We start from the raw sequence: 56,193 nt of genomic DNA on the forward strand, positions 1-56,193 counted from the left end.
AGGCATTTTCAGCACGAGATTGCGGTTGCCTTTCTTGTAGCGAAGCTCCCCTTCGCCAATGGCCGACACCCGGCCACCGTCGATCCGGTCCCCGACCTGTACCTTCTTATAGCGGCCATTGGACAGGCGCACCAACGCGCGGCGTGCCGAGGGCGTGCCATAGACGCCGATCAGGTTGACCCGGCGCAGATTGATCGCATTGCGCAAGGTGGCTTCGCGCGCGACGGAGGCGCTGGTGGGGATCTTGGGTGCCACAGCGGGTGCTACCGAGGCTGCGACCGGTGCGACGGCGACTGCTGTGTTGCGCTGTGCGCGGGCGACAATCTGGCCGAAGTTACCCGGTCTCAAGCCGGGGCGTTGAGAAGCGGTGCGTGCCAACAAATCGTTACTGGCGCGAAGGTTGACGGAAGCCGCGTTGTCCAACGGCACGAGGCTCGCGGCAGCGGCACTGGCGACACGGACGGCAAGATCGGGCCGCGCTGGCGGTCGTAGCTTCGCCAGCTCTGATTGGCTCGACCCGTCGGGCGGGGCGCGCTCGGTCGTCTCCACAGGGTCTGCAGGTCGCGTCTGGGGCCGAAAGGCGGCGAGTTGCGCATCGGTTTCTGTCGTCTCCGCACTGCGGGTGGGAAAGGCCGCAGGGCGCACGGGCGGGCCGCCCGCAAATATCGGTACGCCATCGGGGTTGAGCGTGCCATCGGACGAGGCAATCACGAGGCCGCGTGCATCCAGCGTAAACGTGGTACCTGCCGCCGCGGGTGAGATGGGAGGCTCAAAGGCCTCATCTCCCGAGAAGAGTGCCACACTTGGCAGGGCGATCGTATCAACGGTAGGTTCGATAGGGTCGATGCTGACAATGTAGAGATCTTCGAGATCCACCAGCGGCGGCGGCGACGGGACATCGGGCGCCTGCGGCCAGATGCCTGTCGCGGCATAGCTGGTGCGCAGCGCATCGGGTGCGGGAGCGCGCAAGGCATCCAGCACGGCGGCGTCCTCATCCGACAATCGCGCCTCGCGCTCCGGCGTGACGGGACCTTCCGCGTTCTGATCAACGGGCGGGGCCACGTCAATGACGGTTGTCTGAAGCGTTTCCGCCTGGTCCCCGGCAAGCCAACCTGCCACCGTCGTCTTCAACCCGCCAAAACTCCACGTGCCGACCCCCACCAGGCCAATCACAACGATCGCGCCGAGCGTCAACGGCAGCAGCCGACGTCCCGGAGCATCCGTTGCCGGTGCGCGGGCACCAAAGACGGTCATGCGCGCCGCTTCGCTGGGTGGCTTTGCGTCGGGCCGGGGATGTGTATCGCGGGCGCGGGGTTTCGGGACGAAGGGTTCGGGTTCTTCCGCAAAGCCTGCAGCATGGGCGGAGCCTGTCGCGCGCTGTGCATAAACGGCAGGTCCCTTGCGATGACCGGGGCTGCGGCGGCTGGCAAATGTCGTGCGCTGTGAGGCAGTCTCGCGTGGTGGCAGCGAGGGGTTGGTGACGCTGGGTACCTGCGCCTCGGTGTCATCCTCCGCGTCTGCCGCGCGGACCTTGGGCGATGATTGCCGTGCGGAGCGGAAGGTGGGTGGGGGCGGGCCCTCGACCGGGACGCTGCCCGGTGGCGCCAGCACCGAGATCCCGTCAGGCTCGACCGTCTGTCCCGGACCCAGCAGCTCACGGGCCGCACGTGTCGGTCCGAAATAGGGCTCCCACGGGGTGACGGCATCCTCCGGTGCCGCGACAAAGCTGATCGGGTTGAAGCCATGTTGAGTGGCGAAATCCTCCGCCTCCAGCAGCGTTTCCAGCGCGACAGCCGCCACATGAGTATGATTGCCGTTGGCGCTGACATCGTAGACCAGATCGTTGATGGCATAGGGTGTCGCCCCGTCGAGCGCCGTCCGCGCCATATCGCGCCGCTCCGGCATGTGGAGGCCGGGCGTGTCGAGCCACAGGTAGCGGATCTGTTCGTCCGGTATGACCAGCTTGCTGCGAATGCCGCCGGGTGCCAGTGCGGTGGCCGTCTTCAGCAGCACACCGAGCTCTGCCGCCAGGTCCGAGGCTTGGGGCGATACGGCACCCACCTGCCGCCAGCCGCCCGTCGCCCGGTGCAACAGGCCAATGCGATCAAACGAGAGGGTCAGAGCGAAGTTAGGTTTCATGTCTCATGTTTACCAGTCATGATGGGCCTTGCACAGATGTTCCTTTGCCGTCCGGGTACAAAGACCTTCTGTGGCGGTGAATGGTAAAGCCGCGGTTAACCGGTATGAAAATACGCGCTTGACGCCGTTCGAGCGCCTTAATGAGGAGAGAGACTGTGACAAATGTGATGAAAGCCGCGCTGATGGTGATCCTGACTGCGGGCGCGGTCGCGGTGGCCGGCGCAGGGATGGCAACGGCGCAGGAGGCGCGGATTATCACCACCATGGGCACGGGCACGGTGGAGGCGCCACCCGATATGGCGACGATCCGCCTGGGCGTCACAAACCAGGCCAGCGAAGCCAGCGCGGCCATGGCCGCGACCTCTGAGGCGGCGAGCGCCGTGCTCGACCGCTTGGAAGCTGCGGGGGTCGCGCCGCGTGATGTCCAGACCGATCAGCTGTCGGTGCAGCCGCTGTGGTCCGACTACAGCGCCGAGACGCGCCGCATCACCGGCTTTGTGGCCAGCAACGTGCTGACGGTGCGGGTGCGTGATCTGGACCAGCTTGGCACGCTGCTGGATCTGGTGATGCAGGACGGCGCCAATACGTTCAACGGGCTGTCCTTTGGTCTGCAAGAGCACAAGCCCGCGCAAGATGCCGCCCGGGCTGCGGCGGTGCGTGACGCATTGGACCGGGCAGCGCAACTGGCGGACGCCGCCGGCGTCACACTGGGGCCGGTACAGACCATCAGCGAACAGGCGGGCGTTGCCCGGCCCATGATGATGGAGATGGCTGCCGCCCGCTCCGCGGATGTGCCGGTCGCTCCGGGCGAGCTGACGGTGACGGCGCAGGTCAGTGTGGTTTTCGCCATCGCTGACTAGGTCTTGGCCTGCGGTGCCGGTGCCGGACCCGCGCTGTCCGTGACACCGGGCGAAGGGCCTTCGAAGGCCCTTCGTGGGTGGCTACCGGAGCGCGCGACATGCCTGAGCAAAGACCGAACCCAACGGATGGCCGGATCCTGCTCCCCGCGAGCGGCGCTTTTCGCGCTCTTCCGGTCAGCTGACCGCCTTGCTCAGCGCCTGATCGAGATCGGCAATCAGATCGTCCGCATTCTCCGTCCCGATGGAGATGCGCACGACCCCCGGGCCCGCACCGGCCGCCTCCTGCTGTTCGGCTGTCAGCTGCCGGTGCGTGGTAGAGGCGGAATGGATCACGAGGCTGCGGGTGTCGCCCAGGTTCGCCACATGGGAAAAGATCTCCAGCGCGTTCACGAATTTCACACAGGCCTCATACCCGCCCTTGATCGCGAAGGTGAAAAGACCGCCCGCGCCCTTGGGACAGATTTTGGCCACCCGTTCGTGGTAGGGGGAGGATTTCAGGCCCGCGTAGGTGACGTAGTCGACGCGGTCGTCCTTCTCCAGCCAGCTGGCGACCGTCTCGGCGTTCTCCACGTGGCGTTCCATCCGCAGGCTCAGCGTCTCTGTGCCCATCAGCGTGTAATGCGCCGCCTGCGGGTTCATGGTCATACCCAGATCGCGCAGCCCGATGGCGATGGAATGAAAGGTGAAGGCCAGCGGCCCGAAGGTCTCATGGAACTTCAGCCCATGATAGGCAGGCTCCGGCTGGCTGAGCGAGGGGAATTTGTCATTCGCGGACCAGTCGAACTTGCCCGAATCCACCACGCAGCCGCCCGTTACCGTGCCGTTGCCGGTGAGGTATTTCGTGGTGGAGTGCACCACCAGCGTGGCGCCGTGTTCGATGGGGCGGCAGAGGTAGGGCGTGGCGGAGGTGTTATCGACGATCATCGGGATACCCGCCGCATCGGAAATGGCCGAGATCGCATCCAGATCGGTGATATAGCCGCCCGGGTTCGCAATGGCCTCGCAGAAGACCGCGCGCGTGTCTTCATTGATTGCCGCTTTCACCGCGTCCAGATCGTCAAAATCGACGAAGGTCGCCTCCCAGCCAAAGCGTTTGATGGTGTGGCTGAACTGCGTGACCGTGCCGCCGTAAAGCCGGGTGGAGACGACGATGTTCTTGCCCGGCATCATCAGTGGGAACAGCGCCATGATCTGGGCCGCGTGACCCGAAGAGCAGCAGGCAGCGCCCACGCCCCCTTCCAGCGTGGCGATGCGTTCCTGCAGCACAGCAACCGTCGGGTTGGTCAGGCGTGAGTAGATATACCCCACCTCTTGCAGGTTAAAGAGGGCGGCGGCGTGATCGGCATCGCGAAAGACGTAAGCCGTCGTCTGGTAGATCGGCGTCTGCCGGGCGCCGGTGGCGGGATCGGGCCGGGCGCCTGCGTGAATCTGCAGCGTATCAAAGCCATAGTCTGGGCCGTCTGTCATGGGATGTCCTCCTGGTGGATCTTGTTGGCGCTATCGATAGGCGATGGGGTGCCGGGGGACAAGGCCGGGGCCTCAGCGCATCCAGAAGCCATTGGACTTGATCCGGTTGCGGATTGCCTGTTCGCGCCGGGGCAGGGCGTTTTGATCAAAGAGCGCGCGCACCTTGGCGCCGCGGCGCTGGTAGACCATGCGCTTGATGGGCTCGTGCTGTTTGAGCAGTTTCTTGAGCCGGTTGGGGGCGGCAACGTCTTCCAATACGCGGATCGTGTGATCGCTCTCGCGGGCGTAGAGCAGCGGAAAGAGCCGGTAGTGACAGCTAACCGTTCCATCCAGCAACCCCGGCGGCAGCGCATCGCGCGCGCCTCCCAGAGCATGGATCACCAGCGGCAGCGCGATCTGGTCGAGCCACGGAAACAGCGTCTGTGCGCTGAGCGCGTCAGGCGGGTCGTCGCGGATCGCCAGCGCGTAGTCTTCAAAGAGCGCGCCGAACCGCCGCGGGCAGGCACCGTAAAAGAACCCAGCATTGAAATAGAGGTATCTGCGCCAGTGCTCCTCCGGTTGCCCGGGGTCCAGAGAGCTGGGGAAATCCAGTCCGAACTTGTCATAGAGCGACTGCCAGATGCCCGCGTAGCCGGGCCCGTAAAGCGCAGGCTTGGGCCAGGTCCCCTCGCGCCGCAGGGAGGCAGAGGGGCGGTTGAAGTCAAAAGGCACCGCGCCGAGCTCTCCGGTGATCAGCGTATCGGTGTCGAAAAAGAGAAACGGCACGCCTTCGGGCATCTCGCGCAGCAGCTCGATCTTGTTGCCCTGCGGATAGTCTTTGCCGAAATGACGGCTCTCAAAGGGCAGTATCCTCGCGCCAAGGCTCTCCAGCATCTCGCGCGCCTCTGCATCTCGGATGCGCGGATCGCGCGGCCAGTGGGGACCGGGTTGCGGCTCTGCCACGTAAAGCTGACCGGTAAAGCCCGGGCTGCAATGGCGCAACGACGCCGCAAAGAGCAGCGCCTCGTAGGTCAGGCGACCGTGCTGGGCGACGACCACGACATTGAAGCCGGTTTGTGAGGGCGATCCCGCGTCGGCCATCTTTGCCCGTTGGTTGCGTGCAGTTGCGCTCAGCATTGCAGAGGCCTGGCTACTCCACAAGAAGGCTGTGCCCGGGTGGCGAAAACGGCTGGTTTTCGATTGCTGCGTTGAGCCGTGGCTTGTGTTGAGGGACGCGCTCGGTGGTACCGAGACGTTTCCGTCAACACGGGCCGAGGGCGCTCGATTTTTGCAAGAACCTCGACATCTGGTGCGGCGGTGACTGTTCGTCACAGGGATGGCGCATAGCCATTGCTTGCAGACATTTTGCAGCTGCCGGGAGCGCGAAAGTCGCGTCTGTCCCCGAGGATGCAAGGCTCCCCAACGCGCAGCGATACAAAGGCGCCGACGACCGCGAGCAGCTTTCCGACGACGCTCTCAGTATCCCACCAAGCAGAACGATGCCGCGCCAGAAATGTGACGCACCTTCCGCGATGTCATTGAAAGGGAGCAAAGATGAAGCGGCATGGTAGGCCCGGCAGGACTTGAACCCGCAACCAAAGCGTTATGAGCGCTCTGCTCTAACCAATTGAGCTACAGGCCCGCCATGGGCTTGTGGGTAAGCGTGCCCGTGCGCCGCGTCAAGAGCCGCCGTTGCCGGTTGCGGACGTTGCATGCGGCAAGTGAATGCTCTAACCCCCAAAGCAATCTCGCCGCCGCGCAAGGACGCCAGAATGACATCGCAGAAAAACGGGATCACCTACGCGGATGCGGGTGTTGATATCGACGCCGGAAACGCGCTGGTGGACCGCATCAGACCGGCTGCGAAGGCCACGGACAGACCCGGTGTCATGGCAGGTCTCGGTGGGTTCGGCGCGCTCTTTGATCTCAGGGCCGCAGGCTATACCGACCCTGTTCTGGTGGCGGCGACCGACGGTGTGGGCACCAAGCTGCGCATCGCGATCGACACCGGTCATGTGGATCACGTGGGCGTCGATCTGGTGGCCATGTGCGTCAACGATCTGGTGTGTCAGGGCGCGGAGCCCTTGTTTTTCCTCGATTACTTTGCAACGGGCGCGCTGGAGACCGATACGGCCGCGCGCATTATCGAAGGCATTGCGCGCGGGTGCTCGTCGGCGGGCACCGCGCTGATCGGTGGTGAGACCGCGGAGATGCCCGGCATGTACCCGCCGGGGGATTTCGATCTGGCGGGTTTTGCCGTTGGCGCGATGGAGCGCGGAGCTGCCTTGCCTGCTGGCGTGGCACAAGGCGATGTGCTGCTGGGACTCGCGTCCGATGGCGTGCACTCCAACGGCTACAGCCTGGTGCGTAAATTAGTGGAGATCGCAGGCCTCGACTGGGATGCAGCTTGCCCGTGGTCTGACACCACGCTCGGGGCCGAGCTGCTGACACCCACGCGGCTCTACGTGAAACCCGCGCTGCAGGCGATCCGGGCAGGCGGTGTGCATGCGCTGGCCCATATCACCGGCGGTGGTCTGACGGAAAATCTGCCGCGGGTTTTGCCGGAGGAGCTGGGCGCGCAGATCAACCTGTCGAGCTGGACGCTGCCGCCTGTCTTTGACTGGATGGCCGAGACGGGCGATATGGCAGAGGCGGAGCTGCTCAAGACCTTCAATTGCGGCATCGGTATGATCCTCGTGGTGGCCCCTGCGCGCGCCGATGCGCTTTGCCAGCTGCTGCGTGCCGCAGGCGAAAAGGTGATGACCATCGGGACCGTCACCAGTCAGCCGGGCGTTGCCTATCAGGGCAGCCTGCGTTGACCAAACGGGTGGCGATCTTCATCTCGGGCGGCGGGTCGAACATGCTCCGGCTGATCGACAGCATGACAGGCGATCACCCGGCCCGTGCCTGCGTGGTGCTGTCGAACACGCCCACGGCGGGCGGGCTGGAGAAGGCCGAGGCACGCGGCATCCCCACCGAGGTGGTCCGTCATCAGCCCTTTGACGGCGACCGCACTGCCTTTGAGCACGCGATCGAGGCCGCCATCAGCCCTTACGCACCCGATATCATCTGCCTTGCCGGTTTCATGCGCAAGCTGACGGCGGGTTTCGTCGACCCGTGGCGCGGCAGGATGCTGAACATTCACCCGTCGCTTCTGCCCAAATACCGCGGCTTGCGCACCCACGCGCGGGCGCTGGAGGCCGGTGACCGGTTGCACGGCTGCACGGTGCACGAGGTCACACCCGCGCTCGATGACGGCCCTGTGCTGGGTCAGGCGGAGGTCAGGGTGCAGGACGATGATACCGCCGATACATTGGCCACCCGCGTGCTGGCGCGTGAGCACCAGTTGTACCCCGCGGTGCTGGCTCGATTTGCGGCGGGTAACATGGACTTGCTCTATCTCCCTGCCTGAGGGCGGTTCTGGTCAAAGTGTCGCGGCTCGTGTAACAACGGCGGATAGGGTGAAACCGAATAAACGCCAAGATAACGAAAGCCCGCATGAAAACACTCACGACGACCGAAGAACTGGCGGCATTCTGCGAGGCAGCCGCGCGTCATGAGTATGTGACCGTCGATACCGAGTTCCTGCGCGAGCGCACATATTATTCCAAGCTCTGCCTCATTCAACTGGCGATGCCGGGTGAGGATGACAGCACCGCGGTGTTGGTCGACCCATTGGCGGACGGGCTGTCGCTGGAGCCGCTCTACGCTCTGTTTCGCGACACGTCGGTGGTCAAGGTATTTCACGCCGCGCGCCAGGACCTTGAGATATTCTACATCGACGCACAGGTCTTTCCCGAGCCGCTGTTTGACACGCAAGTTGCCGCCATGGTTTGCGGATTCGGCGAACAGGTTGGCTATGAGACGCTGGTGCGGCGGATCGCCAAGACCACGCTCGACAAGACCTCGCGTTTCACTGACTGGTCCCGCCGCCCGCTGACAGATGCGCAAAAGACCTATGCGCTCGCCGATGTCACGCATCTGCGCCGGATCTACGAGTTTCTCGCGGCCAAGCTGGAAGAGACCGGCCGCAGCCGCTGGGTGCGCGAAGAGCTGTCCGTGCTGACCACGCCCGAGACCTATGTGACCAAGCCCGAAGACGCCTGGCGCCGCATCAAGACCCGGAGCAATTCGCCCCGTTTTCTGGCCGTGGTGCGCACGCTGGCCGCATTTCGCGAAGAGTTTGCCCAGGTGCGCAATATCCCCCGGAACCGGGTCTTCAAGGACGACGCGCTGGTGGAACTGGCCTCCAACAAGCCCAAGAGCCACGAAGAGCTGGGCCGCTCCCGGCTTCTGCTGCGCGAGGCGCGGCGCGGGGATATCGCCGACGGGATCCTCAAAGCGGTGGCTGAGGGGGTCGCGTGTCCCAACGACGATCTGCCGCGTCCGGACAAGGGGCGCGACAAACTGCAGGTCAACCCGGCACTGGCGGATCTGCTGCGGGTGCTGCTCAAGGCCAAGACCGAGAGCGCCGGGGTCGCCGCCAAGCTGATCGCCCCTGCAGCGGATCTCGACGCGATCGCTGCCGGTTTGCGGGATGTCGCGGCGCTGCGTGGCTGGCGGCTGGAGGTGTTTGGCAGTGACGCGCTGAGGCTGTGCGACGGCAAGATTGCACTTGCAGCGGACGGTTCGGATGTGCGGGTCGTGGCGCTCGACTGAGCGTTGGACGGGCATCTGGCGGAAAAAGCCGTGTGGCAGGCCTTGCCAGAGGTGGTATGCCGGGTTGCGACAACCGGATCGCACCTAGAGCTGCTGTGGCGTTCCAGACGGCCAACCGTGCCAGCGGCAGCCATATCTACAGCAATGTACCCGCGATGACGCGCCCTTGGGAGGGTGCGGTCGGTTAGCGCCGCGCCTGCAGCGCGTTGCGCTCCGCTTCGACCCGGATCGTGCGGGCACCGGCGAGGGTCTGATCCGTGACCTTGCGGGCCACGACAACCTGCCGTGTCGGCTCCGGTCCTTGTGTACGCGTTTGGCTGCGCCGCGCTTCGAGCCGGTAGCTCAACACACCGTCGACGGCGGTTTCGTCATCGTTCACGGGCGTCAGGCGCACATCATAGACCCCCTGCCGATCGGCAATGCCGGTTGCGCGGATGATGGCGCCGCCGGGCACCCTGTCGATCACCAGATTGCTGATGCTGCCCACGGGGCTGCCCGTGTAGGTGTCCACCGTTCGTCTGGCACTGAAGATACCCGTGCGGGCCGGGATCAGCGGGTTGGTCTGCTCGACCGTCGTCACAGGCACTGGCGCAGGTTCGCTGCGGCCGAACCAGTTGAAGGGATTTACGCGGCTGTCGCGCACGCTGCTGCATGCCGAGATGACCGTGGTCGCAACCAGAAGGGCGGAAACTGTCCTGCGCATGGGGCCTGCCATTTGTTCTTGTTGCTTTGGGTTAGCGCATCTGGCCGGGCTTGAAAAGCGTCAAGGCGGTCTGGACCTTTGGCGGTGTGCGCCTTACCTCTGCGGCAACAGGCGGAGGACGCGATGGCGCAGGCAGCATTCGAAGAACTGGTGGAGGATTTCGAGTTTCTCGATGACTGGGAAGACCGCTACCGGATGGTCATCGAAGAGGGCAAGGCGATGGACCCGCTTGATCCCGCGCTCAAGGTGCCTGCAACCAAGGTCGACGGCTGTGCCAGCCAGGTCTGGTTGCATGCGGTTACAGAGGACGGGCAGCTGACCTTCGACGGGGAGAGCGATGCGATGATAGTCAACGGTCTGATCGCCGTGCTGCGCAAGCTCTATAACGGTTTGCCCCTTGCAGAAGTCCGCGCGGTGGATGCCGCGGCGGAGATGGGGCGTCTGGGCCTCAACGATCATTTGTCGGCACAACGCTCCAACGGGCTTCGGGCGATGATCGACCGGATCCGGTCTGTTTCCCAAGGGTGAGCTGGGCGCGCGAATGGCTTTGCAAAGCCATTCTCCCCAGCGGTCAGAGCGCGCTCAGATGGCGGGCAAGATCGCCGTAGCCGGTCAGGCGGCGCTCGAATGTCAGGCCCAGCCGCTCGGCGCAGTCGCGTGCCTTTTCCGTCAGGGCCGGATCATCGGTCTGAGCCTGATAGATCAGCTTGTCGTAGTTGCCGAAGTACATGTCCCGCAGTTCCGGATGCCGGTCGAGCCCCATGGGACGGGTCACGAAAGCATCGAACTGGCGCACCAGAAAATCCGTGAGGTAAAATGCGGTCATTTCCTCTTCGGCCAGTTCGGCAAAGCGATCGTTGCCTTCGAAAAAGGCATAGCAATGCGGGCCGGGGATCATATCGACCCCCAGCTCCTCGCAGGCGGCGGCCAGCAGACCGCCGGTGCCGCAATCGGCATAGACCACAAAGATGTCGTCATAGGCGGTCCGGTGCTTTGCCACGGCCTCTCGGACCCCTACGGTGATCTTGTCGGGTGTCAGATGGTACTTGGCGGGCAGGCAGGTCAGATCCAGATGATCCCAGCCATTGAGTCTCTTGAGATCCAGGATCTCGCGGGCCAATGCACCGCAGGCCACCAGCAGAATCCTGCCCGTCGCGCGCGGTGCAAGGCCCTCATCGGTCAGCCGGGCGTCACTGGGCAGCATCGAGCCGCACCGCCGTGCCATAGGCCACGATCTCCGACGCGCCGCCCATGATCTGCGACGTCTCGAAGCGCACCGCCACCACCGCATCTGCGCCGAGCGCCTCGGCCTGCGCGATCATCCGGTCGAGCGCCTGCTCGCGCGCGCCTGCCATCAGGGAGGAATAGCCCCTTACCTCACCGCCCACGAGGTTCTTGAGACCAGCAACGATATCGGTGCCGATATGTTTGGCCCGAACGGTGGAGCCGCGTACCAGACCGAGGGTTTCGGTGATCTCCGCGCCGGCGATCCGGGAGGTGGTGGCCACGCGCATGTTCAATGTTCTATCCGGTCGTAGTGGTCATCCTCGGCGCTGCGCAGCCTTTCTGCGATGACCCGGTAGGCGATGTAGCCAACCAATCCCGCGGGTATGAACGCGAGCCCTGCAAAAGGCACCTGCAGCGTTGCCAGCAGGATTGCCGCGAGCCAGAGGGTGACGCCCGCCGCTACCAGCACGCAGACCAGAATGAGAACGAGTTTTTCAAGTGGCATCGGCTTTCCTTTCACAAAGAACATAAGGACGCCCGGTGCGGCGTGCCAGAGGTTCGTGCCGGACTTGCCCGCTCAGGCGCTCATCTGGTTGTGCTTGCGCGCGATGAATTCCTTGGCCGTCTCCACTGCAACGGCGGCATCGCGGCAATAGGCATCGGCACCGATGGCGCGACCGAACTCCTCGTTCAGCGGTGCGCCGCCCACCAGCACGATGTAGTCGTCGCGCACGCCCTGCTCGACCATCGTGTCGATCACCACCTTCATGTAAGGCATCGTGGTCGTCAGCAGCGCTGACATGCCGAGGATGTCGGGCGCTTCCGTTTCCAGTGCGGCCATGTATTTCTCGACCGCGTTGTTGATGCCAAGATCGATCACCTCGAAACCCGCACCTTCCATCATCATGCCGACGAGGTTCTTGCCGATGTCATGGATGTCGCCCTTGACGGTGCCGATCACCATCTTGCCCATGCGCGGTGCACCGGTTTCGATCAGCAACGGCTTTAGGATCGCCATGCCGCCCTTCATCGCGTTGGCTGCCAGCAGCACCTCGGGGACAAAAAGGATTCCGTCGCGGAAATCATGGCCCACGATGGTCATACCGCCGACCAGCGCCTTGGTCAGAATGTCATAGGGCTGCCAGCCGCGCTCCAGCAGGATGTTGACGGCCTCCTCGATCTCTTCCTTGAGGCCATCGTAAAGATCGTCGAACATCTGCTGGACGAGTTCCTCATCGTCCAGTTCCGCCAGGATGAGTTCTTCTTCGTCCGACATGGGCTTTCCTTTGCGGCGCGGCGCACGCTTGGCGCCGGGGTCTTCGTTCTTTTCTTGTGACAGAACGCAACGAGCCGACTGTCCGGATTGCGACATCAAGACAACGCTGTGCGACCCGCTAGGGTAAAAAATAGGGTCGGGGAGGGGCCGCACACAAGGGCGCGAATGCGATCAAATCGCGAAAACTTCTCATAAAGATCATTCGGTCAGGCGGTGGTTATTCTGCCGCCTGTACCAGGTTGAGCGTCCGTTCGGGTTGCTTCGGCGCCGCTTTGCGCTTGCTTTTCCCAGCGTAGAGCAGCGCGAACATCGGCGGGGTGAAATAGAAGGAGACGACCGTCGACAGCAGGACGCCCCCCGCGACGGACATGGCAAAAGGCGGCCAGAACCCGCCGCCCGCAAGGATGAGCGGCAGGAAGCCACCAAAGGTCGTGACGGTCGTGCTGAGGATATGGCGGCTGGAACCCATGAGCACGCCGACCATCGCATCTGCATCGCCCTGACGGGCGCCCGGATCGTCGCGCAGCCCGGTCATGATGATGATGGCTGCATTGATCGACACACCGATGGAGCCGATGACGCCAATGATGGCATTGATCCCGAAGGGGTATTGGAAGACGGCCAGCGCAAGGATGCTGAGGCCCGCCGACAGCACGCAGACCACAAGAGCGATGGCAGACAGCCGGAAGGAATTGAAGGTCATGACGATGGCGGCGATCGACAGGGTCACGATCAGCCCAAGCGACGCCAGCAGGTTGCCCAGCGTATCGGCACGCGCATCGCTGTCGCCGCCGATCTCCAGCCTGTAACCGGGCGGCAGGGCAAAGCCCTGCGCGTCGAGGGCTGCCTGCACCTGGCTCAGCGCCTCTTCGGGCAGCACGTCGCGCAGGATGAACGCCTGGATCGTATTGACCCGTTCGGCGTTGCGGCGCGTGATGATAGGCTCGCTCGGTTCAAGGGAAATCTCTGCGATAGCCGAGAGCGGCACACCGGGGAAATTGCCTGCCGCGGCGGTCGCGGCAGCGGTTGGCGGCAGCAGGATCATGTCGGAGATGGCGGTCAGGTCGCTGCGCGTGGCCGCGCCGAAGCGCACCCGCACGGGCAGATCTTCGGAGCCTTCGAGCAGCGAGCCGCCAGTGACCCCTTCAAGCCCGGCCTCCAGCTGGCGAGAGACATCCGCAAGGCTCAGGCCCAGCTGTTGGGCCTTGGCCTCGTCCACGTCGATACGCGCTTCGGGCGCGCCCGTGGTGACGGTGCCGCGCGCCAGCGTCACCATGCCCACATCCGCCATGATCCGGCGCATCTCTGCCCCGATCTCACGCAGCTGGTCGAGGTTGGCTCCGACAACGCGCAGCTCCACCGGCGCATCGACGGGCGGGCCCTGCACCAGACCCCGCACGAGGACCTGTGCTTCAGGGGCGGCACGCGCGATCTCGCGTTCAAGCCGGGCGATGAGCGTCTCTGTCGCTTCCGGGGATGTTGTCGTCACCAACCCTTCGGCAAAGCGGGCGGCGTTGTCGCGTCCGCCCGCCATGTTGTAGTAGAACGCCGGTGCCGAACGACCGAGCACCCAGGAGACCTGCCGCGTCTCGGGGGCGGCGCGCAGCAGCGCATCGAGCCTGTCAACGACCGCTTCGGTCTGACCCGAGGCGGCACCGGGGCGCAGATCCACCTCGATATGGAACTGATCACGGTCCACGCCGGGAAAGAACTGTGCTGTGAGCAGCGGCATGGACATGAAACCAAGCAGCGGCAGCACCAGTGACAGGGCGATGGAGCGGACGGGGTTGCGCACGGCCCACCGCAGGCTGGCCGCAAAGGCGCGCGAGAGACCGGGGACCTTGAGCCCCGTCGCCAGCATCCCTGTCTTGCTCGCCGCAGGCATGGCCCAGCCCGCGATCGCCGGGGTCAGCGTCACGGCGACGACGAAGGACCACAGCAGCATGGTCACCACGGCGATGGCGATGGAGCCCACGAAATCGCCCGCAGGTCCCGGCAGCAGGATCATCGGCGTGAAGGAGAGCGCGGTGGTGACGGTGGAGGCAAAGAGCGGCGCTGCCAGCCGCCGCACGGCACCGCGCACCGCCTTGATGCGTGCCTGCCCCCGGGCCACGCGCTGGCCCACCTCATCGGTCATCACGATGCCCGCATCGACCAACAGCCCAAGTGCGACGATCAGCCCGGTGACCGACATCTGGTGGATGGCCAGCCCGATCACGTTCATGGTGGCCAGTGTTGCCAGCGATACCACCGGCAAAATAAGCGCCACAATGAGTGCCGCGCGCAGCCCCATGGTGATCAGCAGCACCCCCACCACAAGGCCCACACCGATGGCCATATTGCCGCCCACTTCCGCTAGCCGGTCGGCGGTATAGCGGCTCTGGTCAAAGATCAGCTCTGCGCTGATGCTGGCGGGCACGTCGCGTTGAAAGCGGTCCAATGCAGTGACGATCCTGTCCATCCAGACATCCACTTGCAGCCCGTCTTCCAGCTTTGCCGCGACCAGCACCGCGGGCAGACCGTTGTGCAGCGCCTGCTCGGCCAAGGGCAGCCGGGGGCCGCGGGTCACCTCCGCGATGTCGGCCAGCCGGGTGATCTGACCGCCTGCGCCCTCTCGCAGGATCACCTCGCGCACCCGGTCCAGCGCCGTGATGTCACCGCTCACATCCAGGATCAGCTCGTTCTGCGCGCTGCGTAGCCGCCCGGCCTGGCCCTTGCTGTCGGCGCGCGCGATGGCGGTGGAGATATCATCGGCGGTCAGCCCAAGCGCCGCGGTTCTCACGGGGTCAAGGGTGACGAGTACTTCCTCCTCCGGCACACCAAAGGTCTCAACCTCTTTCGTGCCTGCGGTGCTGCGTAGGGCATCGGCCAGCTCTTCCGCGTAGCGGCCCATAATGCTGAGCGGCACGCCCTCGTGATCCGCCGACAGGGCGATGATTGCCCCGTAGGTGCCTGCGCCATCCGAGGAGAACTCCGGCGTGGCCACCCCCGCGGGGAACTCGGCCTCCGCATCCACTAGGGCGTCGCGGATCTCCGACCAGATCTGCTCGATCCGGTCATCGGCGAGGGTTTCGGCCAGATCGACCTGCACGATGGACATGCCGGTGGCGGAGGTGGAGTTGATCTCGTCCACCTCCGGGATCTCGCGGATCGCCTCTTCGATCTCGGCGGTGACCAGCGTCTCTACCCGGGCCGGGTCGGCGCCGGGATAGGGGGTTGTGATGGTGGCAAAAAGGTTGGTGATCGTCGGGTCTTCCTGTCGCCCGATGGCCAGAAGCGCGGAGAGCCCCGCCGCGATGATGACGAGCAGGGCAAGTGCGACGATGCGCGGCTGGCGGAACGTCAGGGTTTCCATCAGCGGGCCTCCACCGGGCGCACGGTCTGGCCGATCACGACCCGGTGCGGACCGTCGGTGATGTAGAGCGCGCTATCCTCAAACGTGCCGCGCACGAAAGCGCGCGCACCGTCAGAAAAGAGCACTTCGACCGCCTCCGATCCAACCTCGACTGCCTCTGCCTCTGCCTCGCCATCGGGCACGGTCAGCAATCGCCACAGCCCGCGGGGCGCGTCCTGCAACGCAGAAAGGGGGACCCAGGCGCCGCGCTCCGCAATCCGCTGTTCCAGCACCAGCATGCCGGTCTCGCGCAGCGGCGGCAGTTCGCCCGTCTGGAAATCGAGCAGCAGCGTGCGGGTGCGGGTGGTTGGATCAAGCTCGGGCAGGATGGCGGCAAGGCGCACATCAAAGCTGCGGTCGCCGAACTGCGCGGTATAGACGGTGTCCGCATCGAGAGAGGCGATGATGTCTTGGCTAAGGCCAACGCGGAACTGGGGCGGCCCGGCCTCGACCAGCGATACGATGGCCTGGCTGGGGCTGACGGCGCTGCCGGTATCGACGGCGCGGCTGGCGATGGTCGCCGCAAAGGGCGCGCGCAACTCTGATTTCTCAAGCTGCAGATCGACCGCGACGCGGCTGGCGTCGATTTCGGCGATGCGCGCCTCAAGCTCGGTCAATTGCAGCGCCACGTTGTCCACGGCCTGATTGGACGCGAAGCCACGCTCCTGCAGTTCGGTCTGGCGGGCCGTGGTGCGCCGCGCAAGCTCCGCCTGCGCCTCCAGCGCCCGGCGATTGGCCGTCAGCCGGGTCTTCTCCGCTTCCAGCAGGCGGGTGTCGAGCCGGGCGATCAGAGCCCCTGTGGCAACGCTGCTGCCTTCGTCCACCGCCATCTCGGCGACCGTGCCGCCTGCTTCAAAGGCCATGGTGGTGCGCTGTGCGGCTTCGATCTGACCGGGGAAGCGCCGGGTCACGCTGCGATGGTCCTGCAACTGCAGGCGAGCGATCGCAACCTCCAGCGGCGCCGTGGCGGGTGGCGCCTCGACCGCGGCGGCCCGCTCTCCCAGAATGCCGCGCCCCAGCACCAGCAGACCGATCGCAAGGGCAATCACCAAAAGGGTGAGGACGAGGCGGCCAAGCTGTCCTATGATGGATCTCAGGCGCGATCTTGCGGTATGGGACGATGCGGTCATGTGAGGCTCGCTTGTGAAGTAAGTGATACTTACATATGTAAGAGCCTGTAACTTTATCAAGAAAAAAGGTCAGTGATTTGTCAGGCACCATCGAAATTTCAGCGGATCAGCGGAAAACCTATCACCATGGCGACCTGCGTGAGCGTTTGCTGGAAGTGGTCCGTGATCTGGTGGAAGTCCATGGCCCCGAAGGGTTTTCCGTGGCCGAAGCCGCCCGTCGCGCAGGCGTGAGCACCGCTGCTCCGTACAAGCATTTCAAGGATCGGACCGATTTGCTGAATGCGCTGGTATCCGCCGCGATGGACCGTCTGGCGCAGCGGATGGCGCAGGAATGTGCAGCCCATCCGGAGGGCAGTGTCGAGGCTGTGGCGGGAATCGGTCAGGCCTACATCACCTTCGCCAAGACCGAACCCGGCATCTTTCGGCTGATGTTCGGGCTGACGGAAGGCCACGAGGATGAGGATCTGCTACACGCCAAGGGCCGCCTGTGCCGCAGCATCGTCGAGACCGCCTGCGCCGACTATCTCGGCCGACAGGTGCCCGATCAGGTCGTGAACCTCACGGCCTACATCCTCTGGACCAGCGTGCACGGGCACGCCTTCCTGAGCATCGACCGCAAGAACAAGGAAGAGATCGAGGCGCTGGATGACTGGGATTTTCTGATGACCGTCACCCGCGGCGTGCTGGAGGCCGGGCGCGGCTGAAACCGGGGCCTGTGCTGACGCTCCGGTCCGCGGCGCGTAAGTCTCGTCAGCCTGATGTCAGCCCGCGGTCCGGCGGCGGCGCGATGTGCGGCGAGCCGGGGTCGTCTCATCCCCGGTGCCATCGCTTTGCGATGAAAAGCCGCCCAGCTTGGCCGCGATCTCCTCCAGCGCGGGCGGGTGATCCAGCGTCCGGGTGTCCAGCGCCTCGCGCATATGGCGCAGATGCTCGGGCATGGTGCCGCAGCAGCCACCGATGATCCGCGCACCGCAGGCCCGGGCCATGACCGCGTAATCGGCCATCAACTCCGGCGTGCCGTCGTAGTGAATATGCCCGTCCACATATTTGGGGATACCTGCGTTGCCCTTGGCAATCACCGGACGCTCGGGCCCCTGGGCCGCAAAACCCAGGATCGTGCGCAGCAGGTCCGACGCGCCGGTGCCGCAATTGGCGCCGAAGGCCAGGGGCGCCTGATCGCCCAGATCCACGACCATCTTGACCATATCGGCGCTTGTCAGCCCCATCATGGTGCGCCCGGCGGTATCGAAACTCATGGTGCCTGCCCAGTCGAGCCCCGCGAGCGTAAAGCCTTCTGCCGCGGCGCGGTATTCTTCGTGCGCGCTGATCGTCTCCAGCCAGCCGATGTCAGCACCGCCGGATTTCAACCCGTCGGCTGCCTCGTGAAACATTTCCACCGCGAGGCTGTGGCTGAGGGTGCCCACCGGCTCCATGATCTCGCCCGTCGGGCCGACGGAGCCTGCCACGATCACCTCCCGCCCGACGGTATCGGCGACCTCACGCGCGATCTCGGCCGAGACCCGCGCCAGCTCGTGCACCCGCTTTTCGGCATCGTGCAGCTTCAACCGGGAGGCATTGGCGCCGAAGGAATTGGTCAGGAAGAGATCGCTGCCCGCCTCGACCGCCCCGGTGTAAAGCGCCTTGATCTTGCCGGGCTCTTGCGTGTTCCACAGCTCGGGCGCGTCGCCTGACATCAGCCCCATGTTGAAAAGGTTGGTGCCCGTCGCACCATCGGCCAACAGCACGCCACGCGCGTCCAGAAGACGGATCATCGGATTGGTCATGGCGGGCCTCTCATCGCTGCGATGGCCCGCGCATCTCATGAAGCCGGGGTCAACGCAAATGCATTATCCTCAACTTGGTTATGAGAGTGTTTACAGCGCCGATGCCTGGCGACGCTCAGGTCTCCTGCATCAGCTGGGCCTTGGCCTCGGCCATCTTCTCCAGCATCTTGGTGCGGATCGTGCTCTCGTCCGCCTTGGACCCCAGATCGCCAGCAAGCTTGCGGTAGACATCCTCGTCGCCTGCTTCCTCGAAATCTGCCTTGATCACTTCCTTGGCGTAGTTGGCGGCGTCCTCACCCGATTTGCCCAGCAGCTCCGCGGCCCAGAGGCCCAGCAACTTGTTGCGGCGCGCTTCGGCCTTGAATTGCATCTCCGCGTCATGGGCATATTTGTTTTCAAAGGCGTTTTCGCGATCGTCAAAGGTGGTCATGGTCTGGTCTCCTGCGGCTTCGTAAATCCCGAGTTTGATATGCGGGCTCTGGTCTCCGAGCACAAGGGCGCTGGCTTGCAGCAACGCAGGGCTTGCACTAAGAGAAGCCCATCGGCGCCGTGATCCCCATGGTGCAACGGGGAAAGGACGCCCATGGCCCGGCGCAAGAAAATCTACGAAGGCAAAGCAAAGATCCTCTATGAAGGGCCAGAGCCGGGCACCATCGTGCAGTATTTCAAGGATGATGCCACCGCCTTCAACGCCGAGAAAAAGGCGGTGATCGAAGGCAAGGGCGTGCTGAACAACCGACTGAGTGAATTTTTCATGACAGGGCTTGGCCAGATCGGCGTGCCCAATCATTTCATCAAGCGGCTGAACATGCGCGAGCAACTGGTGCGCACAGTCGAGATCGTGCCGCTGGAGATCATCGTGCGCAACTATGCGGCCGGCACCATGTCCAAACGGTTGGGCATCGACGAGGGCACACAGTTGCCGCGGCCGATCGTGGAATATTGCTACAAGGATGATGCGCTTGGCGATCCGCTGGTGACGGAGGAACATATCGCGGCCTTCGGTTGGGCCAGCCAGCAGGACATGGACGATATCCTCAGCCTCGCGCTGCGGGTCAATGACTTTCTGTCCGGGGTGATGCTGGCGGTGGGCATCCGGCTGGTGGATTTCAAGATCGAGGTGGGCCGTGTCTTTGACGGCGATTTCCAGCGATTGATCGTGGCCGACGAGATCAGCCCGGACAGCTGCCGTCTATGGGACATGGAAACCGGTCAGAAGCTCGACAAAGACGTGTTCCGCCGTGATCTGGGCGATCTCAAGGACGCCTACACCGAAGTCGCGCGCCGTCTCGGCGTCATGCCCAAGACAGCGCCGGTGACGAAACCCACCTTGATCAACTGATCCCGCCGCAGTGCGAAGCGACCAAAAGAGGAAAAGCAGGACATGAAGGCAACGGTGCATATCATGCTCAAGACCGGGGTGCTGGACCCGCAGGGTGAGGCCGTGCGGCACGCGTTGGGTGCGCTCGGGTTTTCGGGGGTCAAGGGCGTGCGTCAGGGCAAGGTGATCGAGCTTGATCTGGACGACGGAGCATCCCAATCGGATGTGGAAGCCATGTGCGAGAAGCTGCTGGCCAACACGGTCATCGAATCCTATTCGGTGGAGATGGGCTGATGCACGCAGCCGTCGTCGTCTTTCCGGGATCCAACTGTGACCGTGACCTTGCCGTGGCGTTCGAGGCCGCGGGCGCTCAGGTCAGTATGGTCTGGCATAAGGATACGGACTTGCCTGCGGGTGTCGATGTGGTGGGGATCCCGGGTGGCTTTTCCTTTGGTGACTACCTGCGCTGCGGGGCGATCGCGGCCAACTCGCCCATTTGTCGCGCCGTGGCCGACCTCGCGCAGGCGGGTGGGTATGTGTTGGGCATCTGTAACGGCTTCCAGGTGCTGACGGAAACGGGTCTGCTGCCGGGTGTGCTGCTGCGCAACGCCGGGCTGAAATATATCTGCAAGACGGTCGGCTTAAAGGTCGAGACCTCGCAATCGGCCTACACGGAAGGCTACAACGCGGGCGATGTCATCGACATTCCCATCGCCCATCACGACGGCAACTATTTCGCCGAGCCCGATACCCTTGCACGGCTGCAGGGCGAGGATCTGGTGGCCTTCTCCTACACGGATAATCCAAACGGCGCCCAGGCCGATATCGCAGGCATCCTGTCGCCGAACCGCCGCGTGCTGGGGATGATGCCGCACCCTGAACGCGCCGCCGATACCGCCCACGGCGGCACCGATGGGCAAGCGCTCTTCCGCGCATTGGCCGGCGCGCTGATCAAAGCGTGACTTGAGCCGCCTGCGTCCTTGCGCCTATCATTGCGCATGAACACGCGCACCGCAGTCGAGACCAGTGCCCGGTCCGTCAACTGGCGGATCAGGGGGGCGTTGGCCATTCTGCTGGCCATCGCGGTGGGCGTTGTCTTTGTCACCAACAAGCTGCTGACAGATCGTTTCACCGAAAGCACCCGCAACCGGGCGGAGCTGCGGCTCGCGCTCTACAGCGGCAATCTGGTCTCAGAGTTGCGCCAGAACGCCATCGTCCCGCAATTGCTGGCGCGCGACGCCGAGCTGATCGGCGCGCTGAATTCGGCGGATTATACGGCCTCGACCCGGCGGCTCATCTCCTTTGTGGAGGAGATCGGGGCGGCCTCGCTCATGCTCTTTGACATGGACGGGCGCACGGTGGCGGCGACGGATCGCAACCGGCTCGGCTCCAGCCACCGCGCGGAGGCGTATTTCGTCGATGCAGTGCGGGCCAATGCCACGATTTTCACCGTGGCCGAGCGTGAGACGGGCGGCTACGGGTTTTTCTACTCGCGCCGCGTGCAGTCGGGGTCCGAAGTGCTGGGGGTGATCGCGGTCGAGGTCGATCTGCAGAAGTTTGGCCGCGCCTGGGCGGGGATTTCGGACGCGGTGATGGTCACCGACAGCACCGGCAATATCATCCTGACCACCGAGCCACGCTGGCGCGGGCGCACCGAGGAAGAGGCGCTGACCCGCCAGACGCCCACCGGCGCCATTCAGCGCGCCATTCAGGCGACCGCCGATTGGACCTCGCTGCCGCCGGACGCTTACCTCGCGGGCAAGGCGGTGATGCGGATGGAGACCCGCATTCCCTTTCGCGGGTGGAAGATGGCGAGCTTTACCACCTACGCCAGTGTGCGCGAGCGGGTGAACGGTGTTTTGGCATTGGAAATCATGGGGTTTGCGATCCTGCTCGCGCTCAGTTTCTACGCCCTGAACCGCCGGACGGCGCTGCGGATGGCGCTCTTTCAGCGGGAATCTGCCGAATTGCGGACCCTGAACGCGGCGCTCCAGCGGGAAATCGCCGAGCGGAAACGGGTGCAGGAGACCCTCGCTGTGGCCGAACAGACGCTCGAGCAGTCGAGCAAACTGGCCGCTCTGGGTGAGATGTCGGCGGCGGTCAGCCACGAGCTCAACCAGCCTCTGGCGGCCATGAAAACCTACCTCGCCGGGGCCCGGCTTTTGCTGCGGCGCAACCGGCAGGAAGAGGCACTGTCCTCCTTTGGCCGTATCGACGATCTGATCGAACGGATGGGGGGGATCACGCGGCAGCTGAAGTCCTACGCGCGGAAGGGACAGGAGGCGTTTTCCCCTGTAGATATGGGCGATGCGCTTGCCTCCAGCCTGTCGATGATGGAGCCGCAGCTGCGTCAGCGCCATGTGCAGATCAGCCGGATCGTGCCCGATCAACCGGTCGAGGTAATGGGCGACCGGTTGCGGATCGAACAGGTCATGGTCAACCTTCTGCGCAACGCCATCGACGCGACCAAGTCCGAGGCGGCCCCCAAGGTTGACATCCTGCTGTCGGCGGGCGAGACGGCAACTCTGACCGTGCGCGACAACGGTCCCGGGATAGAAGATCTCGACCAACTATTTGAACCTTTCTACACCACCAAGCAGCCCGGCGATGGCGTGGGCCTCGGTCTTGCCATATCTTCAGGTATCGTTAACGATCTTGGGGGACGGCTCACGGCTCGCAACGGTCAGGCCGGCGGTGCGGTTTTTGAAATGCAGCTGCCCATCATGGACGGCGAACACAGCAAGCAAGCGGCGGAGTAATCCATGACACAAGCCATGAAAATCGCAATTGTGGACGACGAACAGGACATGCGGCAGTCGATCAGCCAGTGGCTGGCGCTGTCTGGCTATGACACCGAGACCTTTGGCAGCGCCGAGGATGCGCTCAAGATCCTGGGGCCGGACTATCCCGGTATCGTGATCTCCGACATCAAGATGCCGGGCATGGACGGGATGCAGTTTCTCAAAAAGCTGATGGGCAATGACAGCGCGCTGCCGGTGATCATGATCACCGGTCACGGCGATGTGCCCATGGCGGTGGAGGCCATGCGCGTAGGTGCGTTCGATTTCCTTGAAAAGCCGTTCAACCCCGACCGGATGAACGAACTGGCCAAGAAAGCCACAGGCGCCCGTCGTCTGGTGATGGACAACCGCGCGCTGCGGCGTGAGCTCAGCGACGGCGGTCAGCTGATGAAGAAGCTCATCGGTCAAAGCCCGGTGATGGAGCGGCTGCGTGAAGACATCCTCGATCTGGGGCAGGCCGACGGCCATGTGCTGATCGACGGCGAGACCGGCACCGGCAAGACACTGGTGGCGCACGCTCTGCATGCGGTGGGCTCCCGCGCGGGTAAGAAATTCGTGCTGATCAGCTGCGGTGCCTATGAGGAAGAAGCGCTGAGCAAGCGGCTCTTTGGTCCGATGAACCCGGAGGACGCGCAACTCCCCGCCATTGAGGAGGCGCGCGGCGGCACGCTGGTGCTGGAAGACATCGAGGCGCTGACGGAGACGTTGCAGGCGCGACTGCTCAGCGTGATCAACGAGCAGGGGGCACCGGCCGAAACCCGTATCGTGGGCATCTCCAACCTGCAGGAAGCGGGTCGCACCTCCGAGGATGCGCTGCGCCCGGATCTCTTCTACCGTCTGGCGGCGCTGCGGATCATCGTGCCGCCCCTGCGCCAGCGCGGCGAGGATATCCTGACGCTCTTTACCCGGCTCTCCGAGCAGTTTGCCGATGAATACGGCTGTGACGCGCCGCAGGTCTCCGCTCAGGAAGCAGCGCAGCTGTTGCAGGCACCCTGGCCCGGCAACGTGCGCCAACTGATCAACGTCGCCGAACGCGCCGTGCTGCAGTCGCGCCGTGGGTCAGGCACCATCGCCTCCCTGCTGATGAACGATCACGAGGATATGCAGCCGGTGATGACCACCGAGGGCAAGCCGCTGAAGGAATACGTTGAAGCCTTTGAGCGGATGTTGATCGACAACACCATGCGGCGGCACCGCGGCTCCATCGCTTCTGTGATGGACGAGCTATGCCTGCCGCGGCGGACCCTCAACGAGAAGATGGCGAAGTACGGATTGCAGCGGTCGGACTATCTCTGACCGCCTTCTACTTTGGCGTGTGGGCTTGAAAAACCCCTAGAATCCGTTGGATAGGCGGAGTCCCGCGCCGTAAATCGTTTTTTGCCATTGTGTTTTGCCCCTGTGTGGCATTTATTGGGGGTTGGAAGCGGGCCTTCGTAGATGCCCCCTTTCGATTCAGTTTCGCTGACCTGGGCCCGACGCGATAGAGATCGTGCCGCCAGGGCAGACCGATTGGGCCGGAAACGGCCAACGAACCGCTGACGGCTCACAGGTGATATGACCTTGGAACCGCAGTTTATAATGGATACGGGAGGTGCGCCGCAACGGCGTGGTGGCCCTCGTGTCGGAGAAGAACCGCGATGACGCGCGCCAATGCACTGAGCAGGATTGCCATGACCCCTGAGGGTCATGCGCCGCGCGCGTCTCAGATCGCCCTGACAAGACATCGTTCGCATCATGCAGCCCCCCCGGGGGATGTGCGGTCGCGACTGTGCAATTTGGAAATATGGCCAAGAAAATGCTTATCGATGCCACCCACGCGGAAGAGACCCGCGTTGTGGTGGTGGACGGAAACAAGGTCGAGGAGTTCGATTTTGAATCCGAGAACAAACGCCAGCTCGCTGGCAACATCTATCTCGCAAAAGTAACACGGGTCGAGCCGTCGCTTCAGGCGGCTTTCGTGGATTACGGTGGCAACCGCCACGGGTTCCTCGCGTTCTCCGAGATCCATCCCGATTACTATCAGATCCCGGTCGCCGATCGTCAGGCCCTGATGGAAGAGGAACGTGCCTACGCCGAGGCCCAGAAGGCCAAGGAAGACGAGGACGAAAAGCCCAAGCGCCGCACGCGCAGCCGCAGCCGGTCCAAGGCAAAGGCGGAAGAGACCGCGAGTGATGATGCCGTCGCCACGAAGGACGTGGACGACGAGCCGATCAACGGGATGGAGACCATCGATCTGGCGGATGAGGAAGGTTCCTCGCCCATGGAGCGGGTGGGTGAAACACCCGTCGAAGAGCCCGACGACAGTGCGGGTGAGGCGCAGGCCACCGGCGATGAGAGCGATGATGACGAGGATGCGCCTCAGCGCGCGTCTGATGCGGCCTCCAAGGACGACAGCATCGAATCCGTCGCGGACGACGATGACCACGAGGATATCCGCCCGGCACGCAAACCGCGGCCCCGGCGCTACAAGATCCAGGAAGTCATCAAGGTGCGCCAGATCCTGCTGGTACAGGTCGTCAAGGAAGAGCGAGGCAACAAAGGTGCGGCACTCACCACCTACCTGAGCCTTGCCGGGCGCTACTGTGTGCTGATGCCCAATACGGCCCGTGGCGGTGGCATTTCCCGCAAGATCACCAATGCCGCCGACCGCAAGAAGCTCAAGGAAATCGCCCATGAGATCGAGGTGCCGCAGGGTGCTGGTCTCATTGTGCGCACGGCGGGCGCCAAACGCACCAAGGCCGAGATCAAGCGCGACTATGAATACCTGCAACGGCTTTGGGAGCAGATCCGCGAGCTGACGTTGAAATCCATCGCACCCGCGAAGATCTACGAGGAAGGCAACCTGATCAAACGCTCGATCCGCGATCTTTACAACCGCGAGATCGACGAGGTCTTCGTGGAAGGCGAGCGCGGCTACCGCACCGCCAAGGACTTCATGAAGATGATCATGCCGTCCCATGCCAAGAACGTGAAGCTCTATACCGAGAGCCTGCCGCTCTTTGCGCGCTACCAGGTGGAAAGCTATCTGGCGGGGATGTTCAACCCCACGGTGCAGCTGCCTTCGGGCGGCTACATCGTGATCGGGGTGACCGAGGCGCTGGTGGCGATCGACGTGAACTCCGGCCGGGCGACTAAGGAAGGCTCCATAGAGCAGACGGCGACCAAGACCAACCTGGAGGCCGCCGACGAGGTGGCGCGCCAGCTGCGGCTGCGGGATCTGGCGGGGTTGATCGTCATCGACTTCATCGACATGGACGAGCGCAAGAACAACGCCGCCGTCGAAAAGCGGATGAAGGAAAAGCTGAAGACGGATCGTGCGCGCATCCAGGTGGGCCGCATCTCCGGCTTCGGGCTGATGGAAATGTCGCGTCAGCGCCTGCGCCCCGGTATGATCGAGGCCACGACCCAGCCTTGTCAGGCCTGCCACGGCACCGGGCTCATCCGCTCGGATGACAATCTGGCGCTGTCGATCCTGCGGCAGATCGAGGAAGAGGGGACGCGCAAACGCTCCCGCGAGGTGCTGATCAAGGCGCCGGTGGGCATCGCGAACTTCCTGATGAACCAAAAGCGCGAGCACATCGCGCAGATCGAGGCACGCTACGGCCTCTCCGTGCGGATCGAGGGGGACCCGGCGCTGGTCAGCCCCGATTTCGAGCTGGAAAAGTTCAAGACAGCGACGCGCGTGGTAAAAGCCGGTGCAGCGCATGTGGTGTCGGTTGATACATCGATCATGGATGAAGTAGACGCCGCCGATGACGCACCAGTTGCGGCTGAAGAAGAGGCACCGGCTGCGCCGGGCAGTGAGCCAGCCCGGCAGGAAGAGGGTGATGGTGAGGGTCGGCCCAAACGCCGCCGCCGCCGTCGTCGTCGCAGCAGGAACAAGTCAAACGGCGAGAACGGGCAGGACGCGCAGCCCGACGCCGACGCGCAGGCAGCAGAGGCAAGCCAGGATGCTGCACCCAAGGACGCCGAAGACCGTCCTCAGCAGGTGAACGGCGCGGATCATTCTGCCGAGGCAACGGAGGCTGACCCCGCCGAGAAACCCAAGCCCAAGCGCCGCTCGCGCACCACCAAGGCCCGCGCCGAAGCCGCGGCGGAGGATGCGGGGGACACCAGTGCGCCGGTCGCCGAAAGCGACACGGCAGAAGCTGCTCCGACGGTCGAGGAGACCCCGCCCGAGAAGCCAAAGCGCAAACGCGCGAGCCGTGCGAAAAAGCCCAAGGAAGAGGCAGCACCGGCGCAGAAGGACGCGGAGGTTTCTGCAGAGGCCACGCCTGAGACGCCGGTTGCAGCAGATGCTCAGCCAGAGGCAACTCCGGCGCCTCAGCCGGAAACGGCGCCCGAGCCTGAACCCATTGCCGCAGCACCGGAACCCGAGACTGCAAAAGAAGCACCGGCCAAGCCCAAGCGCCGCGGTTGGTGGTCATTGGGCGGTTGAGCGCGCCGAAACTGTGTTGAAATCAAAAAGCGCAGCCCGCGGGTTGCGCTTTTTCAATGCGGGTCCGCTCTGCACCCACGTCAGACCGGTGCGCTCGTCCTCCGCTGGGTGCAAGGGCCTTCGAAGGCCCTTGGCGCGGGGAGGCTAGCCTTTGCGAATAAGGTAGGTCTGGACGGTGCCATCGTCTTCGGTCGAGAGGAGCTCGTGGCCTGCCTCGGCGCAGAAATGCGGCACATCGACAATTGCGGCGGGGTCATCGGCGCGCATGCGCAACGCCTCTCCGGACGCCAGTGCCTTCAGGCGTTTGCGGGCCTTCAGCACGGGCAGGGGGCAGAGCAGCCCGGTGGCGTCGAGGTCGTGAGGTCCATCCGTCATGTCCCGCACATAGGCGCGATGTTTCACTCTGTCCACAAGGTTGTGACCTTTGGCCCCGTGACCTGCTCGCATCAATCCGCTAGGGCTAGGCGATGTTTGGAATCGAGATCATCGACGCTGGCCTTTTGCCTGCCATGTTCGTGGCCTTGCTGGCGGGTGTTATCAGCTTTCTCAGCCCCTGTGTGTTGCCGATCGTTCCCCCGTACCTCGCCTACATGAGTGGCGTTTCCGTCGGCGAGATGACCAGCGAGAGCGCCGCCCGCCGCCGCGCGGTGATCTCTGCGCTGTTTTTCGTTCTGGGGTTGAGTACGGTCTTTCTGATCCTCGGCTTCACGGCCTCCGCTTTCGGTGCCTTTTTCCTGCAAAATCAGGTGCTTTTCGCACAAGTGTCAGGCGTCGTCGTAATCGTTTTCGGTCTGCACTTCCTGGGGCTTTTCCGCATTCCCTTTCTCGATCAGGACGCGCGCATGGATGCAGGCGACCGGGGTGGCTCCAGTTTTGGCGCCTACATCCTCGGTCTGGCCTTCGCCTTCGGCTGGACCCCCTGCATCGGCCCGCAATTGGGTGCCATCCTGTCGCTGGCGGCCTCCGAGGCCTCCGTCAGCCGGGGCACGTTACTGCTCGGCATCTACGCCGCGGGCTTGGGCATTCCGTTCCTGCTCGCTGCCATGTTCATGACCCGCGCCGTGGGCGTGATGAACCGGCTCAAGCGGCACATGAAGATGATTGAGCGGGTCATGGGTGGCCTGCTCGTGCTGGTGGGGCTGGCGCTGGTGACAGGCGCCTTTACGACCTTTTCGTGGTGGCTTCTGGAACAGTTCCCTTTTCTGGCGACCCTGGGCTGACCTCCGCAAGCGCTTCTGCATCACCGGGTGTCCGTGACGCGAGCGTGAGGTCGGTACGGCTTGCCCCTCGCGCGCAATTTCCCAAGCGCCATGTTGCAGAATGAGCGGACTGCGCCTTAGACTGCGCAGATGCCCGCGATGCCGCGGTGACCTACAGAGAGCCCGCAGATGAGCCAGACGGCTGCCCGCCCTGTCAGACGCCGCAAGGTTTTCTACATTCCCGGATACGATCCCTTTCCGCCCCGCCGGTACCGCGAGCTTTACCGCCGCGAGGGCGCGGCGCAGGCGGAGATCTCGGGCTACGTGCTCGAGATGGAGGGTGGGCTGGAGGCACCGGGACGCTTCGGCTGGCGTGTGAGCGCCCAGATGCAGGATCGCGTGACGCGATCGGAGATCGAGGTGCTGGTCTGGTCCGATATTGTTCAGGACAGCCGTACCGGCTCGATCCCGGGGACCTATCTGGCGCTGTTCCGCACGGCATGGATCTATCTCTCGACCGGGGCGCTCTGGCGGCTGATGCGGTTGCGCAAAGGGCCGGTGATTGCGGCGCTCTATCCGGTTGTCATGCTCCTGGGTCAACTTGCGCTGGCGACGCTGGCCGGTTGGCTGATCTGGCAGCTGGGCACCTCGCTGGCGCCCGGGGTGGCGCTGCTTGCGGCAGGCGCGGGGGGGCTCTGTGCGGTTCTGTTGCTGCGCTGGTTTCGCGACCGGGACGGCCGGATCTTTGCCTACTATCTGATGCATGATTTTGCCCATAGCGCCGAGGCCCGCGGCGCTTATCCGGCGGCACTTGCAGAGCGGTTGGAGGTGTTCCGGGAGCGGGTGGCCGAGGCGCTCGCCAGTGACGTGGACGAAGTGCTGGTGGTGGGGCACTCCTCTGGTGCGCATCTGGCGATCAGCCTGCTGGCGGAGATCCTGCGCGAGAGACAGGCGCCGCAGGACGGGCCCGCACTTGGGCTCCTGTCCCTCGGGCATGTGGTGCCGATGGTGGGCTTTCTCCCCCAGGCGGGCGCGCTACGGCGGGATCTGTCGACGCTCGCTGTCTCGGATCGGCTGGCTTGGATCGATGTGAGCGCGCCGGGCGACGGATGTTGCTTTGCACTGTGCGATCCCGTGGCCGTCTGTGGACAAGGATCGCCAGAGGCGCGCTGGCCGCTGGTTTTCTCCGCTGCCTTCACGAAGACCCTGTCAGCCGAGCGGTGGAAGCGCCTTCGAAGGCGCTTCTTTCGCCTGCATTTCCAATATCTCTGCGCCTTTGATCGGCCCGGCGACTATGACTATTTCGCGATCACCGCGGGTCCCGTCAGCCTCGCGGATCGCTACGCAAACCGCACGCCGTCTGCCTCGCGGATCACCCGGTCGCTCAGCCCCTACACGGACCGTGCCCCGTGACCCGACCGCCAAAACCGCGCGCGCGCGCGGATCGTGTGAGCCTGTGGCAGCACCTGCGCCTTTTCCGTCGCGATATCCTGTCCTCGCAGCCCGTGCGGCTCTATGGCGCGTGGATGGCGGAATTTCGCACGCCGTTTTTCCGCAGTTACATGGTCAATGACGGTGAGATCATCCAGACCGTCCTAAAGACACGGCCCGGAGATTTCCCGAAGTCGGATCGCGTCGGGTCAGGTCTCAGACCGCTCCTGGGAAATTCGGTCTTTCTGACCAACGGGGCGACGTGGGAGCGGCAGCGACGGATCATCAACCCCGCCTTCGAAGGCGGGGGCGCGCGCTCCACGCACCCCGCCATCGTTGCGGCGGCAGAGGCGGTCACGGACCGGCTGCTGGCGCAATGCGGTGCCGAAATCGACATCGAGCCGGAGGCAAGCCACGCCGCCGCGGACGCCATCTTTCGCACGCTCTTTTCCATCCCCATCGAGCATGAGACCGCGCGCGCCGTCTTTGCCGCCTTTCAGCGCTACCAGCGCAGTCAGCCGATCCTGAACCTGGCGGCTTTCCTGCCTGTCCCGGGTTGGATGCCGCGCGGCTACCGGGCCGAGACCAAACGCAGTGCCGCGGAGATCCGGGCGCTGATCACCGGTCTGACCATGGCCCGGCAGGCGGAGATTGACGCAGGCGATGCGCCGCAGGATCTGGCCACCGCGATCATGACCACGCCCGATCCTCTGACGGGGGACACCTTTGATGTGGCGGAGATGGTGGATCAAGTGGCGATCTTCTTTCTTGCCGGGCATGAGACCAGCGCCTCGGCACTGGCCTGGGCGCTCTATCTGCTGGCGCTTTTTCCCGACTGGCAGGACAGGCTTGCCGAGGAAGCGCAGTGCATTGATCTCAAGGACTTTTCTCAGCTTTCGCAGCTGCGCCTGACGCGCGATGTGTTCCGCGAGACGCTGCGGCTTTACCCGCCTGTGCCGATGATGGTCCGTGAGACGACGGTGCCTGAGACGTTTCGCAACCGCGCTGTCAAACCGGGGGCACAGGTCGTGATCAGCCAGTGGCATCTGCACCGTCAGAACCGGGTGTGGGAGCGACCCGATGACTTCGACCCCGGCAGGTGGCAGACGGAGACTGGCCGTGCCTGCGCGCGCGGGGCCTACCTGCCGTTCAGCGCTGGCCCGCGGGTTTGCCCGGGCGCGGGCTTTGCCATGACGGAAGGGGTCCTGATGCTGGCGCATATCCTGCGGCGTCTGAGGGTGGTGCTGCCGGACGGTCCACCGCCGGTGCCGGTGGCGCATCTGACCGTGCGCTCGCAGAGCGGGATCCGTCTTCGGCTTGTCCGGCGCTAACATATACCATCGCGCGCGCCTGTGATTTAAGCAAAGGCAAGCGGCGGAATCAGAAGGAAAAACCGATCATGTCAGACACGGGCGCGATGCGCGAACAGATGAAATCAGGCGCGGGCTTCATCGCGGCGCTGGACCAGTCGGGTGGCTCTACCCCCAAAGCGCTGAGCCTCTACGGTGTCGAGCCGTCTGACTACACCGGTGACGAAGAGATGTTCCGCGCCATGCATGACATGCGCGCCCGAATCATTCTGGCGGATGATTTCACCAAGTCGAAAATCATCGGTGCGATTCTCTTTGAACGCACGATGCATGATACCATCAACGACACCCCCGTTGCGGAATTGCTGTGGTCTGCGCGCGGTGTGGTGCCGTTTCTGAAGATCGACAAGGGGCTGGAGGAGCAGGCCGACGGGGTGCAATTGCTCAAACCCATGCCCGGGCTGGAGGAGACCTTGCAGGTGGCGAAGGGCAAGGGGATCTTTGGCACCAAGGAACGCTCGGTCATCCACGAAGCTGATGAAAAAGGCATTGCCGAGATCGTGGCGCAGCAGTTTGAGGTCGCGCGGACGGTGCGTGCCGCGGGCCTCGTTCCCATTCTGGAGCCGGAGGTGAATATTCATTCCCAGACCAAGAACGAGGCGGAGGTGCTGCTGGAAGCGGAGATCGCCAAACATCTGGACAGGCTGGAAGGTGGCACGGATGTGATGCTCAAACTGACGCCGCCCAACGAGCCCTGGCGCTACGAAAAGCTGGCGGCGCACCCCCGGGTGCTGCGCGTTGTGGCGCTGTCGGGCGGCTATTCCACCGATGAGGCCTGCCAGCGGCTGACGCAATGCCCCAGCATGATTGCAAGCTTCAGCCGTGCCCTGACCGAAGGGCTGAACGTGAAGATGTCGGACGCGGAGTTCAACACGGCTCTGGGCAGCAACATCGACAAGATCTACCGCGCGTCGATCTAGGCTGGTCGCGTCAGGGCATCCCGGCGCCGATCGTCAGATTTTGCGGTTGTACCAAGGCCGAGGGACAGCGAAACCCGAAGCCCACGCGACGCAACATGCCCCAGAGCGGTTTGAGTTCAAGTTGGCGCGCTGCGGGATCCGCTGTGTCTTGCCTTCGACGTCTGAGCGTAGTGGGCTGAGCTGGGAGAAAGGGGTTTCGAAACCCCTTCCACCGCGCGTTGCCGGTGGTGCGCGTTATTCGGGTGCGCTGCGATCTTCGTCAGCGGCGAGCCGGGCCTGCAGATCACGCAGCACGTGGAGGCGAATAGCAGACGCGAGGCCCGCGCGTGTACCGCGTTCCACGTCGATCTGGGCCACCAGCGCGTTGATCGGCACCGACTTCTCTGCCGCGATCCGACGGAAGGCTTGCCAGAATTCGGGCTCTAACGACACCGACGTCCGGTGCCCTTTGAGCGTGACCGAGTGTTTGACAGGCCTGTCGTTCATGTCTCGCGTTTATGGGCGTCGAGCGCGCGGGCGGTCTTTTCCGCCTCTGACCGGCTGGCCTCCTTCTCGGCCTTGGTCCGGCCGAAGCGCAGCGCATTTTCCTCGGACTGCGCCTTTTTCCGGGTTCGGGCGCGTTCCTTGCGGGCCTTGTTGAGGTTGATGGGCGAGACCACTGACTACTCCTTTTTTACAGATGCGACGCGCCCGCGGCGCACTCTTGCGAAACCATCACGACCGAAACAGGCTTCCCACAAGGGGCGGCAGAAGTCTGCGACCCTCCGGCGTCAGTTTGTAGGCAACCGCGGTTTCTCTCAGCGGTTCGGGCACGGAGCCATCCTGCAGCGCCGTCAAGCCGACATTGGACAGATGCGCCCAAAACCTGTCATTGGCTGAGCCGCGGCTTGTCATGACCGCGGCATCCTTCTGAGCGTCATTCTGCAGCAGTGCGATCAGGGCAGATCTGTCACCATCCGAGAGCGCCTCCGCCAATGCTTTCAGACGCGGCCCCCAGCTTCTGTCCGTTTTGGCATCTTCCAGAAGCCCGCGCACAGGGTCGACCGACGTGTCGCTCATGTCTCTTTTGGCCCCACCATGTTTTCTGGCCGCACCACCTCGTTGAACCGGTCTTCGGTGACAAAGCCCAGAGCCACCGCTTCCTCGATCAGCGTGGTGCCGTTCTTATGCGCGGTCTTGGCGACCTTGGTGGCGTTGTCATAGCCGATCTCGGGGGCGAGTGCTGTGACCAGCATCAGGCTTTCGCGCATCAGCCGGTCGATACGGTCTGCATCCGCTTGTAGCCCGTCGACCAGATTATCCGTAAACGCCGAGGCCGCATCGCCCAGAAGCTGCATGCTCTGCAACACGTTATAGGCCATCATGGGCTTGTAGACGTTGAGCTCGAAATGGCCCTGCGAGCCTGCGAACCCCACGGCGGCGTCATTGCCGAAGACATGGGCGCAGACCTGGGTGAGTGCTTCGCATTGGGTCGGGTTGACCTTGCCGGGCATGATGGAGGAGCCGGGTTCGTTCTCCGGCAGTACCAGCTCGCCCAGACCGCAGCGCGGGCCGGAGCCCAACAGGCGGATGTCATTGGCGATCTTGAACAGGCTTGCGGCCACGACCTTGAGCGCGCCGGAGATCTCGACCATCGCGTCATGGGCGGCAAGTGCTTCGAACTTGTTGGGAGCGGTCACGAAGGGGAGGCCCGTGATCTCCGCCATGTTGGCGGCCACCATCACATCCCAGCCTTTGGGCGTGTTGAGCCCGGTGCCCACGGCGGTGCCGCCCTGCGCCAGCTCGTAGATGCGCCCCAGTGCGTCCTTGACCCGCTGGATCCCCATGGCGACCTGATGGGTGTAGCCGGAAAATTCCTGGGACAGTGTCAGCGGTGTTGCATCCTGAGTGTGGGTGCGGCCGATCTTGATGATCCCGTCGAATGCCGCGACCTTGGCCTGGAGCGCGCCGTGCAGTTTTTCCAGCCCGGGCAGCAGCACGTCGCGGGCGGTCATGGCGGTCGCGATATGCATGGCGGTGGGGAAGGTGTCGTTGGAGGATTGCCCCATGTTGCAGTGGTCATTGGGGTGCACCGGGTCCTTGGAGCCGATCTGCCCGCCCATGATCTCGATCGCGCGGTTGGCGATGACCTCATTGGCGTTCATGTTGGACTGTGTGCCCGACCCGGTCTGCCAGACCACCAGCGGAAAGTTATCGTCGAACTTGCCCGAGACGACCTCGCTGGCCGCCTGCTGGATAGCGGCGCCACGGGCGTCGTCGAGCTTGCCCAGATGCTGGTTTGCCTGCGCACAGGCCTGTTTGATCACACCAAGCGCGCGGACAATGGCGACGGGTTGCTGTTCCCATCCGATGGGAAAGTTCTGGATGGAGCGCTGCGTCTGCGCGCCCCAATACTTGTCCGATGGCACCTCAAGGGGGCCGAAACTATCGGTTTCCGTGCGGGTCTGCGCCATGATGTCTTCCCTGAAATTGCGGTGGCAACGGTGTAGCGCCGCAGGCCGGGCCATGCAACGGCGGCTTTGCGGAAGGGGGGGCGGGGCAGGTCGACATTGCATGCAGGCTGCAAGGGCTTATCTTGAGATCGAGCAGTTGGAGGAGAAGACACATGATGGCATGGCGCCGGACCGCCTGGACAAGCCTGATGGCACTGATCGTGCTGGCGGGGGTCGCCCGGGCCGACATCAGCCGCTTTGTGGGCAGCTTTGAGGGCGCGGCCCCCGTCACGCTGGCCGATGGTCGCACCCAGGACCGGGTCATGAACGTCAAGATCACCGAGACAAAGGCGGGCTTTAGCGTCGCCTGGACCACGACAACGCTGCGGGCGGACGGGACAGGGTCTGACAAGTCCTACCTCGTGGAGTTCGTGCCCTCGGACCGCGGCGATGTCTTCGCCGCTGCCATGAAGCGCAATGTTTTCGGGCATGGGGTGCAGTTGGACCCGATGCAGGGGGAACCCTACGTCTGGGCGCGGATCGAGGGGGACACGCTCAGTGTCTACTCGCTCTTTGTGGCGGAGGACGGCGGTTACGAGATCCAGCAGTTTGACAGAACGCTTGCTGACGGTGGTCTCGATCTGGAGTATCAGAGCGTGCGCAATGGCGAGATCGGGCGGACGGTGTCAACTTTTCTTCGGCGGCGATAGGCCGCGTGACAGCTGCTCAGGCGTCTGTTCGCCACGGACAGGCCTGGCTGTGGTCTCTCACCGGTGATCGCGAGGTCGGAGGTCTGCGGGGCTTACACCAAACCTCATTGTGAGTGGCGCAGCGATCTGATGCTGATTGCCGGTCTTGGACGCGCAGGCTGGTACCTGTTGAAATCATCCGTGCGTGGCGGTGCCTTGCGCTATTTCCGGAAGCTGTCGAGCGAGACAATCTCGGCGTCCTTGGCCGGTGGCTCAGCATCGTCTTCTGTGTCCGAGGTGGCGGGCAGGCTCGGCTCCGGTTTGATCGCGGGCAGGGTTGTCGCCGGTTTTATCTTTTCTTTTTCGCCCCCTGCGTCGCCTTCTTCATCCTGATCTCCCTGGGTTTCGAACCTCAGCCCGAACTCCACCGACGGATCCACAAAGGTCTTGATCGCGTCATAGGGAATGTAGAGAGGCTCGGGCGCGTCGCCGAAATTGAGCGTCACGGAAAACCCCTCGGCCCCCACATCCAGATTGTCGTACCAGTGCTGCATGACCACGGTCATCTCGCCGGGGTAGCGGTCCGACAGCCAGTCGGCCAGCTCCGCATCGGGGTGACTGGTATCGAAGGTGATGAAGAAATGATGCGCGCCGGGCAGGCCATTGGCCGATACATCCTCCAGAACCTCGCGGATGAGGCCGCGCATGGCTTCGTGCATCAGGTTGCCGTAGTCGATGGTGCGGCTCATCGCGATCCTATGAACTGAGGTGAGTACCTCTTTGAGCATACCCGATTCCCGCCGCGAGGAAAGAGGGTGTCTTAGGTCAGCACGCTCAGGCCCAGCCCGGCGAGCGCCATGAGCGCCAGGGTCTCGGCCAGCCCGCGTTTCAGGCCCAGCAGGAGCAGCGCCGCAAGGGCGGTGAGCCCGAGGGCCGCCGGATCCAGCGATGCGGGCGTGGGCCAGGGCAGGGCGGCCCAGACGCCGGTGCGGACCTCGCGGAACAGCACATGCAGCGCGAACCACAGGCCCAGATTGAGGATGACGCCCACCACAGCTGCGGTGATCGCCTGCAACGCAGCAGAGAGGCGCGGGCGTGCCGCGATCTGATCCAGGTAAGGCCCTGCGAGAAAGATCCATAGAAAACAGGGGGTAAAGGTGACCCAGAGCGCCAGCCCCCCGGCCGCGAGCGCCATGGTGATCCCGCCGTCGGCAAAGCCTGCGAGCAGGGCCACGAACTGGGTCACCAGGATCAGAGGGCCGGGCGTCGTCTCTGCCAACCCGAGCGCGTCAATCATCTGGCCGGTGCTGATCCAGCCGAAGTCCTGCACTACCGTCTGGGTCATATAGGCGAGCACTGCGTATGCGCCGCCAAAGGTCACCACAGCGAGTTTGGAGAAGAAGAGCGCAATCTGGGTCAGAAACGTCTGATCTGCCAGCCAAACCGCGAGCACGGGCAGCGCCCAGAGCGTGCCCCAGAGGACGGTGGTGCGCAGGCTGCGGGCGCGCGTGGGCGGGGGTGTTGCGGGGGCGGTCGCCGGGGTCGAGGTGCCGATCGCGCCGCAGAGCGCTGCACCTGCGATGACCAGCGGAAAGGGCAGCCCAAAGACGAAGAGAGCCGCAAAAGCAGCCGTGGCGAGGGCGAGGCTGGTGGGGGTCGTCAAGGTCTTGCGCGAGAGTTTTACCAATGCTTGCAGGAGGATAACCACCACGGTTGCCTTGATCCCGGCAAACCCCGCTTGCACCAGGGGGAGCTGTCCATAGAGTGCGTAGCCCAGTGCCAGCAGCCCGATCACCAGCGCGCCTGGCAGCACAAAGAGCGCCCCTGCGATGAGCCCGCCCACCGTACCCTGCAGCCGCCAGCCAGCGTAGGTCGCCAACTGCATCGCTTCGGGCCCGGGCAGCAGCATGCACAGCGACAGGGCGCGCAGGAAGCTGTCATTGCTGAGCCAGTCACGTGTCTCCACCAGCTCGCGGTGCATCAAGGCGATCTGGGCGGCTGGCCCGCCGAAAGACAAAAGGCCGATGCGCCCGAAGACGCGGGTGATGTCGGCGAGGCCGGGTCGGGTCACCTATTGGGGCTTTCAGCTATGCCAGTGGGAAGTAATTTTAAAACAGTGTCTTGTGACGAGGTATCAATGTTATCAGCGGATCTGGAGACGGGCCTTGCCATGATCGACATCCTTTGACCGGAGACGGCGTCTCCCGGAGGTGGCACGACTGGGGCTGTCACGTCAATCATGATCTGGTCGGCAAAGTCGTGCCATAACCCGGGCAGGGAAATTACTGATATATTTCAGCTATATCGGGGGGGGTAAGTGCAGGTTTCTGTTGCCAGGTACCTGCGAACCCCGCCTAGTGCTGCAAAGCGCTAGGACTTAAGATTTCAGTATCTCCGGTCGCTTACGCGGCCATCGCTACTGGTGCACGATTGTCATTTGCAATTGTACGTTTTGAACCGATAACGGTGGTATCTCACCGGGACAAAGCTAACCCCTTTAGACGTTCGTCGATCCTGTTTCGGCCCCATGATCCCCAAATGAAGGATGTTGGTGGAGCCGCCGGGTACCGCCCCCGGGTCCGATCCGCTTATTGCGAGCGCGTTTATGTCCATAGTCCCGAAAGACATCCCAGACATAGGCGCAATGGCCGGAGATCTCAAGGGGCAAGCAGCGTGCGGTGAAATTGGCCCTTGCGCAACGGTGATCATCTAATCGTTATGCAGATCAAGTGTTAACGCGATTTTCTTCATGTAAAACCAACGTCGGTATAACGTCGGTATTTTAACGGTATTGCGTCGGTGCGGGGTCGGTGTGGCGCATCGGTTAACGGTGCGTACGCCGCTCTCAGCCGATGTTGCCAAAGATCAGCCAGGCGGCGAGCGCGGCTTCGATCCCGCCGAAGACGGCGAGTTTACCCACCGGCGGCCTGTCAAAGATCAGCGACAGCACCCGGCCCGTGGCAGCCCCCGCGAAGGCAAAGCCGATCATCGCGTAGGCCAGCGGTGCATCGAGCCAGAGTGCCGCGAGACCGGCGGCCACGAACAGCCCGCCCACGGAAGCGCGCATTTCGCTCAGCCCCATGGTGGTATCGGTCGGTGCGAGATCCAGTGCAGCAGCAGTGTAGCGCGGCCGCAGAAACCCGAAGAGGCCGAAGCCGATGGTGAGCAGGCAAGCGATTATATTGAGGATATCTGTCATATCCGGAAAGATAGGCTGCAGCCTGCGCCCGGCAATGGCGCTTTAGTCCAGCACGACAGGCTCCGGCCGCCCCATGCGGCAGAGATCGCAGATGCGCACGGCCTCGGTGATGCCCATCTCTGCCAAAGCGCGGAAACTGGGCAGGGTGTAGGGGTCGGCGGCGGCAAGATCGACCGTGTAGCCCATATCGCCGAAGGCCGCGAGCGACATCCGGCTGATGGGTCGGTTGAGACCCGACAGGAAGCCGGTGAGCAGTTCGTCACCGAAGATGAGCTCGCGCCAGTGGCCTTCACGGGTGCCCGGTCCGCCGGTATTGGCGATGGGCACAGCGCTGCCGGTACCTCCGAGGGCGCTGTACTCACGCTGGGCGCCAGTGCCGGTAAAGCGCGGATCGTTGGTGCCGCTGCCCGAGATCAGCCCCGCGCGGGCCCAGAGGGTGCCAAAACCCAGCACATGGGCCATCTCGTGCAGGACCACATCCTCAAAGCTGCCTTCGGCTTCCAACCGTTCGACGTCGGCGGTATCGAACTGCATGATGCCCGCGGCGGGAAGCTCGGCACCCGGGCGCAGGGCGGTGGGACCGGCCTGGCCCAGGACGCCGGCAGCGCCGTCGATGGGTTCAATCGCCACCTCGATCAGCACGCCGGTCAGCTGCCGGCCGTCAAAGGCGACGGCGGCAAAGCTGGTGTCGATGAGCCTGTCCCAGCGGGCGGCGGCGCGGTCAAAGGCACCCCGACGGACCTCGGACAGCGGTGCGGTATAGTCGAGCGTGATCATGAAGCCGGGCGCTCCGGCACGGACAGGAGCACCCAGCGACCGGCGCGGTCGAGGACCTGCGCGCCCTGCTCGCTGCGGTCGGCGATCGCGCCGTTTTCATGGGCCGGGCAGGCAATGAGGGTCGCGCTGTCGTCCAGATAGGGGCGTGTCAGATCGTTTTCACCGATCACCACGCAGACATCCCGGGGGCCGGGAAAGGGGCGCACGGCGATCAAGCCCGATTGCTCCGGCGGCGTGTAGACGGGGCGGGGCGTCGGTGCGCCCGGGGCAGGGCCGGAGGTGGGCACGGCGGTGCAGCCTGCAAGGAGTGCCGCGAGGAAGCTGGCGGTAAGCGTGGGTTTGATCATCGGTGCTGTCCTGTTTTCCGTTCCCTTGGGCAAAACTAGCCTGCTGCGGCCCTCATGGCGAGGCCACCTGGGCCGGGATCTGCGCAGCTTGCCGCCGATCTCTGAGCGGACCGCTTCCACCGGACTACGTGCGATTTGCCGCGTGGCGCGCGTGAGGGCGGACCGTCGGTGCAGCGCCGCCCGGTCCCCGACGGGGCCGGGCAGCCGCCGACCCTCCTCGATGGAGGGGAGGGGGCTTGCCCCCTTCTGCCGACGGGTCCCGGTTCAGGATCTGGGCTTGCGCGCCTCGAAGACGCGCTCGGCCAGGGCCTGTGTTTCGCGCTCCAGCGCCGTCAGGCCCTGGGCGGTGGCCGCGTCATCCTGGGCCTCCACCGCATCGGCGATCCTTGTGTGCAGGTCGATGATCCGGGCGCGGTCCCGGGCGGTGAAGGTGATCATGTTCATCAGCGGCTGCATGGCCTCCACCGCCCCTGCGAGCTGGTAGGACAGCACCGGGTTGCCCGCCCCATCGACCAGCGCGCGGTGAAAGGCCACGTCCGAGGCGCAGAAGGCCTCATCGGTGAGGCCCGGCTGGCCTTGCCTGTGGATCTCGGCGCGCATGGTGGCCAGGTGATCGGCGCTGCGCCGCGCGGCGGCGAGCGGCGCGCAGGCCCGTTCCAGCGCGTAACGCGCCTCGCAGGCGGTGCTGAAGCTGACCGCGTTCATGCTCAGCAGCAGCGTCGAAGTGGTGATCTGCTGGGGCTGGGCCGCCTCAAAGCTCAGCCGGTTGACAAAGGCGCCGCCCGTCGCGCCGCGTTGGGTGCGGATCAGCGATTGCGCCGCCAGCCGCTTGAGCGCTTCGCGCACCGTGGGGCGGGAGACGTCGAATTGCTCGGCCAGTTCCGCCTCCGAAGGCAGGCGTTCATCCACGATGAGCGTGCCTGCGATAATGGCGTCGCGGATCGCACCGGCGATCTGGGCGGAGAGGTCGGCGGGGTTCGAAGGGTCGATTTTCATATGTCTTACATTTAATGTTTGCCCGGGTCTCAATTGTCTGGCATTTGACGGGAGAGGACAAGGGACGATTCCGTGCACGCCACCCTGCGCACCACTCTCTGGCTGGGTTTTTTCGCCGCCATTCTGGGGGCGTGGTGGGTGATGTACGCCATGAGCGTGCAGATGGATCTGGATCTGCTGGGCCGTCCCGGCGAGATGGGCGCACGGATGGCGGCGATGGATCCCCGCATGCCGATGTATATGCCCATGGCGCATTTCGGGCCACTCTTCTGGATGTGGGCCATCATGATGGCGGCGATGATGTTGCCGACGCTGGTGCCGACGCTGCGCACCTACGAGGATCTGATGGTCAGCGCCGATGGCACGCGGGCGGGATGGCTTGGCGTGCTGTTGGGCTATTTCATGGTCTGGGTGCTCTTTGCCGCGGTGATCACCGGCGCGCAGCTGGCGCTGCTTTTCGGCGGTGTGGTGGATATGCTGGGGATCGCGCGCTCACCTTGGGTCGCGGGCGGGCTCTTGCTGGTGGTGGGTGCGTTTCAGTTCACCCGCGCCAAGGAGATCTGTCACGGGGTCTGTCATGCGCCGGGCCTCTATTTTCTGGGCCACTGGCGGAGGGGTTTTGCCGGCGGGCTGCGCATGGGGCTGGGGCTGGGGGCGTTTTGCGTCGGCTGTTGCTGGGGGTTCATGTCGCTGGGGTTCGTGGGCGGTGTCATGAACCTCGCCTGGATGGGTCTGGCGACGCTCTTCATGGTGATCGAAAAGCTGCCTCAGCTGGGGCATTATGTGACAAAACCGATGGGCGTGCTGCTGGTGGCGGCGGGGCTTGTCGTGATGGTGGGAGGATAGGATATGGCCAAGAACAGAAAACCGGACGCGGACCGTTTGCCGATTTCGCAGCGGATCGACCAGAGGATGCCCAACCCCAAGCGGCGCGAGGCGAGCCCGACGGAATGGGCCATCAAGGGGGAGCTGTTTCTCAACTGCTCCTGCACGGTGTTCTGTCCGTGCGTGGTGAGCCTGGGGGCGCATCCGCCCACCGAAGGGCATTGCCATGCCTGGATGGCGATCGCCATCGACGAAGGGCACTACGAAGGCGAGGATCTGGGCGGTCTCAACATCGGGCTGCTGGTCGATATTCCCGGGCGCATGGGAGAGGGCAACTGGAAGGTCGCGGCCTACGTGGACGAGCGTGCGACCGGCAAGGCCTATAACGGGATCCTGCAGATCTTCTCGGGCGCGGCTGGCGGGACAACGGGGCTGTTCACCATGCTGGTGTCCGAGATCATCGGAGCGGAACGCGCGCCGGTGGAGATCGTGCGCGAGGGCAACCGCCGCTCCATCATGATCGGGCGCAAGATCCAGGGCGAGATCGAGATGGTGGCGGGCAAGGATCCCGAGCATCCCGTGATGGTGAGCAATTCCAAATACTGGATGGGGCCGGACATCATCGCGGCCACGGGGCTGAAGAGCCGGGTACGCGATTACGGTCGGGTGTGGGATTTCAGCGGCAAGTCAGCCGAGATCTGCCCCATCGACTGGAAAGGCCCCAAGCCGTGATCGCGCCGGATTACGTGCGGATGATGGCGCGCTACAACGCCTGGCAGAACGACTGGCTGTTCGCGGCGGTGGCAGGGCTGGAGCCCGCGGCGCGCGAGGTGGACCGCGGCTTGTTCTGGGGGTCGGTGCGGGGCACGCTCAGCCATCTGATGTGGGGCGATGCGATGTGGATGTCGCGGTTTGACGGAGGCGCTGGACCGTCGTCGCCGCTGACCGAGACCGGCAGCGCCTATGACTGGGCGGCGCTCTGTGCCCAGCGCCCGGTGCTGGATGCCCGGATCACCGCCTGGGCGGCGACGCTGGCGCAGGACACCTTGGAAGGCGAGCTGAGCTGGTGGTCGGGGGCCGCGGGGCGCGAGATGTCGAAGCCCTATACGCTCTGCGTGGTGCATTTTTTCAACCATCAGACCCACCACCGCGGTCAGGTGCACGCTGCGCTGACGGCGCTGGGTGTGACGACCGACGATACCGATATCCCCTTTATGCCGGAGGCTGCCTGAGATGGCGCTGATTTCACCGTCGCGTCGGCTGCGTCGCACGCCGTTCTCCGAGGGGGTCGAGGCCGCGGGCGTCAAGGCCTATACGGTCTACAACCGGATGCTGCTGCCCACGGTCTTTGAGAGCGTGGAGGCCGATTACCATCATCTCAAGCGCCATGTTCAGGTCTGGGATGTGGCCGCCGAGCGACAGGTGGAGCTGCGCGGGCCGGATGCGGCAAAGCTCATGCAGATGCTGACCCCGCGGGATTTGCGCGGCATGTTGCCGGGGCGGTGTTTCTACATTCCCATCGTGGATGAGACCGGCGGCATGCTGAACGATCCCGTGGCCGTGAAGCTGGCGGAGGACCGCTGGTGGATCTCCATCGCGGATTCGGATCTGCTGCTCTGGGTCAAGGGGATTGCCAATGGCTGGCGGCTGGATGTGCTGATCGACGAGCCCGATGTGAGCCCGCTAGCGGTGCAGGGGCCGAAAGCTGAGGATCTGGTGGCGCGTGTCTTTGGCGAGAGCGTGCGCGATGTGCGGTTTTTCCGCTTTGGCATGTTCGAGTTCGAAGGGCGTGAGTTGGCGGTGGCGCGGTCGGGCTATTCCAAGCAGGGCGGGTTCGAGATCTACGTGGCGGGCAGCGATATCGCGATGCCGCTGTGGCACGCGCTCTTTGCCGCGGGGGCCGATCTGGAGGTGCGCGCGGGCTGTCCCAACGGGATCGAGCGGATCGAGGGGGGTCTTCTGAGCTACGGCAATGACATGACCGATGACAACACGCCCCATGAATGTGGTCTGGGGCGGTTTTGTGATACGCAGACGGCGATCGGCTGTATCGGGCGGGACGCGCTTTTGCGGGTGGCCAAGGAGGGGCCGGTGCAGCAGGTGCAGGCCATCGCCATCGAGGGCGATCCGGTGCCGCCGTGCGACCGGGCCTGGCCGCTTTATGGTGGCGGGCGGCGCGTGGGGCAGGTGACCTCTGCTGCCTGGAGCCCGGACTTTCAGACCAATGTGGCCATCGGTATGGTGCGGATGACCCATTGGGACAGCGGTACGGTACTGGACGTGGACGCGCCCGACGGGATGCGGCGGGGGGTCGTGCAGCCGGGGTTCTGGGCGTAGGGTACGGCAGGCCACCCGGCCCTCCGGGGGGAGTTTTTTCGGCAAGATGACAGGGGAGCGGATCCCCGGAATGGAGAGCGATATGTTCAAGGCACTTGTGGTGAGCAAGGATGAGGAAAGCGGCAAGACCTCCGCTGCGGTGGAGGAGATGGACGTGGACCGCTTGCCCGAGGGAGAGGTGACGGTGGCGGTGGAGTATTCCACCGTGAACTACAAGGACGGGTTGTGCATCGGACCGGGGGGCGGGCTGGTGCGCAACTATCCGCATGTGCCGGGGATTGATTTTGCGGGGACCGTCGAGGCCTCGGAGGATGCGCGCTATGCGCCGGGGGATAAGGTGGTTCTGACCGGCTGGCGTGTGGGCGAGGCGCATTGGGGCGGCTACGCTCAGCGGGCGCGGGTGAAGGCCGACTGGCTGGTGCCGCTGCCCGAGGGTCTGGATACGCGGGCCGCGATGGCGGTGGGCACGGCGGGGTTCACGGCCATGCTTGCGGTGATGGCGCTGGAGGATCATGGCATCAAGGACGGGCCGGTGTTGGTCACGGGCGCTGCGGGGGGCGTGGGTTCGGTTGCGGTGGCGCTGCTGGCGGCTTTGGGTCATGAGGTGGCGGCGGTGACCGGGCGGCCCGAGACATCCGACTATCTGACGGGTCTGGGTGCTGCGCGGATCGTGGCGCGCGAGGAGTTGGCGGAGACCGTCAAGCGGCCTTTGGAGGCGGAGACCTGGAGCGGTTGTGTCGATGCGGTGGGCGGCGCGATGCTGGCGCGGGTGTTGGGACAGATGAAGTACGGTGCGTCCGTTGCCGCCGTGGGATTGGCCGGTGGGGCGGGTTTGCCTGCGACGGTCATTCCGTTTTTGCTGCGCGGGGTGAACCTGTTGGGCATCGATTCGGTGATGCAGCCTTATGACAACCGCCTGCGCGCCTGGGAGCGGATCGCGGGCGATCTGCCCATGGAGAAGCTCGACGCGATGGTGCAGATGGCGGCACTGGCGGATCTGCCGCAGCTGGGGGCGGATATCCTCAAAGGTCAGGTCAAGGGCCGGGTCGTGGTGGATGTGAACGCCTGAGGGGGGGACACCCTCAGGGCAGGGCGCGGACGCCTTTGACGATCATCGCGAGCCCGACGCCGCCGAGGCCGAAGGCGCTCAGCCGGTCGGGACGCAGCCAGCGACCCGTACTGCGGCGCACGGCGTGCAGGGTCAGGAGCGCGTAGGCGAGGATCGAGGCTGCATCGAGCGCGATGAAGATCGCGCCGAGGACCAGGCTTTGCACCAGCATGCTGTGATCGGGTGAGATAAAGGCCGGAAAGAGCGCCATGAAAAAGACGATGGCCTTTGGGTTGGTGACGCAGGCGAAAAACCCCGCCCAGAAGGTGAGCCGGTTTGCGGGCGGCGTCGCGGGCGCGTCGGTGCGGGGGGCGGCTCTGAGCGCTTGCCAGGCGAGGTAGAGCAGGAAGAGCCCGCCGAGGATCTGCAGCAGTGGCAGTACCTGCGCCGAGAGGGCGACCAGGGCCGTGAGGCTGCTGACGGCCACGATGATATGCACCGCAGAGCCCAGCGCGTCGCCCGCCACCGCGATGACGGCGGCGCGGGGTCCGTGTTTCAGCGCCTGTGCCGTGGCGAAGGCCACCGACGGGCCCGGGGTGGCCACAAAGAGCAGCGTTGTGCCCAGAAAGGCGATGAGCAGGGGGAGATCCATGGGGTGCCTCGGGTGTTTCGTAGTCTGTTCTACGGGAGGGACGCTGCGCCGTCACGGGGGTATCTCTTGTCGCCGCGTTTGATCCGATTGCGAGGGCGTGGTTCGGCCCCTTTGGGCGCTTGCGGTTCGGGCGCTTTTCCCGTTGACTGACGCCATGCACAGGCAAGGGTCCTTCATGCCGATAGATACCGATTTCGTCCGCCGCCAGTTTCCGGCCTTCGCCGAGCCGTCCTTGCAGGGTCAGGCGTTTTTCGAGAATGCGGGCGGCTCCTATACCTGTGGCGCGGTGATCGACCGGCTGACACGGTTTTATACGGCCCGCAAGGTCCAGCCCTATGCGCCTTATCCCGCCAGCCGCCTCGCCGGGGCGGAGATGGATGAGGCGCGGGCGCGGATGGCGGCCATTCTGGGAGTGGAGAGCGACGAGCTGAGTTTTGGCCCCTCGACCACTCAGAACGCCTATGTGCTGGCGCAGGCCTTTGCGGAGCTGATGGAGCCGGGTGAGGCCATTGTCGTGACCGATCAGGATCACGAGGCCAATTCCGGCCCGTGGCGACGGCTGACGGCGCGCGGGATCGACATCCGCGAGTGGCGCATGAACCCCGAGACCGGGCATCTGGATCCTGCGGATCTGGAGGATCTGCTGGATGACGGGGTGCGGCTGGTGTGCTTTCCCCATTGCTCCAACGTGGTGGGGCAGATCAACCCGGTGACGGAGATCACGGCGCTGGCGCATGCGGCGGGCGCCTTTACCTGCGTTGACGGGGTATCCTACGCCCCGCACGGGTTTCCCGATGTGGGGGCGCTGGGGCCGGATATCTACCTCTTTTCCGCCTACAAGACCTACGGGCCGCATCAGGGGTTGATGGTCGTGCGGCGCGCGCTGGGGCAGCTCTTGCCCAATCAGGGTCATGTTTTCAACGGGGATGCGCTGGAGAAACGCTTTACCCCCGCGGGGCCGGATCACGCGCAGGTGGCGGCCTGTGCGGGGATGGCGGACTACGTCGACGCGCTTTACGATCATCATTTCGACGCGCCCGCCACGCCGGTGCAGCGGGGCTGCGCGGTGCATGATCTGATGCAGCACCGGGAGCAGGAGCTACTGGGACCGGTGCTGAACGCCCTGCGCAGCCGCAATGCGGTGCGGCTGATTGGGCCGGACCAGCCCGGCGGACGCGCGCCCACCGTGGCGCTGGCGCTGGAACGCCCCGGCGAGGACGTGGCGGCAGAGCTGGCCGGGCACGGCATCATGGCGGGGGGCGGCGATTTCTACGCGGGGCGCGCGCTCAAGGCGATGGGCGTTGATGAGGACAAGGGCGTGCTGCGGCTGAGCTTCACGCATTATACAACCCAGGGTGAGGTTGATCACCTTTTGACCGCGCTAGAGGCCGTTTTGTGAGACATGCCGGTGATCCAGCCTATGTCTAAGTGCGTAGCATTTATGACAAACACCAAAAGGTTGCCCGTTTGACGTCTTCGCCCGTTCTTGTCTGGTTCCGCCGCGATCTGCGTCTGAGCGACCACGCCGCCCTGTCCGCCGCCTGTGAGAGCGGGCGCCCGGTCATCCCGGTGTTCATTCACGATGATCTGTCCGAGCGACTGGGGGCTGCGCCCAAGTGGCGGCTGGGTCTGGGACTGGAGGCTCTGGCGAATGCGCTTGATGAAAAACGCAGCCGGTTGATCCTGCGGCGGGGGGCGGCGCTGGAGACGCTGCAGACGCTGATCCGCGAGACAGGGGCCGGTGCGGTCTACTGGTCGCGGCTTTACGATCCTGATGCGGTGGCGCGCGATAAAAAGGTGAAATCCACGCTGAAGGAGGCCGGGATCGAGGCCAAATCCTTTGGCGGGCATCTGATGTTCGAACCCTGGACGGTGGAGACCAAGACAGGTGGGTTCTACAAGGTCTACACGCCGTTCTGGAAGATGGTGAAAGGCCGCGATGTGGACGCCCCGAGGGGTACGCCAGGCAAGATCCCGGCGCCGGAAAGCTGGCCCGAGAGCGACGAGCTGGCGGACTGGCAGATGGGGGCCGCGATGGACCGCGGCGCGGAGATCGTGCGTCCTTACGTTCGCTTGGGCGAGCAGGCGGCGCAGTCGCGGTTGGGCGCTTTCATGGCCAATGGCGTGGCGGACTATGATGAGACGCGCGATCTGCCGGGGGTGGATGGCACCTCCGCGCTTTCGGAAAACCTGAGCCTCGGGGAGATCAGCCCGCATCAGTGCTGGCACGCAGGGATGCGCGCGCGCGAGGATGGCAAGGCGGGCGCTGAGACTTTCCTCAAGGAGCTCGTTTGGCGCGAGTTCGCTTATCACCTGATGCATCACACGCCGCGGCTGCTGAGTGACAACTGGAAAGAGGATTGGGACGCCTTCCCCTGGAACGAGGATGAGCGAAAGGCCGAAGTGCAGCGCTGGAAGCACGGGCGTACCGGCATCCAGTTCGTCGATGCATCATTGCGCGAGATGTATGTGACGGGCCGGATGCACAACCGCGGTCGGATGATCGTGGCGAGTTACCTGACCAAACACCTGCTGTGCCACTGGAAGATCGGAATGGCGTGGTTCGAGGACTGCCTGATTGACTGGGACCCGGCGAGCAATGCGATGGGCTGGCAGTGGTCGGCGGGCTCCGGCCCCGATGCGACGCCCTATTTCCGGGTCTTCAACCCGGTCACGCAGCTCGACAAGTTTGACAAGGACCGCGACTATGTGCGCCGCTGGATCGCCGAGGGGCGCAAGACGCCCAGTGATACGGCGCTGGCGTATTTCGACGCGATACCGCAAAGCTGGGGAATGGCGCCGGACGACAACTATCCGGATCCGGTGGTGGCGGCGGATCAAGGGCGCAAACGGGCACTGGATGCCTATGAGAACAGAGATTTTTGAGCGGTATGGGCCGCTTGCCTGAAACCGGCGGACGATCGGACGGGCGCAACGACGGGGAAGAACGATGATCTTGACAACAACAGACGGGCAGACGGGTCTGCCGCGATATTTCGCCCGTGTCTTCGGCATGGCGCAGGGGATGAAAAGCGGGCGGGTGGAGTTCGTGCTGCCGGACGGGCGGCGCTTTCGCGCCGAAGGGGCTGCCCCCGGTCCGCAGGCGGAGCTGCAGATCCACAACGATGATCTTTTTGCGCGCCTCATACGCGAGGGGGATCTGGGGTTCTGCGATGCCTATCTGGATGCCTGGTGGTCCACGCCCGATCTGCCGGCGTTTATGGATCTGGTGCACCAGGACCAGAATGAGCATCTCTACGATGGTTTCCCGGGCATGGCGCTCTTGCAGAATTACGAGAAGTTCCGCTTTTGGCTGCAACGCAATCACCGGACCCAGGCCAAGCGCAACATCAGCTACCACTATGATCTGGGCAATGAGTTCTACGGTCTGTGGCTGGACGACACGATGACCTATTCCTCGGCGTTGTTCGTCGACAGCCAGGAGAGCACGGAGACGGCGCAGATCGCCAAGTACAAATCCATGGTCGATGAGATGGGCGTGCAGCCCGGTGATCATGTGCTGGAGATCGGCTGCGGCTGGGGCGGGTTTGCGGAATATGCCGCCGGTGAGCGCGGGCTTCGGGTCACGGCACTGACCATTTCGCAGGAACAGTTCGATTACGCGCGCGCGCGGATCGAGCGGGCGGGGCTGGGCCATTTGGTGGAGCTCAAGCTGCAGGATTACCGCGATGAGACCGGCACCTACGACGGCATCGCCAGCATCGAGATGTTCGAGGCCGTGGGCGAGCGCTACTGGCCGGCCTACTTCGGCGTGGTGCGCGACCGGCTGAAGCCCGGCAAGACGGCCACGCTGCAGATCATCACCGTCGCGGACCGGCGCTGGAAGGTCTACAAGCGCGGGGTGGATTTCATCCAGAAATACATCTTCCCAGGCGGTATGCTGCCCAGCCCCACGGCGCTGCGCGATCAGATCGGGCGGGCGGGGCTGGCGGTGGAACGGTCCATTGAATTCGGCGAGAGCTACGCGGAAACGCTCAAACGCTGGCACGAGACGTTCAATGACAAGTGGGAGCAGGTGAGCAGCCTTGGGTTTGACGACCGGTTCCGGCGGCTGTGGAATTTCTATCTCACCTCCTGCGCGGCGACCTTTGCCACCGCCAACTGTGATGTGACCCAGATCACGGTGAAACGGCCCGGCTAGGCTGTGCGTGGCGATGCAAGAGAGGGCAGGCAAGCCCCCTCACCCCCATCGAGGGGGATCGGGGCCTGCCCGGCCGCTGGCCGGGTGGCGCCGCCCCGATCCTGGGGCGCGTCATTGGGTGCTGCGCCGCCCGGACGAAAGTGCCGGGCAGCGTCCGACCCTCCTCGATGGAGGGGAGGACGCTTCTCCCCTGATCGTGAAAAGACGGGTAACCGGATCGTGCCGCGGGCGGGCGCGGGGTCTCATGTCTGCTTGACGTCTCGACGCTGCTGATCTTGAGTGCGGGCAAGGCCAGAACCGGCAGACGAGGCAGGCAGCGATGACAGCGCTTTTTCTATTTGGCACCCTGTGCCACCCGCCGCTGCTGCACGCGGTGCTGGGCGATGCTGCTCACGTTACGACGACGTCCGCGACACTGCCCGGTTACGCGGTGGCCATGGCCAAGGACGGCCCTTTTCCGACGATCGCCACCGCGCCGGACGAGCACACCCCCGGTGTTCTGGTCACGGGGCTGACGGAGGCGGACTGGGCGCAGCTCGACTACTATGAGGCAGCTTTCGACTACCGGCCCCGCCCCGTGACGCTGTCGGAAGGTCAGGCGGCCTTGGCCTACCTGCCGCCGCCCGGTCGCTGGACGCCGGCGGGCGCGTGGTCGCTGGCAGCCTGGGCGGATCATTGGGGAGCGCTCAGCACCTTCGCCGCCGAAGAGGTCATGGGCTATTTCGGCACCAGGCCCGAAGCGGAGATCGCAAAGATGTTTCCGGCAATCCGCGCGCGGGCGGCGTCACGATTGAACGCAGCGGACAGCCAGCACGGGGCGGGCACCCTGAAAGGCCGCATCGAGGTCATCGACCGCACGCGCCCCTATTCGAAGTTCTTCGCGCTCGATGACATCACCTTGCGCCACGAACGATTTGACGGGACGATGACAGGGCCGCTGGACAGGGCCGTGTTTGTCGCCGTCGATGCGGCGCTCGTGCTGCCCTATGATCCCATCCGCGACCGGGTGCTGCTGGTGGAGCAGATGCGGATGGGACCGCTGGCGAGGGGGGATCGCCACTGTTGGCAGCTGGAGCCCATCGCGGGCCGCATCGACGGCGGCGAAAGCCCCGAGGTGGCCGCGCGTCGGGAGGCAGTGGAAGAGGCGGGACTGAACCTGGGGCGTCTGCACGTCGTCTCGCAAAGCTATGCGAGCCCGGGTAATTCGTCGGAATTCTGCTACAGCTATGTGGGCATCGCGGATCTGCCGGGCAGTGTGACCGGCACCGGCGGTCTGGAGGCCGAACACGAGGATATCCGCACCCACCTGATGAGCTTTGACGCGCTCATGAGCCTGTGTGACACCGGCCAGGCGGCCAACGCGCCTCTGGTCATGATGGCCTATTGGCTGGCGCGGCACCGGGCACGATTGCGCGGTTCCTCTTGAGGTCGTTCAAACCCGCCGCTAGGTGTTGAGAACGCAATCGAAGGAACGCTGGCATGCATGTTGCAGCAGATCTGGCCGCGGCCATTGGAAACACGCCGCTCATCCGTCTCAAACAGGCCAGCGAGGCCACCGGCTGCGAGATCCTCGGCAAGGCGGAGTTCATGAACCCGGGCCAGTCGGTCAAGGACCGGGCGGCGCTCTTCATCATCCGCGATGCGGTCGAGAAGGGCCTGCTGAAACCGGGCGGCACCATCGTGGAGGGCACGGCGGGCAACACCGGCATCGGGCTGGCGCTGGTCGGGGCCTCCATGGGCTTCAAGACGGTGATCGTGATCCCCGAGACTCAGAGCCAGGAAAAGAAAGACATGCTGCGGCTGGCGGGGGCGGAACTGGTCGAGGTGCCCGCCGCCCCCTACCGCAACCCCAACAACTTCGTGCGCTATTCCGAACGGCTGGCCGCGGAGCTGGCGCGCAACACCAACGAGGGCGTGATCTGGGCCAACCAGTTCGACAATGTGGCCAACCGGCAAGCGCATATCGAGACCACGGGCCCGGAGATCTGGGAGCAGACCGGCGGCAAGGTGGATGGCTTCATCTGTGCCGTGGGCTCCGGCGGGACGCTGGCGGGGGTGGCAGAGGTGCTGCAGCCCCGCGGCGTCAAGATCGGGTTGGCGGATCCCGATGGCGCGGCGCTTTACAACCACTATGTCCACGGCGAGCTGAAGACGACCGAGGGCTCCTCGATCAACGAAGGCATCGGGCAGGTGCGGATCACCAAGAACCTCGAAGGGTTCACGCCTGATTTCAGCTACAACATCCACGACGCCGAGGCGCTGCCCATCGTCTTTGATCTGCTGGAGCATGAGGGGCTCTGTCTGGGCGGCTCATCGGGCATCAATATCGCAGGGGCCATGCGGTTGGCGCGCGATCTGGGGCCGGGGCATACCATCGTGACCATCCTGTGCGACTACGGTACGCGCTACCAGTCCAAGCTTTTCAATCCTGACTTCCTGCGGGAAAAGGGGCTGCCAGTTGCGGCCTGGATGACCCGCACGCCTGCCGATCTTCCGGCGGTGTTCGAGGACGTATGACACTCCTGGCGGTGGTGCTGCGCACGCTTGCCGTTACGGTCTTTGTGCTGTGGGGTGTGCTGGCGTTCGCGCAACAGGCAGGCACCGGCGTGGTTGGCGAGGAATGGGAGGCGCTGGCCGAGCAGGCCGAAGCGGTCATCGACGAGAGCGATGCCAACAACGAGCAACTGGAACAGCTGCGCGCCGAGATCGCCGAGTTCCGCACCACCTTTACCACCGGCAGCCAGGCGAACGCCGAACGGATCGCCACCCTGCGCAGCCAGATCGAGGCTCTCGGGCCGGTGCCCGAGAGCGGCGAGGAGCCCGAGGACATCGCAGCGCGCCGGGCGCAGCTGCAGGCGCAACTGGACGCGCTGCTGGCACCCGTCCGCGTGGCCGAAGAGGCGTTTCGCCGCGCCGATGGTTTGATCCGCGAGATCGACACGATCATCCGCGACCGGCAGGCCCGGCGTCTGCTGGCGCTCGGGCCCTCTCCGCTGAACCCGACGCACTGGCCCACAGCGCTTGCCGATCTGCGCTCCGTGCTGGGTGGTATCGCGCAGGAGGTCGAGACACTGAGCGACCGCGAGCGCCGCGAGCGCCTGTCCGACAACCTGCCGCTGGTGTTGTTGTTGCTGGGGGTATCGCTGGCGCTGATCATCCGAGGCCGGGCCTGGGCGGGCTTTGGCCTGACGTATCTGCGCCGCTGGGGCGGGCGCGGCTCTGGCGTATGGCGATTTCTCGTTTCGCTTTTGCGGATCTTCCTGCCGCTGGCAGGTCTTTTGCTGTTGACCCATGCGGTGCGGCTGACCGGGCTGGTGGGCAACAGGACAGACCAGATCCTCGAAGCGCTGCCGGTCTTCGGTTTCGTGCTTTTGTGGTTCCGCTGGCTCTCCGAGCGGCTTTTTGCGCGGCTGGACGAGGATGCGCTGCTGCCTTTGCCGAGCGCCAAACGCTCGGCCGCGCGGTTCTACATGCTGCTGTTGTCGATCTTCTTTGTGTCGCGCGGTGTGGTGGAGCTGCTGATCGAATTCGAAGAGGTAGAACCGGCAACCGTGGCGGTGCTGGCCTTTCCCATCGTGGTGCTGATCGCGCTGACGCTGATGCCCATCGGGATCATCCTGCGCAAGTGTCAGGTGGAAAGCGAGCCGGGCAGTGAGGAAACCCCCCGCGGGGCCGGTCTGGCCCGGGTCGCCCGTCTGGCGGGCAGCGTGCTGGTGGTGGTCTCGGTCGTGGCTCCGCTCATGGCGGCCGTGGGCTATGCGGAGGCGGGCAACGCGCTGCTCTATCCCACCCTCGTCAGCCTGCTGATCCTCGGTTTCATGCTCACGCTGCAGCGCTTTTCCGTCGATGTCTACGCGCTGATCACCAAGGACGAGGAACGCGCGCGCGACGCGCTAGTACCGGTGCTGGTGGGCTTTGCATTGGTCCTCGCATCCTTGCCGCTGCTGGCGCTGGCCTGGGGGGCGCGGGTTGCGGATCTCACAGAGGTCTGGGCGATGTTCACCCGCGGTTTCGCCATTGGCGAAACGCGCATCTCGCCCGGTGATTTCCTGACCTTTGCAGTGATCTTTGCGCTTGGGTATTTCCTGACCCGGCTGGTGCAAAGCACGATGCGCACCAACGTGCTGCCCAAGACCCGCATGGACATCGGCGGTCAGAATGCCATCGTGTCGGGTCTTGGATATGTGGGGATTTTCCTCGCGGCGGTGCTGGCGATCACCGGTGCGGGCATTGATCTGTCTTCGCTCGCCATTGTGGCAGGGGCGCTGTCTGTTGGCATCGGCTTTGGGTTGCAGACCATCGTGTCGAACTTCGTCTCGGGCATCATCCTGCTGATCGAGCGACCGATCTCCGAAGGTGACTGGATCGAGGTCGGCGGTCAGATGGGGTATGTCCGCGATATTTCGGTACGCGCCACCCGGATCGAGACCTTTGACCGCACGGATGTGATCGTGCCCAATGCCGATCTGGTGTCCGGAACAGTCACCAACTACACCCGCGGCAACAAGGTCGGTCGGCTGATCGTGGCTGTGGGCGTGGCTTACGGCACCGACACGCGTCGGGTGGAAAAGATCCTGCGCGAGATCGCCGAGGACCAGCCCATGGTGTTGCAGAAGCCGCCGCCGCTGATCCTTTTCAACAACTTCGGCGCGGACTCGCTGGAGTTCGAGATCCGGGTGATCCTGCGTGATGTGAACTGGATCATGCCGGTCAAGAACGACATCAACCACGCGATTGCGGAGCGTTTCGCCGCCGAAGGAATCGAGGTGCCCTTCGCGCAGCGTGACATCTGGCTGCGCAATCCAGAGGCGCTGCAGGTCGGTGCGGTCGCGCCCGTGGCCGCTCAGCAGACGGCGGGAGACGAGGCACCGGCGCACCGCGACGAAGAGGCGGAACCCACCGCCGACCGGGATGGCGACCTGCCGGAAGAGGGCGTGGCCGAGGGCGATCAGCACAGCTGACACCGCGGCCAAAGACGCATCGGCCGGTGAGAGGGCAGGGCGCGATTGTCTCTTGCAATCGGGCCTGCTGCCGGGCTATGTCGCGCGAACGGAGCGGTGGCCGAGTGGTCGAAGGCGCACGCCTGGAAAGTGTGTAGGCGGGAGACCGTCTCCAGGGTTCGAATCCCTGTCGCTCCGCCACTGGCTTTTCGCAAAGCGAAACGCCAAAACCATCTGACACAAAGAGACTGGCGGCAGTCGTTTCGCAGAAAAGATGAGAGCTTCCGAGGTTCGAACTCTCTCCCGACGGGTCCGCCACAGGCTTTTCTGGAACAGAAACGCCAGTTCCCTTCAGATAGAAGACCTGAGCGGCAGTTGCATCGCAGATGCAACGAGAGCGTCCAAGGTTCGAACTATGTGCCGTTCGCCTCGCCACAGGCGTTTTTGGAAAAAAACGCCAGATACCTTTCGCTGGTGTGTTCTCGGTTGTGGCTGATCCCACGACGCGAGTTGTGACCGCGACAGTGATGCAGAATGCCCGTCAGCTCATGGCCTGGTGTCTGACGAACACACGGCGCGCGCTCAATGTCCACCGCGTCGATCCGTTCCCCGGAGATGGCGGAGCGCTTGCGGGTCTGGTTGCTGGGCTAGGCGCCGCGTGAAGCATTCGACAAGCGTAGGATTTCTCGCCCCGGCTTCGCCTCGATCCGAAACATGGAGACGTCGGAAGGACTGTTCGGCCTCCTCGACCACCATCGCCGGAATGCGCGTCCGTGCAATGCCGATGAATGGCAAGACGTCGGACCCAACCGGGAGAACGGTGTCATACAGTAAGCTTTTCACCTCAAACCCGATTGCCGAGGCGTCTTGCCCACCCTGACTGGCGGCCTGGGAGCCTGCGACAATCCTACCGACCCCGTCGCGGCTGCTGACGTATCCCCGTTCAATAATCCGCACCAGAGATCCGATCGGTATTATCTTGGCTGTCGGCACCTTTGGGTTTAACCGATTGATTTTGAGCTTGGGGGGCCCCGTTGTAGCGGGCACGCGCCCCGCGAACGAGCCTATTGTTTTTCAAAATTGTTGTACCGGTCCCAAGCGGCATTTTGCGAATTGAAATACCGCGTGTATACCGTTTGCAGTCATTTGTAGCGATACTGCACAATCCAAGAGGTACAAGATGGTCGACGCGGCCCAAACACTCGGGAATTCGGCATTCGAACGCATGAAGGCCATGATCCTCGACGGCACGCTTGAACCGGGCACGTTGCTACGGGAAAAGAAATTCGCCGACCGGCTCGGTGTCTCCCGAACCCCGGTCCGAGAGGCGATTGGTCAGCTCATCAGCCAGGGCCTCGCCACCCGGTCCGAGGGCGGCGCACCGGTCGTCAGCAGCGTATCCCTGAGTGATATCATGGAGATCTTGCATGCCCGCAGCCTGCTGGAATGCGAAACGGCTAAAAAAGCGGCGACATCGGGCAAAACCATGGAAGAGCTTTTGTCCCTGCGGGCGCAGATCGTCGAGTTTCTGGAGGGGGAGCGACCGGATTCGCGCGCGCACTCGGCCGTTGATTCGCACCTGCACCTGGAGATCGCGCGGCTTGCAGGCTCAAAGCTTCTTATTGCGTTGATAGAAGGGCTTAAGGTGAAAACGAGCATGTTCGATCAGGGCTATATCCCGGACCGCTTTG

General features: G+C 64.3%; 53 protein-coding genes, 2 tRNA genes and 1 other RNA gene (2 of these 56 running past the window's edge). 30 read left to right on the top strand and 26 right to left on the bottom strand.

Features of this window, described 5'->3' with window-relative positions; translation table 11 throughout:
* Window positions 1-2,139: the 5' portion of a hypothetical protein gene (locus tag Q1A53_RS12565; RefSeq protein ID WP_299967086.1), read on the bottom strand. The gene continues 9 nt to the left of window position 1, outside the view; only the first 2,139 of its 2,148 coding nucleotides appear in the window; the start codon lies at window positions 2,137-2,139; its stop codon lies off the left edge, out of view.
* Window positions 2,140-2,279: 140 nt separating this feature from the next.
* Between Q1A53_RS12565 and Q1A53_RS12570 the strand changes: the two genes are divergently transcribed.
* Entirely contained in the window at window positions 2,280-2,999 is a 720-nt protein-coding gene (locus Q1A53_RS12570; RefSeq protein WP_299967089.1) for an SIMPL domain-containing protein, read from the top strand.
* A gap of 174 nt (window positions 3,000-3,173) precedes the next feature.
* Here the strand turns inward: Q1A53_RS12570 and Q1A53_RS12575 are convergent, their stop codons facing one another.
* From Q1A53_RS12575 to Q1A53_RS12585, 3 genes are all read right to left on the bottom strand, one after another.
* On the bottom strand, window positions 3,174-4,466 hold the full coding sequence (locus Q1A53_RS12575) for an O-acetylhomoserine aminocarboxypropyltransferase/cysteine synthase family protein (protein WP_299967092.1): 1,293 nt from the start codon (window positions 4,464-4,466) through the stop codon (window positions 3,174-3,176).
* 72 nt (window positions 4,467-4,538) lie between these two features.
* Window positions 4,539-5,546: a hypothetical protein gene (locus Q1A53_RS12580; protein ID WP_299967094.1), complete on the bottom strand. Its 1,008-nt coding sequence runs from the start codon at window positions 5,544-5,546 to the stop codon at window positions 4,539-4,541.
* A gap of 464 nt (window positions 5,547-6,010) precedes the next feature.
* Window positions 6,011-6,087: transfer RNA gene (locus Q1A53_RS12585), tRNA-Ile, on the bottom strand.
* Window positions 6,088-6,217: 130 nt separating this feature from the next.
* Here Q1A53_RS12585 and purM point away from each other — a divergent pair.
* The 3 genes from purM to rnd all read left to right on the top strand — a co-directional run bounded on the left by purM (window position 6,218) and on the right by rnd (window position 9,104).
* On the top strand, window positions 6,218-7,264 hold the full coding sequence (gene purM, locus Q1A53_RS12590; protein WP_299967097.1) for a phosphoribosylformylglycinamidine cyclo-ligase: 1,047 nt from the start codon (window positions 6,218-6,220) through the stop codon (window positions 7,262-7,264).
* Complete coding sequence (purN, locus tag Q1A53_RS12595; protein WP_299967100.1) at window positions 7,261-7,857, top strand: phosphoribosylglycinamide formyltransferase; 597 nt, start codon at window positions 7,261-7,263, stop codon at window positions 7,855-7,857. The genes purM and purN overlap by 4 nt, the downstream gene beginning before the upstream one ends.
* Window positions 7,858-7,943: 86 nt before the next feature.
* A complete protein-coding gene (gene rnd / locus Q1A53_RS12600; RefSeq protein ID WP_299967103.1) occupies window positions 7,944-9,104 on the top strand; it encodes a ribonuclease D in 1,161 nt (386 codons plus the stop codon).
* Window positions 9,105-9,288: 184 nt separating this feature from the next.
* On the opposite strand, the gene Q1A53_RS12605 is transcribed toward rnd, so the two are convergent.
* Window positions 9,289-9,807: a hypothetical protein gene (locus Q1A53_RS12605; protein ID WP_299967106.1), complete on the bottom strand. Its 519-nt coding sequence runs from the start codon at window positions 9,805-9,807 to the stop codon at window positions 9,289-9,291.
* A gap of 123 nt (window positions 9,808-9,930) precedes the next feature.
* On the opposite strand from Q1A53_RS12605, the gene Q1A53_RS12610 reads away from it, so the two are divergent.
* Window positions 9,931-10,335 carry a SufE family protein gene (locus Q1A53_RS12610; RefSeq protein ID WP_299967459.1) on the top strand — a complete coding sequence of 135 codons (405 nt, stop codon included), beginning with the start codon at window positions 9,931-9,933 and terminating at the stop codon, window positions 10,333-10,335.
* A 43-nt stretch (window positions 10,336-10,378) separates the two neighbouring features.
* Here Q1A53_RS12610 and Q1A53_RS12615 read toward each other — a convergent pair whose 3' ends face one another.
* The 6 genes from Q1A53_RS12615 to Q1A53_RS12640 form a co-directional block, all read right to left on the bottom strand.
* Entirely contained in the window at window positions 10,379-11,011 is a 633-nt protein-coding gene (locus Q1A53_RS12615; RefSeq protein WP_299967109.1) for a DUF1638 domain-containing protein, read from the bottom strand.
* Window positions 10,998-11,321 (bottom strand): YbjQ family protein, encoded by a 324-nt coding sequence (locus Q1A53_RS12620; RefSeq protein ID WP_299967112.1) that lies wholly within the window; start codon window positions 11,319-11,321, stop codon window positions 10,998-11,000. Before Q1A53_RS12620 ends, Q1A53_RS12615 begins: the two co-directional genes overlap by 14 nt.
* A gap of 2 nt (window positions 11,322-11,323) precedes the next feature.
* Window positions 11,324-11,539: a hypothetical protein gene (locus Q1A53_RS12625; RefSeq protein WP_299967115.1), complete on the bottom strand. Its 216-nt coding sequence runs from the start codon at window positions 11,537-11,539 to the stop codon at window positions 11,324-11,326.
* A 72-nt stretch (window positions 11,540-11,611) separates the two neighbouring features.
* Window positions 11,612-12,310, bottom strand: coding sequence for a B12-binding domain-containing protein (locus Q1A53_RS12630; protein WP_299967118.1), 699 nt, complete (start codon window positions 12,308-12,310; stop codon window positions 11,612-11,614).
* A gap of 217 nt (window positions 12,311-12,527) precedes the next feature.
* Window positions 12,528-15,665 (bottom strand): efflux RND transporter permease subunit, encoded by a 3,138-nt coding sequence (locus Q1A53_RS12635; protein ID WP_299967124.1) that lies wholly within the window; start codon window positions 15,663-15,665, stop codon window positions 12,528-12,530.
* Window positions 15,665-16,834 (bottom strand): efflux RND transporter periplasmic adaptor subunit, encoded by a 1,170-nt coding sequence (locus tag Q1A53_RS12640; RefSeq protein ID WP_299967127.1) that lies wholly within the window; start codon window positions 16,832-16,834, stop codon window positions 15,665-15,667. The genes Q1A53_RS12635 and Q1A53_RS12640 overlap by 1 nt, the downstream gene beginning before the upstream one ends.
* Window positions 16,835-16,911: 77 nt before the next feature.
* Here Q1A53_RS12640 and Q1A53_RS12645 point away from each other — a divergent pair, with 77 nt between their 5' ends.
* Window positions 16,912-17,538, top strand: coding sequence for a TetR/AcrR family transcriptional regulator (locus Q1A53_RS12645; RefSeq protein WP_299967130.1), 627 nt, complete (start codon window positions 16,912-16,914; stop codon window positions 17,536-17,538).
* Window positions 17,539-17,595: 57 nt separating this feature from the next.
* Here Q1A53_RS12645 and bmt read toward each other — a convergent pair whose 3' ends face one another.
* Window positions 17,596-18,618, bottom strand: a complete 1,023-nt coding sequence (gene bmt / locus Q1A53_RS12650) for a betaine--homocysteine S-methyltransferase (protein WP_299967133.1) — start codon at window positions 18,616-18,618, stop codon at window positions 17,596-17,598.
* 115 nt (window positions 18,619-18,733) lie between these two features.
* Window positions 18,734-19,048 (bottom strand): DUF1476 domain-containing protein, encoded by a 315-nt coding sequence (locus Q1A53_RS12655; RefSeq protein ID WP_299967136.1) that lies wholly within the window; start codon window positions 19,046-19,048, stop codon window positions 18,734-18,736.
* A 153-nt stretch (window positions 19,049-19,201) separates the two neighbouring features.
* Here Q1A53_RS12655 and purC point away from each other — a divergent pair, with 153 nt between their 5' ends.
* The 6 genes from purC (at window position 19,202) to Q1A53_RS12685 (ending at window position 27,178) form a co-directional block, all read left to right on the top strand.
* Entirely contained in the window at window positions 19,202-19,960 is a 759-nt protein-coding gene (purC, locus tag Q1A53_RS12660) for a phosphoribosylaminoimidazolesuccinocarboxamide synthase (protein ID WP_299967139.1), read from the top strand.
* 42 nt (window positions 19,961-20,002) lie between these two features.
* Complete coding sequence (gene purS / locus Q1A53_RS12665) at window positions 20,003-20,233, top strand: phosphoribosylformylglycinamidine synthase subunit PurS (RefSeq protein WP_299967142.1); 231 nt, start codon at window positions 20,003-20,005, stop codon at window positions 20,231-20,233.
* A complete protein-coding gene (gene purQ, locus Q1A53_RS12670) occupies window positions 20,233-20,901 on the top strand; it encodes a phosphoribosylformylglycinamidine synthase subunit PurQ (RefSeq protein ID WP_299967145.1) in 669 nt (222 codons plus the stop codon). Before purS ends, purQ begins: the two co-directional genes overlap by 1 nt.
* Window positions 20,902-20,937: 36 nt before the next feature.
* On the top strand, window positions 20,938-22,698 hold the full coding sequence (locus Q1A53_RS12675; RefSeq protein ID WP_299967147.1) for an ATP-binding protein: 1,761 nt from the start codon (window positions 20,938-20,940) through the stop codon (window positions 22,696-22,698).
* 3 nt (window positions 22,699-22,701) lie between these two features.
* Window positions 22,702-24,036: a sigma-54 dependent transcriptional regulator gene (locus Q1A53_RS12680; RefSeq protein WP_299967150.1), complete on the top strand. Its 1,335-nt coding sequence runs from the start codon at window positions 22,702-22,704 to the stop codon at window positions 24,034-24,036.
* Window positions 24,037-24,523: 487 nt separating this feature from the next.
* Window positions 24,524-27,178, top strand: a complete 2,655-nt coding sequence (locus Q1A53_RS12685; RefSeq protein ID WP_299967152.1) for a ribonuclease E/G — start codon at window positions 24,524-24,526, stop codon at window positions 27,176-27,178.
* Between the two features lie 144 nt (window positions 27,179-27,322).
* Here the strand turns inward: Q1A53_RS12685 and Q1A53_RS12690 are convergent, their stop codons facing one another.
* Window positions 27,323-27,553 (bottom strand): sulfurtransferase TusA family protein, encoded by a 231-nt coding sequence (locus Q1A53_RS12690; RefSeq protein ID WP_299967154.1) that lies wholly within the window; start codon window positions 27,551-27,553, stop codon window positions 27,323-27,325.
* Between the two features lie 92 nt (window positions 27,554-27,645).
* Between Q1A53_RS12690 and Q1A53_RS12695 the strand changes: the two genes are divergently transcribed.
* The 4 genes from Q1A53_RS12695 to Q1A53_RS12710 all read left to right on the top strand — a co-directional run bounded on the left by Q1A53_RS12695 (window position 27,646) and on the right by Q1A53_RS12710 (window position 32,098).
* A complete protein-coding gene (locus Q1A53_RS12695; RefSeq protein ID WP_299967156.1) occupies window positions 27,646-28,398 on the top strand; it encodes a cytochrome c biogenesis protein CcdA in 753 nt (250 codons plus the stop codon).
* 168 nt (window positions 28,399-28,566) lie between these two features.
* On the top strand, window positions 28,567-29,790 hold the full coding sequence (locus tag Q1A53_RS12700) for a hypothetical protein (RefSeq protein WP_299967158.1): 1,224 nt from the start codon (window positions 28,567-28,569) through the stop codon (window positions 29,788-29,790).
* Complete coding sequence (locus Q1A53_RS12705) at window positions 29,787-31,139, top strand: cytochrome P450 (protein ID WP_299967161.1); 1,353 nt, start codon at window positions 29,787-29,789, stop codon at window positions 31,137-31,139. Before Q1A53_RS12700 ends, Q1A53_RS12705 begins: the two co-directional genes overlap by 4 nt.
* Before the next feature lie 68 nt (window positions 31,140-31,207).
* Window positions 31,208-32,098: a fructose bisphosphate aldolase gene (locus tag Q1A53_RS12710; protein ID WP_299967163.1), complete on the top strand. Its 891-nt coding sequence runs from the start codon at window positions 31,208-31,210 to the stop codon at window positions 32,096-32,098.
* 234 nt (window positions 32,099-32,332) lie between these two features.
* Here the strand turns inward: Q1A53_RS12710 and Q1A53_RS12715 are convergent, their stop codons facing one another.
* From Q1A53_RS12715 to fumC, 4 genes are read right to left on the bottom strand one after another with little or no spacing between them, the layout of a single operon-like run.
* Window positions 32,333-32,584, bottom strand: coding sequence for a ribbon-helix-helix domain-containing protein (locus Q1A53_RS12715; RefSeq protein WP_299967165.1), 252 nt, complete (start codon window positions 32,582-32,584; stop codon window positions 32,333-32,335).
* Window positions 32,581-32,757 (bottom strand): DUF4169 family protein, encoded by a 177-nt coding sequence (locus Q1A53_RS12720; RefSeq protein ID WP_299967168.1) that lies wholly within the window; start codon window positions 32,755-32,757, stop codon window positions 32,581-32,583. The genes Q1A53_RS12715 and Q1A53_RS12720 overlap by 4 nt, the downstream gene beginning before the upstream one ends.
* Window positions 32,758-32,812: 55 nt before the next feature.
* Complete coding sequence (locus Q1A53_RS12725) at window positions 32,813-33,157, bottom strand: hypothetical protein (RefSeq protein WP_299967171.1); 345 nt, start codon at window positions 33,155-33,157, stop codon at window positions 32,813-32,815.
* Window positions 33,154-34,551 (bottom strand): class II fumarate hydratase, encoded by a 1,398-nt coding sequence (gene fumC / locus Q1A53_RS12730; protein WP_299967173.1) that lies wholly within the window; start codon window positions 34,549-34,551, stop codon window positions 33,154-33,156. The genes Q1A53_RS12725 and fumC overlap by 4 nt, the downstream gene beginning before the upstream one ends.
* 152 nt (window positions 34,552-34,703) lie before the next feature.
* On the opposite strand from fumC, the gene Q1A53_RS12735 reads away from it, so the two are divergent.
* On the top strand, window positions 34,704-35,240 hold the full coding sequence (locus Q1A53_RS12735; RefSeq protein ID WP_299967176.1) for a hypothetical protein: 537 nt from the start codon (window positions 34,704-34,706) through the stop codon (window positions 35,238-35,240).
* A 200-nt stretch (window positions 35,241-35,440) separates the two neighbouring features.
* Here the strand turns inward: Q1A53_RS12735 and Q1A53_RS12740 are convergent, their stop codons facing one another.
* The 7 genes from Q1A53_RS12740 to Q1A53_RS12770 form a co-directional block, all read right to left on the bottom strand.
* Window positions 35,441-35,968: a ClpXP protease specificity-enhancing factor SspB gene (locus Q1A53_RS12740; RefSeq protein ID WP_299967178.1), complete on the bottom strand. Its 528-nt coding sequence runs from the start codon at window positions 35,966-35,968 to the stop codon at window positions 35,441-35,443.
* A 71-nt stretch (window positions 35,969-36,039) separates the two neighbouring features.
* The gene (gene chrA / locus Q1A53_RS12745; RefSeq protein WP_299967180.1) at window positions 36,040-37,290 is read right to left on the bottom strand and encodes a chromate efflux transporter; all 1,251 of its coding nucleotides are present in this window, start codon (window positions 37,288-37,290) and stop codon (window positions 36,040-36,042) included.
* A 245-nt stretch (window positions 37,291-37,535) separates the two neighbouring features.
* Window positions 37,536-37,884, bottom strand: a transfer-messenger RNA (tmRNA) gene (gene ssrA, locus Q1A53_RS12750).
* Window positions 37,885-38,064: 180 nt separating this feature from the next.
* Window positions 38,065-38,418: a DUF4345 family protein gene (locus Q1A53_RS12755; RefSeq protein WP_299967183.1), complete on the bottom strand. Its 354-nt coding sequence runs from the start codon at window positions 38,416-38,418 to the stop codon at window positions 38,065-38,067.
* Between the two features lie 42 nt (window positions 38,419-38,460).
* Entirely contained in the window at window positions 38,461-39,195 is a 735-nt protein-coding gene (locus Q1A53_RS12760; RefSeq protein ID WP_299967186.1) for a leishmanolysin-related zinc metalloendopeptidase, read from the bottom strand.
* Entirely contained in the window at window positions 39,192-39,542 is a 351-nt protein-coding gene (locus Q1A53_RS12765) for a hypothetical protein (protein WP_299967189.1), read from the bottom strand. Before Q1A53_RS12765 ends, Q1A53_RS12760 begins: the two co-directional genes overlap by 4 nt.
* Before the next feature lie 264 nt (window positions 39,543-39,806).
* The gene (locus Q1A53_RS12770) at window positions 39,807-40,538 is read right to left on the bottom strand and encodes an FCD domain-containing protein (RefSeq protein ID WP_299967192.1); all 732 of its coding nucleotides are present in this window, start codon (window positions 40,536-40,538) and stop codon (window positions 39,807-39,809) included.
* 72 nt (window positions 40,539-40,610) lie between these two features.
* On the opposite strand from Q1A53_RS12770, the gene Q1A53_RS12775 reads away from it, so the two are divergent.
* The 5 genes from Q1A53_RS12775 (at window position 40,611) to acuI (ending at window position 44,769) form a co-directional block, all read left to right on the top strand.
* Window positions 40,611-41,384, top strand: a complete 774-nt coding sequence (locus Q1A53_RS12775; RefSeq protein WP_299967195.1) for a DUF2182 domain-containing protein — start codon at window positions 40,611-40,613, stop codon at window positions 41,382-41,384.
* Between the two features lie 3 nt (window positions 41,385-41,387).
* On the top strand, window positions 41,388-42,095 hold the full coding sequence (locus Q1A53_RS12780; protein WP_299967198.1) for a DUF1326 domain-containing protein: 708 nt from the start codon (window positions 41,388-41,390) through the stop codon (window positions 42,093-42,095).
* Complete coding sequence (locus Q1A53_RS12785) at window positions 42,092-42,595, top strand: DinB family protein (RefSeq protein ID WP_299967202.1); 504 nt, start codon at window positions 42,092-42,094, stop codon at window positions 42,593-42,595. The genes Q1A53_RS12780 and Q1A53_RS12785 overlap by 4 nt, the downstream gene beginning before the upstream one ends.
* 1 nt (window position 42,596) lies before the next feature.
* Complete coding sequence (locus Q1A53_RS12790; protein WP_299967204.1) at window positions 42,597-43,700, top strand: dimethylsulfoniopropionate demethylase; 1,104 nt, start codon at window positions 42,597-42,599, stop codon at window positions 43,698-43,700.
* 82 nt (window positions 43,701-43,782) lie between these two features.
* Window positions 43,783-44,769, top strand: coding sequence for an acryloyl-CoA reductase (gene acuI / locus Q1A53_RS12795; protein WP_299967207.1), 987 nt, complete (start codon window positions 43,783-43,785; stop codon window positions 44,767-44,769).
* A 13-nt stretch (window positions 44,770-44,782) separates the two neighbouring features.
* Here acuI and Q1A53_RS12800 read toward each other — a convergent pair whose 3' ends face one another.
* Window positions 44,783-45,400, bottom strand: a complete 618-nt coding sequence (locus tag Q1A53_RS12800; RefSeq protein WP_299967210.1) for a LysE family translocator — start codon at window positions 45,398-45,400, stop codon at window positions 44,783-44,785.
* 175 nt (window positions 45,401-45,575) lie between these two features.
* Between Q1A53_RS12800 and Q1A53_RS12805 the strand changes: the two genes are divergently transcribed.
* The 8 genes from Q1A53_RS12805 to Q1A53_RS12840 form a co-directional block, all read left to right on the top strand.
* Complete coding sequence (locus Q1A53_RS12805) at window positions 45,576-46,799, top strand: aminotransferase class V-fold PLP-dependent enzyme (protein ID WP_299967213.1); 1,224 nt, start codon at window positions 45,576-45,578, stop codon at window positions 46,797-46,799.
* Between the two features lie 68 nt (window positions 46,800-46,867).
* The gene (locus Q1A53_RS12810; RefSeq protein ID WP_299967216.1) at window positions 46,868-48,286 is read left to right on the top strand and encodes a deoxyribodipyrimidine photo-lyase; all 1,419 of its coding nucleotides are present in this window, start codon (window positions 46,868-46,870) and stop codon (window positions 48,284-48,286) included.
* A 64-nt stretch (window positions 48,287-48,350) separates the two neighbouring features.
* Complete coding sequence (locus Q1A53_RS12815) at window positions 48,351-49,562, top strand: cyclopropane-fatty-acyl-phospholipid synthase family protein (protein WP_299967219.1); 1,212 nt, start codon at window positions 48,351-48,353, stop codon at window positions 49,560-49,562.
* Between the two features lie 319 nt (window positions 49,563-49,881).
* The gene (locus tag Q1A53_RS12820) at window positions 49,882-50,988 is read left to right on the top strand and encodes an NUDIX domain-containing protein (protein WP_299967222.1); all 1,107 of its coding nucleotides are present in this window, start codon (window positions 49,882-49,884) and stop codon (window positions 50,986-50,988) included.
* A 53-nt stretch (window positions 50,989-51,041) separates the two neighbouring features.
* On the top strand, window positions 51,042-52,079 hold the full coding sequence (locus Q1A53_RS12825) for a cysteine synthase A (RefSeq protein ID WP_299967225.1): 1,038 nt from the start codon (window positions 51,042-51,044) through the stop codon (window positions 52,077-52,079).
* Window positions 52,076-54,523, top strand: a complete 2,448-nt coding sequence (locus Q1A53_RS12830; protein WP_299967228.1) for a DUF3772 domain-containing protein — start codon at window positions 52,076-52,078, stop codon at window positions 54,521-54,523. Before Q1A53_RS12825 ends, Q1A53_RS12830 begins: the two co-directional genes overlap by 4 nt.
* A gap of 90 nt (window positions 54,524-54,613) precedes the next feature.
* Window positions 54,614-54,703, top strand: a tRNA-Ser gene (locus Q1A53_RS12835).
* Between the two features lie 979 nt (window positions 54,704-55,682).
* Window positions 55,683-56,193 carry the 5' portion of a GntR family transcriptional regulator gene (locus Q1A53_RS12840; protein WP_299967234.1) on the top strand. The gene runs 137 nt beyond the window's last position, so the window shows 511 of its 648 coding nt (coding positions 1-511); its start codon is at window positions 55,683-55,685; its stop codon lies beyond the right edge, outside the window.

Origin of the sequence: uncultured Roseobacter sp., assembly GCF_947496515.1 — a bacterium.
GTDB lineage: Bacteria > Pseudomonadota > Alphaproteobacteria > Rhodobacterales > Rhodobacteraceae > Roseobacter.

Bases quoted from the DNA above. Each gene is read 5' to 3' on its own strand.
- Q1A53_RS12725 (WP_299967171.1), bottom strand. From the start codon at position 33,157: ATGAGCGACACGTCGGTCGACCCTGTGCGCGGGCTTCTGGAAGATGCC.
- Q1A53_RS12760 (WP_299967186.1), bottom strand. From the start codon at position 39,195: ATGATCACGCTCGACTATACCGCACCGCTGTCCGAGGTCCGTCGGGGT.
- acuI (WP_299967207.1), top strand. From the start codon at position 43,783: ATGTTCAAGGCACTTGTGGTGAGCAAGGATGAGGAAAGCGGCAAGACC.
- Q1A53_RS12685 (WP_299967152.1), top strand. From the start codon at position 24,524: ATGGCCAAGAAAATGCTTATCGATGCCACCCACGCGGAAGAGACCCGC.
- Q1A53_RS12690 (WP_299967154.1), bottom strand. From the start codon at position 27,553: ATGACGGATGGACCTCACGACCTCGACGCCACCGGGCTGCTCTGCCCC.
- Q1A53_RS12830 (WP_299967228.1), top strand. From the start codon at position 52,076: ATGACACTCCTGGCGGTGGTGCTGCGCACGCTTGCCGTTACGGTCTTT.
- Q1A53_RS12825 (WP_299967225.1), top strand. From the start codon at position 51,042: ATGCATGTTGCAGCAGATCTGGCCGCGGCCATTGGAAACACGCCGCTC.
- Q1A53_RS12700 (WP_299967158.1), top strand. From the start codon at position 28,567: ATGAGCCAGACGGCTGCCCGCCCTGTCAGACGCCGCAAGGTTTTCTAC.
- Q1A53_RS12625 (WP_299967115.1), bottom strand. From the start codon at position 11,539: ATGCCACTTGAAAAACTCGTTCTCATTCTGGTCTGCGTGCTGGTAGCG.
- purC (WP_299967139.1), top strand. From the start codon at position 19,202: ATGGCCCGGCGCAAGAAAATCTACGAAGGCAAAGCAAAGATCCTCTAT.
- purQ (WP_299967145.1), top strand. From the start codon at position 20,233: ATGCACGCAGCCGTCGTCGTCTTTCCGGGATCCAACTGTGACCGTGAC.
- Q1A53_RS12770 (WP_299967192.1), bottom strand. From the start codon at position 40,538: ATGAAAATCGACCCTTCGAACCCCGCCGACCTCTCCGCCCAGATCGCC.
- Q1A53_RS12715 (WP_299967165.1), bottom strand. From the start codon at position 32,584: ATGAACGACAGGCCTGTCAAACACTCGGTCACGCTCAAAGGGCACCGG.
- Q1A53_RS12800 (WP_299967210.1), bottom strand. From the start codon at position 45,400: ATGGATCTCCCCCTGCTCATCGCCTTTCTGGGCACAACGCTGCTCTTT.
- Q1A53_RS12710 (WP_299967163.1), top strand. From the start codon at position 31,208: ATGTCAGACACGGGCGCGATGCGCGAACAGATGAAATCAGGCGCGGGC.
- Q1A53_RS12580 (WP_299967094.1), bottom strand. From the start codon at position 5,546: ATGGCCGACGCGGGATCGCCCTCACAAACCGGCTTCAATGTCGTGGTC.
- Q1A53_RS12635 (WP_299967124.1), bottom strand. From the start codon at position 15,665: ATGGAAACCCTGACGTTCCGCCAGCCGCGCATCGTCGCACTTGCCCTG.
- fumC (WP_299967173.1), bottom strand. From the start codon at position 34,551: ATGGCGCAGACCCGCACGGAAACCGATAGTTTCGGCCCCCTTGAGGTG.
- bmt (WP_299967133.1), bottom strand. From the start codon at position 18,618: ATGACCAATCCGATGATCCGTCTTCTGGACGCGCGTGGCGTGCTGTTG.
- Q1A53_RS12695 (WP_299967156.1), top strand. From the start codon at position 27,646: ATGTTTGGAATCGAGATCATCGACGCTGGCCTTTTGCCTGCCATGTTC.
- purS (WP_299967142.1), top strand. From the start codon at position 20,003: ATGAAGGCAACGGTGCATATCATGCTCAAGACCGGGGTGCTGGACCCG.
- rnd (WP_299967103.1), top strand. From the start codon at position 7,944: ATGAAAACACTCACGACGACCGAAGAACTGGCGGCATTCTGCGAGGCA.
- Q1A53_RS12815 (WP_299967219.1), top strand. From the start codon at position 48,351: ATGATCTTGACAACAACAGACGGGCAGACGGGTCTGCCGCGATATTTC.
- Q1A53_RS12630 (WP_299967118.1), bottom strand. From the start codon at position 12,310: ATGTCGGACGAAGAAGAACTCATCCTGGCGGAACTGGACGATGAGGAA.
- Q1A53_RS12805 (WP_299967213.1), top strand. From the start codon at position 45,576: ATGCCGATAGATACCGATTTCGTCCGCCGCCAGTTTCCGGCCTTCGCC.
- Q1A53_RS12790 (WP_299967204.1), top strand. From the start codon at position 42,597: ATGGCGCTGATTTCACCGTCGCGTCGGCTGCGTCGCACGCCGTTCTCC.
- Q1A53_RS12740 (WP_299967178.1), bottom strand. From the start codon at position 35,968: ATGAGCCGCACCATCGACTACGGCAACCTGATGCACGAAGCCATGCGC.
- Q1A53_RS12605 (WP_299967106.1), bottom strand. From the start codon at position 9,807: ATGCGCAGGACAGTTTCCGCCCTTCTGGTTGCGACCACGGTCATCTCG.
- Q1A53_RS12655 (WP_299967136.1), bottom strand. From the start codon at position 19,048: ATGACCACCTTTGACGATCGCGAAAACGCCTTTGAAAACAAATATGCC.
- Q1A53_RS12615 (WP_299967109.1), bottom strand. From the start codon at position 11,011: ATGCTGCCCAGTGACGCCCGGCTGACCGATGAGGGCCTTGCACCGCGC.
- Q1A53_RS12570 (WP_299967089.1), top strand. From the start codon at position 2,280: ATGAGGAGAGAGACTGTGACAAATGTGATGAAAGCCGCGCTGATGGTG.
- Q1A53_RS12755 (WP_299967183.1), bottom strand. From the start codon at position 38,418: ATGACAGATATCCTCAATATAATCGCTTGCCTGCTCACCATCGGCTTC.
- Q1A53_RS12575 (WP_299967092.1), bottom strand. From the start codon at position 4,466: ATGACAGACGGCCCAGACTATGGCTTTGATACGCTGCAGATTCACGCA.
- Q1A53_RS12780 (WP_299967198.1), top strand. From the start codon at position 41,388: ATGGCCAAGAACAGAAAACCGGACGCGGACCGTTTGCCGATTTCGCAG.
- purM (WP_299967097.1), top strand. From the start codon at position 6,218: ATGACATCGCAGAAAAACGGGATCACCTACGCGGATGCGGGTGTTGAT.
- Q1A53_RS12735 (WP_299967176.1), top strand. From the start codon at position 34,704: ATGATGGCATGGCGCCGGACCGCCTGGACAAGCCTGATGGCACTGATC.
- Q1A53_RS12675 (WP_299967147.1), top strand. From the start codon at position 20,938: ATGAACACGCGCACCGCAGTCGAGACCAGTGCCCGGTCCGTCAACTGG.
- Q1A53_RS12640 (WP_299967127.1), bottom strand. From the start codon at position 16,834: ATGACCGCATCGTCCCATACCGCAAGATCGCGCCTGAGATCCATCATA.
- Q1A53_RS12620 (WP_299967112.1), bottom strand. From the start codon at position 11,321: ATGCGCGTGGCCACCACCTCCCGGATCGCCGGCGCGGAGATCACCGAA.
- Q1A53_RS12680 (WP_299967150.1), top strand. From the start codon at position 22,702: ATGACACAAGCCATGAAAATCGCAATTGTGGACGACGAACAGGACATG.
- Q1A53_RS12820 (WP_299967222.1), top strand. From the start codon at position 49,882: ATGACAGCGCTTTTTCTATTTGGCACCCTGTGCCACCCGCCGCTGCTG.
- Q1A53_RS12610 (WP_299967459.1), top strand. From the start codon at position 9,931: ATGGCGCAGGCAGCATTCGAAGAACTGGTGGAGGATTTCGAGTTTCTC.
- Q1A53_RS12765 (WP_299967189.1), bottom strand. From the start codon at position 39,542: ATGATCAAACCCACGCTTACCGCCAGCTTCCTCGCGGCACTCCTTGCA.